Source organism: Nitrosospira sp. Nl5 (genome assembly GCF_900102495.1).
Classification (GTDB): domain Bacteria; phylum Pseudomonadota; class Gammaproteobacteria; order Burkholderiales; family Nitrosomonadaceae; genus Nitrosospira.
The window spans coordinates 1-57,671 of the sequence record NZ_FMVQ01000006.1; the positions used below are offsets into that span (position 1 = coordinate 1).

At 51.5% G+C, this 57,671-nt stretch carries 45 protein-coding genes, 1 other RNA gene and 1 pseudogene; 24 read left to right on the forward strand and 23 right to left on the reverse strand.

All coding sequences use genetic code 11. The features are described from left to right. The first annotated feature begins 741 nt into the window (after nt 1-741). The 3 genes from BLP45_RS07375 (at nt 742) to BLP45_RS07385 (ending at nt 3,391) form a co-directional block, all read left to right on the forward strand. On the forward strand, nt 742-1,494 hold the full coding sequence (locus tag BLP45_RS07375) for a YopT-type cysteine protease domain-containing protein (protein WP_143002418.1): 753 nt from the start codon (nt 742-744) through the stop codon (nt 1,492-1,494). Between the two features lie 329 nt (nt 1,495-1,823). Next, a complete protein-coding gene (locus BLP45_RS07380) occupies nt 1,824-2,672 on the forward strand; it encodes a 2OG-Fe(II) oxygenase (RefSeq protein ID WP_176754694.1) in 849 nt (282 codons plus the stop codon). After that, nucleotides 2,669-3,391, forward strand: a complete 723-nt coding sequence (locus BLP45_RS07385) for an SDR family NAD(P)-dependent oxidoreductase (protein WP_176754695.1) — start codon at nt 2,669-2,671, stop codon at nt 3,389-3,391. Before BLP45_RS07380 ends, BLP45_RS07385 begins: the two co-directional genes overlap by 4 nt. A gap of 37 nt (nt 3,392-3,428) precedes the next feature. Here the strand turns inward: BLP45_RS07385 and BLP45_RS07390 are convergent, their stop codons facing one another. The 14 genes and pseudogenes from BLP45_RS07390 to BLP45_RS07450 form a co-directional block, all read right to left on the reverse strand. Further along, on the reverse strand, nt 3,429-4,970 hold the full coding sequence (locus BLP45_RS07390; protein ID WP_090371318.1) for an FAD-dependent oxidoreductase: 1,542 nt from the start codon (nt 4,968-4,970) through the stop codon (nt 3,429-3,431). Between the two features lie 138 nt (nt 4,971-5,108). Next, on the reverse strand, nt 5,109-6,728 hold the full coding sequence (locus tag BLP45_RS07395; RefSeq protein WP_090371319.1) for a serine hydrolase domain-containing protein: 1,620 nt from the start codon (nt 6,726-6,728) through the stop codon (nt 5,109-5,111). A 257-nt stretch (nt 6,729-6,985) separates the two neighbouring features. Next, nucleotides 6,986-7,657, reverse strand: a complete 672-nt coding sequence (locus BLP45_RS07400) for a hypothetical protein (RefSeq protein WP_090371321.1) — start codon at nt 7,655-7,657, stop codon at nt 6,986-6,988. 90 nt (nt 7,658-7,747) lie between these two features. Next, nucleotides 7,748-9,313: an ATP-grasp domain-containing protein gene (locus tag BLP45_RS07405; RefSeq protein ID WP_090371323.1), complete on the reverse strand. Its 1,566-nt coding sequence runs from the start codon at nt 9,311-9,313 to the stop codon at nt 7,748-7,750. Continuing rightward, the gene (locus tag BLP45_RS07410) at nt 9,310-10,578 is read right to left on the reverse strand and encodes a cytochrome P450 (RefSeq protein WP_090371326.1); all 1,269 of its coding nucleotides are present in this window, start codon (nt 10,576-10,578) and stop codon (nt 9,310-9,312) included. Before BLP45_RS07410 ends, BLP45_RS07405 begins: the two co-directional genes overlap by 4 nt. A gap of 66 nt (nt 10,579-10,644) precedes the next feature. Continuing rightward, on the reverse strand, nt 10,645-11,187 hold the full coding sequence (locus BLP45_RS07415; protein WP_090371328.1) for a hypothetical protein: 543 nt from the start codon (nt 11,185-11,187) through the stop codon (nt 10,645-10,647). Nucleotides 11,188-11,358: 171 nt separating this feature from the next. Beyond that, nucleotides 11,359-11,691 (reverse strand): helix-turn-helix domain-containing protein, encoded by a 333-nt coding sequence (locus BLP45_RS07420; protein ID WP_090371330.1) that lies wholly within the window; start codon nt 11,689-11,691, stop codon nt 11,359-11,361. Nucleotides 11,692-12,694: 1,003 nt separating this feature from the next. Further along, on the reverse strand, nt 12,695-14,311 hold the full coding sequence (locus BLP45_RS07425; RefSeq protein ID WP_090371332.1) for a dihydroxyacetone kinase subunit DhaK: 1,617 nt from the start codon (nt 14,309-14,311) through the stop codon (nt 12,695-12,697). A 132-nt stretch (nt 14,312-14,443) separates the two neighbouring features. Next, nucleotides 14,444-14,536 (reverse strand): annotated as a pseudogene (locus BLP45_RS14365) (IS5/IS1182 family transposase); the annotation flags it as partial. A gap of 276 nt (nt 14,537-14,812) precedes the next feature. Beyond that, nucleotides 14,813-15,175, reverse strand: a transfer-messenger RNA (tmRNA) gene (gene ssrA, locus BLP45_RS07430). 245 nt (nt 15,176-15,420) lie between these two features. After that, a complete protein-coding gene (locus tag BLP45_RS07435; protein ID WP_090371334.1) occupies nt 15,421-16,089 on the reverse strand; it encodes an HAD-IA family hydrolase in 669 nt (222 codons plus the stop codon). Between the two features lie 80 nt (nt 16,090-16,169). After that, nucleotides 16,170-16,886 (reverse strand): bifunctional 2-polyprenyl-6-hydroxyphenol methylase/3-demethylubiquinol 3-O-methyltransferase UbiG, encoded by a 717-nt coding sequence (ubiG, locus tag BLP45_RS07440; protein ID WP_090371336.1) that lies wholly within the window; start codon nt 16,884-16,886, stop codon nt 16,170-16,172. After that, the gene (locus BLP45_RS07445) at nt 16,879-18,219 is read right to left on the reverse strand and encodes a TRZ/ATZ family hydrolase (RefSeq protein WP_090371337.1); all 1,341 of its coding nucleotides are present in this window, start codon (nt 18,217-18,219) and stop codon (nt 16,879-16,881) included. The genes ubiG and BLP45_RS07445 overlap by 8 nt, the downstream gene beginning before the upstream one ends. A gap of 71 nt (nt 18,220-18,290) precedes the next feature. Beyond that, nucleotides 18,291-18,962, reverse strand: a complete 672-nt coding sequence (locus tag BLP45_RS07450; RefSeq protein WP_090371339.1) for an OmpA family protein — start codon at nt 18,960-18,962, stop codon at nt 18,291-18,293. A gap of 290 nt (nt 18,963-19,252) precedes the next feature. Here BLP45_RS07450 and gyrA point away from each other — a divergent pair, with 290 nt between their 5' ends. From gyrA to BLP45_RS07485, 7 genes are all read left to right on the forward strand, one after another. After that, the gene (gene gyrA / locus BLP45_RS07455; protein ID WP_090371341.1) at nt 19,253-21,829 is read left to right on the forward strand and encodes a DNA gyrase subunit A; all 2,577 of its coding nucleotides are present in this window, start codon (nt 19,253-19,255) and stop codon (nt 21,827-21,829) included. A 180-nt stretch (nt 21,830-22,009) separates the two neighbouring features. Further along, nucleotides 22,010-23,104: a 3-phosphoserine/phosphohydroxythreonine transaminase gene (gene serC, locus BLP45_RS07460; protein WP_090371343.1), complete on the forward strand. Its 1,095-nt coding sequence runs from the start codon at nt 22,010-22,012 to the stop codon at nt 23,102-23,104. Beyond that, the gene (locus tag BLP45_RS07465; protein WP_090371345.1) at nt 23,097-24,296 is read left to right on the forward strand and encodes a phosphoglycerate dehydrogenase; all 1,200 of its coding nucleotides are present in this window, start codon (nt 23,097-23,099) and stop codon (nt 24,294-24,296) included. The genes serC and BLP45_RS07465 overlap by 8 nt, the downstream gene beginning before the upstream one ends. Nucleotides 24,297-24,318: 22 nt before the next feature. Beyond that, nucleotides 24,319-25,386, forward strand: coding sequence for a prephenate dehydratase (pheA, locus tag BLP45_RS07470; protein ID WP_090371347.1), 1,068 nt, complete (start codon nt 24,319-24,321; stop codon nt 25,384-25,386). A gap of 84 nt (nt 25,387-25,470) precedes the next feature. Next, on the forward strand, nt 25,471-26,583 hold the full coding sequence (gene hisC, locus BLP45_RS07475) for a histidinol-phosphate transaminase (protein ID WP_090371350.1): 1,113 nt from the start codon (nt 25,471-25,473) through the stop codon (nt 26,581-26,583). Then, nucleotides 26,580-27,596, forward strand: a complete 1,017-nt coding sequence (gene aroF, locus BLP45_RS07480; RefSeq protein ID WP_090371351.1) for a 3-deoxy-7-phosphoheptulonate synthase — start codon at nt 26,580-26,582, stop codon at nt 27,594-27,596. Before hisC ends, aroF begins: the two co-directional genes overlap by 4 nt. Before the next feature lie 215 nt (nt 27,597-27,811). Continuing rightward, nucleotides 27,812-28,702 carry a prephenate dehydrogenase gene (locus BLP45_RS07485; protein WP_090371353.1) on the forward strand — a complete coding sequence of 297 codons (891 nt, stop codon included), beginning with the start codon at nt 27,812-27,814 and terminating at the stop codon, nt 28,700-28,702. A 37-nt stretch (nt 28,703-28,739) separates the two neighbouring features. On the opposite strand, the gene BLP45_RS07490 is transcribed toward BLP45_RS07485, so the two are convergent. Beyond that, nucleotides 28,740-29,027, reverse strand: coding sequence for a hypothetical protein (locus BLP45_RS07490; protein ID WP_090371355.1), 288 nt, complete (start codon nt 29,025-29,027; stop codon nt 28,740-28,742). A 329-nt stretch (nt 29,028-29,356) separates the two neighbouring features. Here BLP45_RS07490 and BLP45_RS07495 point away from each other — a divergent pair, with 329 nt between their 5' ends. Next, nucleotides 29,357-29,707: a nuclear transport factor 2-like protein gene (locus tag BLP45_RS07495; RefSeq protein WP_090371357.1), complete on the forward strand. Its 351-nt coding sequence runs from the start codon at nt 29,357-29,359 to the stop codon at nt 29,705-29,707. A gap of 67 nt (nt 29,708-29,774) precedes the next feature. Here the strand turns inward: BLP45_RS07495 and BLP45_RS07500 are convergent, their stop codons facing one another. The 3 genes from BLP45_RS07500 to BLP45_RS07510 form a co-directional block, all read right to left on the reverse strand. Beyond that, entirely contained in the window at nt 29,775-30,062 is a 288-nt protein-coding gene (locus BLP45_RS07500; protein WP_090371359.1) for an encapsulin-associated ferritin-like protein, read from the reverse strand. A 136-nt stretch (nt 30,063-30,198) separates the two neighbouring features. Beyond that, nucleotides 30,199-30,585, reverse strand: a complete 387-nt coding sequence (locus BLP45_RS07505; protein ID WP_090371361.1) for a type II toxin-antitoxin system VapC family toxin — start codon at nt 30,583-30,585, stop codon at nt 30,199-30,201. Further along, on the reverse strand, nt 30,586-30,822 hold the full coding sequence (locus BLP45_RS07510) for a type II toxin-antitoxin system Phd/YefM family antitoxin (RefSeq protein WP_090371363.1): 237 nt from the start codon (nt 30,820-30,822) through the stop codon (nt 30,586-30,588). It abuts the gene before it with no gap. A gap of 711 nt (nt 30,823-31,533) precedes the next feature. Between BLP45_RS07510 and BLP45_RS07520 the strand changes: the two genes are divergently transcribed. From BLP45_RS07520 to BLP45_RS14790, 10 genes are all read left to right on the forward strand, one after another. Next, entirely contained in the window at nt 31,534-32,769 is a 1,236-nt protein-coding gene (locus BLP45_RS07520; protein ID WP_090371365.1) for a tyrosine-type recombinase/integrase, read from the forward strand. 160 nt (nt 32,770-32,929) lie between these two features. After that, nucleotides 32,930-33,745 (forward strand): hypothetical protein, encoded by an 816-nt coding sequence (locus BLP45_RS07525; protein WP_090371367.1) that lies wholly within the window; start codon nt 32,930-32,932, stop codon nt 33,743-33,745. A gap of 379 nt (nt 33,746-34,124) precedes the next feature. Then, nucleotides 34,125-36,719, forward strand: coding sequence for a DUF3987 domain-containing protein (locus BLP45_RS07535; protein ID WP_090371371.1), 2,595 nt, complete (start codon nt 34,125-34,127; stop codon nt 36,717-36,719). Next, a complete protein-coding gene (locus BLP45_RS07540) occupies nt 36,716-37,252 on the forward strand; it encodes a hypothetical protein (protein ID WP_090371372.1) in 537 nt (178 codons plus the stop codon). The genes BLP45_RS07535 and BLP45_RS07540 overlap by 4 nt, the downstream gene beginning before the upstream one ends. Before the next feature lie 175 nt (nt 37,253-37,427). Continuing rightward, nucleotides 37,428-37,700: a hypothetical protein gene (locus BLP45_RS07545; RefSeq protein ID WP_256327741.1), complete on the forward strand. Its 273-nt coding sequence runs from the start codon at nt 37,428-37,430 to the stop codon at nt 37,698-37,700. Then, complete coding sequence (locus BLP45_RS07550) at nt 37,697-37,894, forward strand: hypothetical protein (protein ID WP_090371373.1); 198 nt, start codon at nt 37,697-37,699, stop codon at nt 37,892-37,894. Before BLP45_RS07545 ends, BLP45_RS07550 begins: the two co-directional genes overlap by 4 nt. A gap of 365 nt (nt 37,895-38,259) precedes the next feature. Then, nucleotides 38,260-38,688 carry a hypothetical protein gene (locus BLP45_RS07560; protein ID WP_176754696.1) on the forward strand — a complete coding sequence of 143 codons (429 nt, stop codon included), beginning with the start codon at nt 38,260-38,262 and terminating at the stop codon, nt 38,686-38,688. Between the two features lie 446 nt (nt 38,689-39,134). Further along, the gene (locus tag BLP45_RS07565) at nt 39,135-40,088 is read left to right on the forward strand and encodes a hypothetical protein (RefSeq protein WP_090371377.1); all 954 of its coding nucleotides are present in this window, start codon (nt 39,135-39,137) and stop codon (nt 40,086-40,088) included. 110 nt (nt 40,089-40,198) lie between these two features. Next, nucleotides 40,199-41,319, forward strand: a protein-coding gene (locus BLP45_RS07570) for an IS3 family transposase (protein ID WP_371128739.1) whose coding sequence is annotated in 2 segments (ribosomal slippage) — nt 40,199-40,448 and nt 40,448-41,319 — 1,122 coding nt in all. Because the reading frame shifts where the segments join, the coding sequence is not laid out codon by codon here. A 713-nt stretch (nt 41,320-42,032) separates the two neighbouring features. Beyond that, nucleotides 42,033-42,380: a hypothetical protein gene (locus tag BLP45_RS14790; RefSeq protein WP_218117966.1), complete on the forward strand. Its 348-nt coding sequence runs from the start codon at nt 42,033-42,035 to the stop codon at nt 42,378-42,380. A 299-nt stretch (nt 42,381-42,679) separates the two neighbouring features. On the opposite strand, the gene BLP45_RS15085 is transcribed toward BLP45_RS14790, so the two are convergent. Both BLP45_RS15085 and BLP45_RS07595 read right to left on the reverse strand, forming a co-directional pair. Next, nucleotides 42,680-42,982, reverse strand: coding sequence for an ASCH domain-containing protein (locus BLP45_RS15085; protein ID WP_090371383.1), 303 nt, complete (start codon nt 42,980-42,982; stop codon nt 42,680-42,682). A gap of 146 nt (nt 42,983-43,128) precedes the next feature. Beyond that, complete coding sequence (locus BLP45_RS07595; protein ID WP_090371385.1) at nt 43,129-43,614, reverse strand: hypothetical protein; 486 nt, start codon at nt 43,612-43,614, stop codon at nt 43,129-43,131. 141 nt (nt 43,615-43,755) lie between these two features. Between BLP45_RS07595 and BLP45_RS07600 the strand changes: the two genes are divergently transcribed. The 3 genes from BLP45_RS07600 to BLP45_RS07610 all read left to right on the forward strand — a co-directional run bounded on the left by BLP45_RS07600 (nt 43,756) and on the right by BLP45_RS07610 (nt 46,101). Further along, nucleotides 43,756-44,085, forward strand: coding sequence for a hypothetical protein (locus BLP45_RS07600; RefSeq protein ID WP_143002420.1), 330 nt, complete (start codon nt 43,756-43,758; stop codon nt 44,083-44,085). 911 nt (nt 44,086-44,996) lie between these two features. Continuing rightward, nucleotides 44,997-45,692 carry a helix-turn-helix domain-containing protein gene (locus BLP45_RS07605; RefSeq protein WP_090371388.1) on the forward strand — a complete coding sequence of 232 codons (696 nt, stop codon included), beginning with the start codon at nt 44,997-44,999 and terminating at the stop codon, nt 45,690-45,692. Nucleotides 45,693-45,795: 103 nt separating this feature from the next. Next, a complete protein-coding gene (locus tag BLP45_RS07610; RefSeq protein WP_090371389.1) occupies nt 45,796-46,101 on the forward strand; it encodes a hypothetical protein in 306 nt (101 codons plus the stop codon). A 1,038-nt stretch (nt 46,102-47,139) separates the two neighbouring features. Here the strand turns inward: BLP45_RS07610 and BLP45_RS07615 are convergent. The 3 genes from BLP45_RS07615 to BLP45_RS07625 all read right to left on the reverse strand — a co-directional run bounded on the left by BLP45_RS07615 (nt 47,140) and on the right by BLP45_RS07625 (nt 56,097). Then, the gene (locus BLP45_RS07615) at nt 47,140-47,634 is read right to left on the reverse strand and encodes a hypothetical protein (protein ID WP_090371391.1); all 495 of its coding nucleotides are present in this window, start codon (nt 47,632-47,634) and stop codon (nt 47,140-47,142) included. 500 nt (nt 47,635-48,134) lie between these two features. Continuing rightward, nucleotides 48,135-48,233: a recombinase family protein gene (locus BLP45_RS15090; RefSeq protein WP_371128740.1), complete on the reverse strand. Its 99-nt coding sequence runs from the start codon at nt 48,231-48,233 to the stop codon at nt 48,135-48,137. A 22-nt stretch (nt 48,234-48,255) separates the two neighbouring features. Further along, nucleotides 48,256-56,097 (reverse strand): RHS repeat-associated core domain-containing protein, encoded by a 7,842-nt coding sequence (locus BLP45_RS07625; protein ID WP_090371395.1) that lies wholly within the window; start codon nt 56,095-56,097, stop codon nt 48,256-48,258. Nucleotides 56,098-57,671 lie beyond the last annotated feature (1,574 nt).

Consider the following 57,671-nt stretch of genomic DNA (forward strand, 5'->3'; position numbering starts at 1 on the left):
GGCAAGCGCGCCACGACGATCTCTTATCTCTTATTTTGGAAAACGGCACTATATCCCGCTTCTGTCTTACAATCAATCGAGTCTGACCCCATTGATGAGTGTTGATGAGTGCCTTATCGTAGCTCTACTACGCTTCGCTGCCGAACTATCGCCTCACAGTGGCGCCTCGCCGTTTGCAGATCTCCGCAAACCTCTTGCGGTTCCGCCTCTGGGAAGGGCCGCCATAATCTTCTACCGTTAACTTCCGGTGAAAGCGTTCCACGAAAAAATGAGGCCCGGTCCCTTTTAATGCATAGCAAGTGATTACCTTTCAGGTCGTCCAGGAGCCACTCGAACTTCATAGCCAATCCCTTTCCAAGAAGTTAATGAGGAGCATGAGCAAAACTATTTTAGTTGACCATATCTGTTTTGTGGTCTTTTTTGTTAATCTTTTTGGCAATTTCCCCCATTGTTAATGAGAAGTGATCCCGGAAATTTGAACAAGCCTATAAGTGGAAAATCTGCTACCTTTTAATGCCCTTACGGGGCTTTGATATGGAACAGAAAATGGCAAGGAAGTGCAAATCAATGGGGTCAGATTCGATTGATCCTGAGTTCTGGCCGCCTGCTCCGCCCCTTGTCGCTGGCGCTACCCGTCTTTTTAATCTCTTTTGAATACCCAGGCTTTATTAAAGAAAATTGAAGTGTCGGTTCTATTAGACCAGTGCATAATGTGCTCGACAGCAAAGGAAGACTCGATTCGTGCATTTTAGCCTCTTCTCCAAGTTAGCCACCGATTCGTCTCTGTCTCGGGCACAGGCATTTTCGCAACAGACCTGGCGAAAACATCACTATGCACCAGACCAAGGTACGCTTTGTTCAGGACTCACCTATTTTTGGTTAAACGAAAAGTTGTGCTCTCGCTCCCCACTATCTCAGTTCGAAGAACCCAGTGCCGAACTCCTCCATCATCTTACTAGTATGCAGGCGCTTAGCTATTACCCCGCTTTTCCGGAAAACTTTAACCCTGGCGAAAGAGAATTATTGTTACTGACTAAGAAGTACGGGACACGAAACTGGAAAGAAATTCAGCAACGCGTAGCCGATGAGCACCAAGGAGACTATATTTTGTACGATCTTTCGAGGATGTTTTGTTATGACTCTGCCAGCATTGTGCGCTTTACTGTCCTGCCTGAAGCTCTCTCTTGTCTGACATCGCTACCCGTAGGCTCGGCCGTTATAGGCGTACTTCGCTATCTTGAAAACGGGCAACCGGATGGTCATCGCATCGCATACTACCTTGATCGAAAAAATCAGCACCACTTCTTTGACCCGAACGCTGGCGAGGTCATCGAGTCTCGTGACACAGGCTTTCATCAGTGGCTAAACACTTTCCTGATCCATGCCAGTTACCGAAAGCTCAAGCCTTCGATAGAAGACTCTTTTCTGACACTCTATGAACTTAGAAACGTTTCATCTCAGGCACAAAATGTCCTTCCAAAACGTTCAGATTGACAGTATGTACGAGCACTCATACACTGAATGATATGAAAAATGGGTGAAGTTACTCTGCTGCTGCAAATATCGAGATTTTTTGGGACGCCTGATTGACCCAATGTTGGACATCCACAACACCCGAGCCACTCAGCTCCATCTTTCGTCCCTTTCTATTCCAGAACCTCTTCCATTTCCGGGCGTAACCCTGCTGGACGCTACCCGGGACGAAGCCCAACTCAAGAATGAGATTCCCGCCAGTGACAGATTTGAAAATCAATTCTGAGCACCAATCGACATCAGGGCAGTTGCCTGATTCGATATTTGGGCTCGAGCATGCAAACCAAATTTTGGAGGCGACAAGACCTCAGTTTGGTCCGGGCATAGCGCCGCAGTTGCCGAATCAAGGTGCAAGCACGCGCTTGCGCAAGTCTTTGCCTGGAGGGGGACAGTGGTGGGAGTGTTTGTTGCCCTTTCGCCATTTTACCGCTAACGATGTATTCGATTCGGAAACTTATAAAGAGTTGAGTCATCAGTTTTCCCTGATACTTGAGACGACCGCCGGCAAGCGCGAAGGTGCGTATAGAATGAGACGCGCCCTGGGAAACAACGATGGTTTGGTATTGGGGCTAACCGATAAGCTGGGTATCGCATTCTCCCCTTTGTTTACGGAAGCGTGGCTTCGTTCGCTGGCAGAACTGCTGGATCTTAAATTTCTGCCCCGTGTCGAGGGGGCGTTACACTCAAATCCACGGGGCAGCCGAACGGGATGGATTCATACAGACTGTTGTTCAGCATGGTTCGATGAGAGCAGCGGTACCATGGAAGAGTTGATGTTTCCGCCGCGGGGCCGATGTAATTACTTTACCGGGCAAGCCAAGGTGCCCGACGCGAAACCAAAAGAATATATACGTGCGGCAACGATGATCTTCTACCTTTGCAATAATGGATGGGAACAGGGAGATGGCGGTGAAACCGGCATCTATAGCGCGGATCGCGAGACGGAAGACACGGCGGTGAAGCTCATACCGCCGCTCAATAACTCCCTGTTTCTCTTTGAATGCAGCCCACACTCCTACCACAGGTTCGTAACGAACCCTGGGCGAACACGCAACAGCATTATCCTGTGGCTGCACGCCAGCGTGCATGACGCGCAAGCGCGATGGGGAACAGCGATCAATCGGCGGGACAATCGATGAAACCTGTATGTGTGATTACTGGCGCAGGCGGAGGCCTGGGTCAGGATCTCTGCCATGCCCTTCAGGAAGATTATGACGTGGTGGCAACTTATCGCTCAACTATCCCCGACATTCCCTCCCAGTTTCAGCGGCCCTTGGAGGGGACAGCAGGGGGGGCAGATGCGCCAGGAAACGTATCCGCCTTGAGCGGGCCAGCCTACCTGGTTCAAGCTGATCTTACCTGCCGCGAAGATGTGAAGCGACTAGTTGAGGTGGCCTTGGCTCGCTATGGCCGCATTGATGCCCTGATCAACACCGCCGCCGACATCAAATTTCATGGCAATCTTCGCGATCTCTGGCAGGCTGACGACTATCCACAATCGCAGATGCTCCTGAATTCCATTGTGCCAATGCAACTGGCTTCGGCAATCTACCAATATTGCTGGAAGGATCAGCCCGATGAAAATGCACGGTGGAACCGGTCTGTTGTCAATGTATCAAGCATTTCAGGCCTCTACGTCTTTGAAGAAAGGGGGCAGGCATTTTACGGCGTTTCCAAGGCCGCGCTGAATATGCTGACACTCTATCTCTCACTTGAATTGGCACCCTATAGCGTCCGGGTAAATGCGATCTGCCCGAGCAGATTTGCTGGGACGGCCGCCACCCGTCGCGTCACTGAGGCCATACGGAATCTATTAACCGGCGACTCGACAGGAACCATCGTTACGAAGATACCCTGATCCCAACCTCTGACTAGCTCGACAGTCTGGTGTGCTACTAGATAAGCTCGTGGAGGCTATCGATCCTATCCAGACGTGGCACATGGAATTGGTGGGGTGTTTCGTTCAACGGTGTTTCGGTAGCCGCCATCTTTCCCGCAATCTGGCCGAATGCCCAGGCCTCGGGATAATTGCTACCCACTTGATAAAGAAAGCCAAAAAAAGAACCCAACTCTCCCGCTGCGTATAGCCTCGGGATAACTCTCTGGTTATGGTCCAGCACCTGGCAATTTACGTTGCGTTTTGGACCACCTTGAGTATTCACCAGCGAAAGCCCCAGTTCGACCGCAAAATAGGGCGGCGTCTCGAAAGGGGCTAATGTTTTTTTGTTTCGACCAAATAGGGAATCGCACTGCTCGGTACAGGCGCGGTTGAATTGCCGGATTGTCGCCTCGAGGACACCGGTTTCAGCCCCGATCTTATCGGCCAAGTCGGCGACGGTTTCGGCCTGAAGCACCCACCCCTCATCGATCTCAGCCTGATTGTCGGCGCTCCAATCGTAGATCTTGTTCACTAAACAGTAGCCGACAATTCCGCCCCTTTTTTTCTGCAACATTTGGGCGGTAGGGGCAATCGGCCCCCTAGACAGGTATGTCCGGTCAAAAATCATAAAGGCAGGCAGATTTCGATACTCCGCGTTACCGTGGTCGTACCGCAGGATATCAAGCTGCTCTTTACAATGGCTGAGCAGTGCGTCCTCAGCCATAAATCTTTCCCCGAATTTATTTACGAACATATAGCTGCCGGCGCGCTTTGTTCGCCCCAAACCGTAGCCGATCGCAGTGCCGAACCTTTTGCTGGGTTCCCTTGCGCAGAATCTACCCCATTCTATCGCCGCCATGTGCCAAAGCGCGGCTCCAGCCTCGGAAGCCAGGTTGATACCATCCCCAGTGTTACCGGGAGACCCCCAGGAAAAAATGTAATCGGTTACTCCGGGAAAATTGAAGTTCGCCAACATCGCCGGATTGTATGCGTACCCGCCACACGTCAAAATGACTCCCTTGCGAGCCAGAAGTTGAATGTCCTGCCCTTTGCGTTGCGCCTTCGCCCCCAGGATTTCCCGTGTTTCTGGATTCTGGATCAGGGTTTTCACTTGCGTGTCCGTAAGGACCTCGATTTTGCGATCCTTGACCTGACCATCGAGAAACCGGAATCCATTTTCACCGGTAGGGTTGATATGAATCTGTTTGAGCTTACCGCTCATCATTGAAGGAAAACTGGGGGATATCGGGGGCCCGGCCGTGAATTCCAGGCCCAGCCGGGACAGCAAATCGGGAATGCCCACCATCGCCTCGGCAAAGGCACGGATCATTTCTTCACCCACAGTGCCGGAAGAGAGCGCCCTGTAATACGCGATTGCTGCCTCGATGCTCTCCGGAATTACCATGGCTCCCGCGCATACAGCGCTGTTGCCGCCGCCAGCACCCAGTTTCTCCGCGATCAGAACGCGAGCCCCGGCATCGTGGGCAGCAATGGCAGCATTCGCCCCAGCCGCGCCATACCCCACAATCAATACATCGACGTCATAATCTTTCTTCATGAGGCGCTCTTTTAATTCCCTATTCGTCCTCGGTCCCCACCCTGATGAGAGTCGGGAAAATCTTGAATTCTGTCGAGCATTTGCGGGTTAACCTGATAGTTGAAAATTTGCAGCTTTTGCAACCGGGTCGACGTTTCGCTAGCCGGTATTGCCATGCAGACAAACGGCACTCTCTTCCTGATGATCTATGCACGGCTGAAATTGGCGTAGAAATACCATTTCGTTCAACACAAATGAGACAACCTCACCCGTGTGAGGGTCTTTTTTAAACTCCATGGTTTCAAAACAAAAGGCTCCCGGTTTTTGTTTGAAACGCAGCCCGCCGATCGGCTGCAACAGCGTCTCGTATGCCACGCCATAACTCAGGTAGATCTGATTCACCCTATAAATAACTTCTACTTTTCCAAAAACAGCATGACGATACAAGCCGGCCAATTCCTCCCATGACTCAGGCGCTACCGGCTGTTTTCGCAGGCGGCTTAGCTTCTCATAAAAAACCTGATCGCCTAGGGTGATTATGGCGTCTCCCTTGCCCAGGCGGTTAACCCTGAGCATCTGGCGGCGACAATCGCCACTAAGCATAAAATACGCATTTCTTGAATGCGGATAGAGATTAATCTGGCAATCGTCTCGAATAAATTCCGGGACGTTTCCATCTTCCCCCTTGAAACGCACGATGCTCCTTCTGTTTCCGGCAAGCACATTGAATCTCCCGGTACGCAGTCCAAAATGTGGTAAAAAACCGCCACCCACTCTTTCCCGGCAAACCTGATATAGAATCTCTCTCAACTCATTGTTGCATGTGCCGTGATTACCTAAGGCAACACCCACCAAGCCTAGATCGGGAATCATAAACATGAAACCGGAAAAACCCGAACTGCTTCCCGCTAAATAGTAGAAAGACAAATCGTCTACAGCCTCCACAAACAACCCGAGGCAAGCGCTGTAGTGGGGACCCACTCTATGTCTGTTTATCAACATCTGCTCAACGACCCCGGCCTCTATGGAATTAATACGATGGCCTTCGCTAACGAAGTTAACCAGCCAACGGAGGTAGTCGTCGGCAGTGGAAATCATACCTGCGGCAGAATTTGGCAAAGGGATGTGTGGACAAGGCACGGAGGGTTCTGCAAGGTCGGGGGAGCCAAAATACCAGCCCTTCCAATACCCGGTCGCGAGATCGCCGTCCAATTGTTTGCCATTATCGGCAAAACCACTGCGGTGCATTCCAAGGGGAGAGAAAACCGCTTTCGATATAAAGGCGTCAGCGGCATCACCACTGATACTTTCGATCACCTTACCTAGCAAATAGTATCCCCAATTCGAGTACTTGAAATGTTCTCCGGGCGCGAACAGCAATTGCGAAGAACTGATTCGCAACAGCGTATCTTTGTCGGAATAGGTACGAGAATGATAAGGTCCCCGAGCCAGCCCTGCGGTATGGCTCAGGAGATGGAAAATGGTTATGGGGTGGAATTCCGGACGCGTTTCCAGCTCTGGAATATAACAGGCTACAGAGTCGTCCAAACCCAACCGGCCCTGACTGGCCAGGTGCAAAACGGCATGGGCAACGATTGGTTTTGTCAGGCAACCTACCCTGAATAAGTGCCTGGGTTCCAACCGTTCGCCAGAAGACAGGTCGCTGACACCGAGTTCACAATTGAAAAGTTTATTGCCATTTTCGGCGATGCGAATGCTCAGCCCAGGTATCTGCCGTAGACGCATCCTGTATTGCAGATCGGCAAGCAAATCGTTCACTTACATACTTCCGCCAATTTCAGGGGCATCATGGGTAAACCCCCAACTCACCAGGTATCCAATATCCCCCAGGAACATCGCTTCGGTCCGGTGACTGTTTCTCTGATCTTGCAGAGGTTGTCCAGCCTTTTTGACCGTATTGCAAGGCATCAGCCCGGACCCGGAACGCCAAACCGCTGAAGCAATAAACTTAAACCGGTTTGGCGCCCCCGTGCGGCGCCCGAAAAGACAGCATCCTTTCCGGGCTGCTCGCAAGGTCAAGAGAAATTGATTTGAGCAGCTTGAATAAGAGGAGTGGAGCCGCAAATAAATGGTGGTTTACCCCCGTTTGATATGACGCCTGTCACGGTGTAAGTTTGCATGTACTGAGCCATCTCCAATACTGTATCCATTGCTATGAGTGTGTGTTTTAGCTGTTTCTGGCTGTCGGCGGACCACTGCTTCAAGAATGCATCAGACGCCGTTACACTGGTAGGCTTATTTTGTTGCAGCCAGGTTTGCAACTCAATTACCAGATTCGTCTGTATTATGCCTTTGCCGTTCGCATCAGCAGTCTTGTAATCGAAACCTTGCATTTGCTCTATGACATGCTTCCACCAATCGACCGGCGCATCCGGGTCTTTTTTCTTGTCCGCCGCAACCGCTTTAAGAATTGCCTGTACACCCACGCCGACAGCAGCAAACAAGCCAGCGATTGCCAACTGCTTGAGAGCTTCTTTGAAGAACGCTTTTATTGCGGCTGACGCACCTCCACCCTCACTAGGTTCCGGCTCGGGTTCCGGCTCGGGTTCTGGTTCAGGCTCTGGTTCAGGCTCTGGTTCTCCACCTTCGATTTTCCAGAGGTGGGCGTCTTCCGGGCTGGTGGAATACATCATGTGCTCTTTGCCTACGGGTTCGAAATCCTTGTCTTGGTCGTTCTGGGCTTTCATATTTTTCTCCTTGGGTTTTGCTGGACGCTTATATACAAACTCGATTAATGAATCAATGGGAACCCCCGGCTCTGCCGCCGGTCGTTTAACTTAATGAATCGACAACCGTTCTTGCAGGAGCGCCAGTAAGGACTTGCCAAGCTTACGATCTATCGCAGCCCGTCTTTTAACTTTGCTTTCAGCGGTCGACTCCAACAAATCGTAATCTTTATCGCCATTCATTTTGAAAAGCCTATTGGCTTCCCAAAACACATACTCGCCGTTTTGGGTTCTTGAATAGTCCAGAGCAGTAACGTCACTTCCACTTGCTCGCCCTGCCCGCACTAAAAGTTCCAGATCGGACTCGCCTCCTCGAATAAAGTCTCTATTGGCATTGGCCGAGTCTCCGAAGGATTCGGATGAAACAAAATTCACCAGCCAGTGGGTGCTGACAGTCTTGTGCCGCAAGACCACGTTGTTACCCACAACATAGGCCCGACACTTGTGATATCTACCTTGCTCATCCGCGATGTCGATAAACTCAATGGCGAGATTGGGTGGAGGCAAGACACCTGCGCCCCCCGAAGTCAGGAATTTGGTACGCTTCGAACTCACCAGCGCTCGAGCCTCGTCAACATCATGAACCAAGTGCATTTGTTGGCCACGGTGAATACCATCGACGCGCAGAATCAGAGGATAAGGAAGCTCAATATCGTCGACACTGGCAAATTTCTGGAATTCCGGGCAGCGAATACCCGCTTGTCGCAAGTTGCCTAATATAGTGGAATGTCGAACGTCCCATCCCCTAAGTACACTATTAATAACGGGTATCTGGCATGCATTGCAAGCCTTTTCAAATGCCATTGCGTGATATACGAAGTCATTGCTCCGGTGCCGGTAACTCCAAAAAATCACGCCTCTGACAATATGCGGATCGAGTTCGATACTGCCGTCCCAGGGTTGGCAGAGGGACCATGAAAGACCACAGTTCTCCAGCGCCCAAACCAGTTGCCGGGACGCCCCAAATTCGGAAAATTTCTCCAGGGTTGCGTCAGGCGAGACAACAATAACTTCGCTCTTCTGCGCTTTTTTCCCCACTTGCAAACCCTTTCTTTCATCGAAGCACCCTGGATTCTGCTGGTATCGTAAACCCGCACCGGGCTCCATCGGCGGCGCCTTCATTTCCAATTCCGATACGCCCAGCAAGATTTCGGCAACGCCACAAAAAGGAGACATGATCGGCCGATTTGCAGACCATATCTCACAATAGCGACACTTTTGCGCCCACGTCAGAGGCCCTGCCTGCGCCAACCCTTTTTTCAATTCCAGATGGTGCTGCTTCCAGCGTTGCCAGTATTTGAGCAACTCAGCCTGCCAGGGGCTGCTGCGACGGACTTCGACCCAAGCCTGAAGGATTTCCCGGCATTGGATGTTCGACCACTCGGGATGAGCGTCGATTTCTTGACTGAGGAGCCCCCACAAGTCACTGTCAGATAAGCGGGTCCAGGCACTCGCAACGTTTTTAGTAGTAGGCATGCCCGCTTCTTGCGGGATGCCAGCATCGAATGCGAGATCGTTTCGACCGGGAGCGAAAACTCGAGCCATATCCAGAGTCGATGGGGGTAAAACCCTCTCATGGTCAAGCGGCCAGCGCGCTTGCTCCATGGCGTTACTCATACGGCCATCGCCTTTTCGATCAGCTCGCGCCGCGCGTAGATTCTGTCGTCTACCGGAAAAGAGACTAAACGGCCATTTGTGCCCAATGGCAAACCAACATAGTCTTTTACGTAGTCCGCAGGAAGGGTTAGATGCAAGTTGCACTCCTCTGAGCATACATATTTGAGAACCTCAACCAACATTCCGATTGAGTACACCCGACCCGTGCATGACCGCTTACCCAGACCAAATGGCATAAACTTGCAACCCTTTGTCGAATTGGCTGCAGCAAAGCGCTGGGGACGAAAGTCATCAGGATCCTCCCAAACGTTCTCATTGCGATGCAGACCAAAGACGGACACCATGAAATCCGTAACCTCTTCTTTTGATCGTCCGCTTTTCTCCCATATCCCTTTTTCCTCGTAGCCGAATTGACGGAATGGCGGGAAGAGGCGGAGAACTTCGTTGACGAAGTGCTTTGCCATCGTCTCATCGTCACGGATCTTATCGACATATTCCGGACGCGCCGCGAGGCACAACAGCATGGAGCTCATGGCCGCAGACAAAACGTATGAAGACACCAGAATACTGGTCAACTCCCCCCTGAATTGCGCTCTGGAGATTTTGCCGCTTTGCTTCAATTCGATCAGATGGGCATACCAACTCCCTTCTTTCGGAGTCGCAAATTCGAACATCATCTTTTCGAGTTTTACTGTGATTTTTCTGGTGTAATGATCGCTCTTGAAGAATATCAAATCGATGATTTTCCGCATGGGCCCAAAACTGGGGAATTGCATGCCTAACGCATACATCACACCGTCCAGATGCATTGGCCGTGTACCCGGTTGAAAATCGATTTCCCGAATATGCTCCCGCAAGGACTTCTGTACATTTGCACCCAGCAAGTTCGAGGATAGGCTAAGGTATACCGCTGGAATAAGGCTGCTCGACAGGTGCAACTCCCTGCTATTACCCGTCATAAAGACTTCGTCGACGAGTTCCTTCGCGATGTCAGGATAGCGTTCCTGAGCCGGCACACACTCAAGAAATATGCTTCTTAAAAATTGTGCGTGCTCGTCATCGCTGACCACAATAGAATCGTGGCTGAGGTGAAAGCGGCTCAGCATGTCTCTCGTCAACTGCGATCGCGTGAAGTTGCCTCCCTTGAGATATTCTTTCACCCGATCGGGGTCGGCGCTGTACTCCAGAAGATTTCTCAACCATGGCAAACTGTATAGATGATCAGTGCCCTTCCATTGGAATCTGTCCAGTAGTGATTGAAACATGAGCTCCCCTCTCCCCAGGCCAATAATTACCACTACACGAGCGCTACCCCTCTTCTCAAGGCTCGATCAGATATCAAGAACGCGTGCGAATTTCCTCTTGATAAACCCAAGCCGGGCAGACTGATAAGACAACCCGACAAAAAGCGCGGCTTTGAGTATTCCGAACCGAATCCAATAGGGCAACCACTTCTGGCCGATCCCGTTGAGGCCATACTCATAAACCCTATCGACTAACTGCACGTCTGAGAAATGCGTAATCTTTTTGTTAACCAGGCTTGCCGTTGCGAATGTATACAAATCCTTGGCAAGATCGTACTCACCCAACTTCACCAGTGCCGTAATCTTGCGGAGATGATCGCGCCACAACACAGCCCACTCATCGTTATTGCATCGAGAAACAATCTCTGGAGCAATTTCGTAGTAGAGGTCTACAGCAGAAAGCTCTTTCTTGCTTTTCATCTTGTTGTCACGGAGGTACCGCGCAAGTTCCAACGGTTCGCAGTCGTCAGGCAAGCCCTGCGCCTCGACAGTGGCGGTCGTTAAAAAACACGCCCTGGCTGGATCAGGCTTTAATTCGTTTGGCTTTTTTTCACTCACTTTCTTATTCATATTTCACTCCTTCCAGGTGAATTAGATGTTTGGATTCGATACAAGGCCGGTAACTCGCTTCTTGATTGAATAATTCATGACACGAACGCCAGGAGCTATGTGCTGCTATTTCTACTACTAAATGGATAGAGGTCGAACCAGGCGAAACGATTACTGATGCTTCGAGAGCACTCACAGTTGAGTCCTACGCCTGTCATGATGGCTGTCGCGCCTGCCCATCTTCCGCCTGTCGTATTGCAGGGCATTACGCCGGTTTAGCAGCCGCCGTTCGGGAATATCGGCCGTAGCTTCAATCCGCTCCATCCGTCCTTCTCCGGCGATTAGCCAATCAAAGGAGAAAGCAAACATGGAATGAATAATCAGCAGTTTCTTTATCTCAGGCGTGGCAACGCCATTTTCCCACGCTGAAACGGCGGCTTTGGAAACGCCGCACAATTCACCTAACTGACTCTGCGTAAGTTTGTATTTCTTTCGAAGCTGGACAAGTCTTGAACCGATACTCATTCTAGGATTGATACTCCAACGTAATTGAAGGTAAATTTAAAATGTACATACGGCAGAGCTTAATGCCGTTATTAGCTAATTGTCAAATATGTTTTTACTCTAATAATGGACCCGCTCCACCTTTCATTACGTCCGTTCAGTAAAGGGGATATCCGATACGATTACTTGTGATTACGAAAGATTACAAATCCTCTTGTTAAAAAAAAATATGGAACCCGCAGAACCGATTTCCATCCGCGCGCCAGCAAGGAAGTTATCAGTCAAATCGAGGCGCTTGCAGCGGGCATGGACTACTCTCGTAACGACGTGGTCAATCAAGCCATCCAGCAACACCTTTCCTAGCATGACGTCCTAAACCATAAAATAGCAGGGGCTAAAGGACGCCAAAGAAGGCACCCTCACCGAGGTTGACCAGGTCATGAAGGAAATTCGCTCTCATCGTGCCTGCGGGCGCAAATGAAGGGGTTTATCACCGATACGGCAAAATTGGACTTGATATTGTTGTGATGTTGTTTGCGACGGCATCTACGCATGCTGGAGGGATTGAGGGTACAAACGTCAACTTCGGTGTATGATTTTTCACTGCGATTGGATATTTAAGTCTTTATATACATGAAGAGCCACTGGTAGGATGGGCCGGAGCCTAAAGTATTTGGGATCATCCCGTAGATCCCAGCATTGGTATTTCTGTTACCGTCAATTATCGTCGGATTGCAATAACCATGCTGGATATAATTGGACAACAAAAAACCCGCAAGCGTTTATTCATGCGGGTTTTTTGAATTTCTTTGGACTACTTAGAACACTTAATCGGTGGGGCGGCGACAACCGAATACATATTCTTATTTATTGATAGTCTACAATAATGTTATATTTATTTGTTTTAGTTACCCCAGCGCCGCACCCGCTACCCAGTTCATTCCCTCTGCTTCCGATCGTTGAATTTCGCTCACCGATCTCCCTGCTCACATGACTGCCTGTAGACCCGACATACAATCTAAAATTAGGCCAAGTGTTCAAACAGTCGCGCGACCGCCTCAGCACCTGGATCAGCGTGACCGACCAAATGCTTGGCATTGACATAGCAAGCGCGCCCCGCATTCGCCTTGCTCATGTAGGCAGTGCGATCGGCACCCGCACGCGCGGCTTTCGCCGCCTCGGGCAGGCTCTCTTCCAGGGCATCAAGGGCCGGCGCAAGGGCATCGACCATGGTGCGGTCACCCGGACGTGCCCCGCCGATCTCCTGCATTCTCCGTAACCCGGCCTGCAACGCTTCGCGCATTGGCAAGCCGCTTGAAGCGGCATCGCCCGCTGCGGCGAAGAAGATCGCGAGGAGCACACCGCACGAGCCTCCCATGGTTTGGGAAAGCTCCAAGCCAATGGCTCGATAGAGCTGGGTATGGTCGGCAAGCGGCAATCGGTCCACGGCGCTAATCAGGGCGCGTGCCGCGCCGGCTAGCGTGCTGCCGGTGTCGCCATCGCCTGACTTCGCGTCGAGCGCGTTGAGGTCGTTCTCGGCGGCGATCAGAACCTCGCAGCAACTGGTCAGGAACTCCCTGGTCGGGTTGTGCATCGAGGGCATCGGAACAACAGCCGCTAGGCCGTCCGGAAGCGCCTGAATCGCGACTTGGCCTAGCCGGGAGATCCGTGGCCATGCCGCCAGCGGCGTGCGCTGCTTGAGCAGGGCGATCTCGGCATCGTCGGCAGGATAGGCCGAAATCGAGAAGCCATGCATGTCGAGCGATGTCATCATGGCCGCCGGCCCGATGACGTGGGTTATCCGCTCGCCAATCGCTGACCGCCGGATTTCGTTGAGGATGATCGACATCTCGATGACCGACGTGCCGCCGAGATTGTTGACCATAGCGACATGCGGCCTTTCTTCCATTGCAACTGACAGGCGCTCGACCATGGCAGCGACAGCTTCGCTCGCGTCCTTGAACTCGACCTGCTCAACCCCGGCTTCACCGTGGATGCCAAGCCCAAGCTCGGCCATGCCGGGCGGGATGCGATCCTCCTTTGGCGAACCTGGGATAGTGCAGGTGTTTAGCGACATGCCGATGCTTTTTGTTTTTGATACGACCTTGCGCGCGGCCGCGGCGACATGTGCCAAGTCGGCACCATTCTCGGCCAATGCGCCGGCTATCTTGTGTACGAAAAGCGTGCCGGCGACGCCGCGGGCCTGGGGCAAGTCGGGCAACGCCACATCATCGTCGACGATGACTATCTCGACATTCAAGCCAAACTGGCGAGCGCGTTCTGCCGCCAGCCCGAAATTCAATCGGTCACCGGTATAATTCTTGACGATGAGCAGGCAGCCGGACGATCCCGTCACGGCAAGGATGCCTGCCAGTACCGCGTCGACTGTCGGCGAGGCGAAGATGTCGCCGCACACCGCAGCCGTCAGCATCCCTTCCCCGACGAAACCCGCATGTGCCGGTTCGTGGCCCGATCCACCTCCCGAGATCAACGCGACCTTGGACTTGTCCCAGTCATTGCGTACGACCACCCGTATATGCGGATACCCGTCGAGCCGCGCCAGCTTACCCCCAGACGCCGCGACCAGACCATCGACGGCTTCGGTGACGATGCTTTCTTTGGTGTTGATGAACTGGGCCATATTTTCGGCTCTGTTGCAAAAAATGATTTTTGATAAAAAGTGAATTTAAAAGTTATTAAAAAATATTTAGTTAAATATTAAAATATAGCTGTTTCTTATTTTTTGCAACAGAGCCCCTAGGCCCAGGACTCATTAATTGAGATAGATGACGGTAGCGGCGATACAGATGGCTGAGAAGAAGGCATGGGCGCAGCGGTCATAACGCATGGCGATCCTGCGCCAGTCCTAGCGGTGAATAACGGGGACAGACCACGGTTTCGCTCGCGAGCAAGTACGAAGGCGCAAAAAACATGGCTACTCACTTCTTGTTCTGAGATTTTTTAGTGGGCGCGGAGCGGGAATATGCCATCTCGCCTTGGGCGATCCGGCCATCCCCCGCTTTGCTTTGGGGTCGCACTTGCTTTTGGTCGCGCATCCAAGTGAGTGGTGCCACTTAATCGAGTCCGTGGCGCATTCTCATCACTTCCAATTAAAAAACCACCGCAAGGGTGGTTTTTTAATTGGTGGAGGCGGCGGGAATCGAACCCGCGTCCGCAAGTCCTCTACAGTCAGTTCTACATACTTAGCCATGTTATTTAGTTTAGCCTGGCATCCGCCAACCGGCGGGCTGACGACAAGCGAGTTACCTATTGTTTAACGCTCTGTAAAGTAACCCTACTGAGCGCGATCCTCGTTAATGGCTCCGCTGCCTGTTGCCAGACCCGGCGTTGAGGCCCACCGGTGCGGAGTCCAGCCGGATTTAAGCGGCTAGAGCGTAACGTTCGTCGTTTGCGACTATTGGTTTTCCAGATGTATTTACGAGGTGACTGGTCCTCGGTATGCCCTGCCCTGCTTTGCAACCCACGTCGAAGCCAGGTCGCCCCCGGCATTCTGTATTACAACCGTTAGATGATAATGAACCGGAAGAGTTCAATGCATACTATACAGGAACCGGTGTAATGAGTCAGAGATATCGCTACTTAAAAATGACTGGATTGCCGCCATACTGCGTTGCTCGTCGTTGCATAGGAATAACTATGCGCCTCCTCGCGCCTTGTCTGACGCCAATCCAGTCATTTTTAATATTCCATCACGGTTTATTCATTTGAACCGGTTATGTAGCGATATCACTATAGGAAGCCGAGCAGCTCCTGCGGCCGGTCTATGAGATATCGCGCACCCCAGGATTCCGGAGGGCCCACATTGCCGAGATACCCATACCTGGCGATCACCGGCTCCATACCTGCGGCGAGGCTGGCCTGCACATCACGCAGATCGTCACCCAGATAGATGCATTTACCGGGTGCGACAGCCATTGTACTGCTCGCAGTCAGCAGGGGCTCCGGGTGCGGCTTGGAGTGCACGGTATCGTCACCGCTGACGATGCAGGCCGCCCGCCGGCTCAAGTCCAGTTCCCGCATTAGCGGTATTGTGAAACGTGCAGGCTTGTTGGTGACGACGCCCCAAGGAAGCCCCAGAACATCGAGCTGATCGAGCAACTCGGCTATGCCTGGAAACAAAGTTGTCTCGTGGCACAGTCGCTCAGCGTAATAATCGAGAAATTCGCTGCGCATGGCTTCATATCCGGGCTCACCCGGTTTGATATTGAACCCAAGGCCAAGCAGCCCCCGCGCTCCAGCCGAGGCTTCAGTACGGATACATTCTATCGACAACGCTGAGAGGCCTCGCGCGATACGCTGACGGTTAAGGGCATGACCCAGGTCGGGAGCCGTATTGGCGAGGGTACCGTCGAGATCGAAGAGAACGGCCTCGATCGCCGAATGCGTCACGGTGGGCATGAAAGATTATGATTTATCATGGAGCGCGAAAGGAGAAAGGGAGCAGGACCGCATTTCAATCCTCACGCTATTTTCCGACGTCAAGCACGATACGCCATGATGTAGTTCACGCTTGTATCCGGCTCCAATGTATAGACCCTTGTGATAGGGTTGTAAGTCATGCCGATGAGCTCTTCCACGTGGAGGCCGGCGTCACGCGCCATACGCGCGAGTTCGGAGGGTTTGATAAATTTTGCATAGTCATGCGTGCCTCGCGGCAGCAGATTCAGCACGTATTCCGCCCCGATTATGGCGTACAGGTACGATTTCGGGTTGCGGTTGATGGTTGAGAAGAAAACCCAGCCACCTGGCTTGGCAAGCTCAGCGCAAGCCTGGACGACGCTTGCCGGGCTGGGCACGTGCTCCAGCATTTCCAGGCAGGTAACAACGTCGTAATGGTGAGGCTGTTTTTTAGCAAGGTCTTCTACCGCAACCTTTCGATAATTCACATGCTTGCCGGTTTCCAGCAGATGCAATTTTGCTACTTTGAGGGCCTTATCGCCAAGATCGATACCCGTCACATGTGCGCCGCGTCCCGCCATGCTTTCCGATAAGATGCCCCCGCCACAGCCAACGTCCAGCACGGTTTTACCTGCGAGACCGGCTAGCCGGTCAATGTAATCCAGCCGCAACGGGTTGATCTCGTGCAGCGGCTTGAATTCACTGTTGGGGTCCCACCAGCGATGCGCCAGCTGGCTGAATTTGTCCAGTTCCAGGGGATCAACATTTATGCTCTTGTTTTCCGTTGCCTTAGTCATCAAATCTCGTCCCATTTGCCATACGTTCCCGCCAGAATTCCGTTCTAACCAATAATTCCTGCTCGTTCAACGTGGTTAATTCTCCATCACTCAGCAGGATTTTACCATTTACCCAAACATGACTCACATGTTCGCGCCCGGCGGCATAAACAAGATGCGAAATAGGGTCATAACAGGGTGCGAGTTCCAGGCTGGAAAAATCCACGGCGGTGATGTCGGCTGCTTTGCCCGCGACCAGCGAACCGATGAGCGCCTCCATGCCTAGCGCCCTGGCGCCGTTGAGCGTCGCCATTTGCAGCGCTTGAGATGCTGGCAACACATCAGCTCTGCCGCTCTGGCCTTTTGCAAGCAGCGCGGCGAAACGCATCTCCTCGAACATATCGAGGCGATTATTGCTCGCGGCGCCGTCCGTTCCCAGTCCGACGTTAACCCCTTTGCTTAACAGCGCGGCGATAGGCGCATGGCCGCTAGCAAGCTTCAGATTGGAAGAAGGACAATGTGCCACGGTGCAGCCTTGTTGCGCCACCAGTCCAATTTCGTCGCCAGTGAGATGGACCATGTGCACGGCGATCAGATTGGGTCCGAGCAAGCCGAGTTTGTGCAGACGCTCTATCGGGCGCATGCCATTAGCTTTCAGACTATTTCTGATCTCATCATCGGTTTCATGTAAGTGAATATGAATGGGTAGATCAAGCTGCTCGGCAAAGGTGAGCACACTGGAAAAAATCTTGTCGCTAACCGTGTAAGGTGCGTGCGGTGCGAAGCAGAACGATAATAGCGGGTGATGGTTATAATCGTCGCGAAGGGCGAGGCCTTTTGCTAAATAGTCATCGGCGTCGCTGGCATAAGCGGTAGGAAAGTCGATGATTATCATGCCAACCGCGGCGCGCATGCCGGAGTTCAGCACCGCTTGAATCGATGCTTCCGGAAAAAAATACATGTCGTTGAAACAGGTGATACCGCCTCTCAACATCTCGGCGCAGGCCAACCGGGTTCCATCGAAGACAAAACCAGCATCGACATGCCTGGTTTCAGCGGGCCATATGTATTTGTTGAGCCACTCCATTAATGGCAGATCATCCGCCATTCCACGCATCAGCGACATGGCGGCGTGGATATGGAGATTGACCAGGCCCGGGATCAGCGCATGATTACCAAGGGCGATACGTTCGTCTGGCGCAAATTGCAATTGCGCATCGGCAGTTGGCAAAATCGCCTTGATGAGGCCTTGATCAATCACAATCGCATGGTCGTGCAACACTGCCCTGGCAGGCTCCACAGGAATGATCCAGCGGGCCTCCAGCAATGTATCGACTTTTACAGGATAAGCCATTTATCAATGCAGCTTAGCAAAAAAAAACCCTGCACGGCGGCAGGGTTCTTAATTTTATGTTCAAGCTTGAATTATTGCACGACTTCCCGTGTACCGGCTACTTCAACTTCAACACGACGGTCGGGTTGCAGGCATTCAATCAATGATTTGGTTTTCTTGGTGCCTTTGCAGGTGTCGCCGGTTACCGGATTGGCTTCGCCTTTACCATCGGTAAAGATGCGATCAGCGGGTATGCCTTTTTCCTTAACCAGGTAATCCTTGACGGCTTCAGCACGACGCAGGGAGAGTTTCTTGTTGTATTCTTCGGCGCCGATACGGTCAGCATAGCCAATGGCAACGATGGTGTCATACTTGACATCCCCGAGTTTGGCTACAAGGTCGTCCAGCTTTTCTTTGCCGCCGGGTCTTAGAACGGCCTTATCAAAATCGAATAGTTCATCAGCGGACAGTGATACTTTTTCAGGCGCCGTGACTGGGGGGGGAGGTGGAGGAGCGACTACAGGGGCAGGCGCTTCGACTGTTTTCACAGGTTTCGGGACCAGTTCGGGATCGCATTCGTATATTGCCATGGCAGGTGTCCAATAGCCTGTGCGCCAACAGTCGCCGGAGGAATCCGTGGCCACCTCACCGCGGCGATCGCTTGCGTAGGCTTCGGGTTGTTCCTGCGCCATCGCAGTTCCCGAAAACAGCACTGGCAGAACCACTGCTCCAAGCAAGAGTTTTTTCGCTACTATATTTTTCATGCTATGCCCCTTTTTTCAGAAAAACTTCATTTCAAGACAAATCATCCCTTAATTCATGCAAACACAACAACCAAGCCATTCTATATCAATGACGCATTATTACACATTCACGTTTCGATTATCTATTTATATCTCTGTTCTTGTCAAATCATGTTGTTGTAAACGGCATGAATCCTCGAATATCCGGGTGACTTCCATACGCATGGCATGATAATATTAGAAGTTTTACGTATTCCCATCCAGGGCAACATGTTTGTCATAACCTGCTGTCTTGATAGAGAAATATAACAATGGACCAATTCGCGAAAGAAACCCTCCCAATCAGCCTCGAAGAGGAAATGCGCCGCTCCTACCTCGACTACGCCATGAGCGTAATCGTAGGGCGGGCATTGCCGGACGTGCGCGATGGCTTGAAGCCGGTACATCGGCGGGCTTTGTTCGCCATGCATGAGCTCTCGAACGACTGGAATCGCCCCTACAAAAAGTCCGCGCGCATCGTTGGCGACGTGATCGGCAAATATCATCCTCACGGCGATACCGCAGTGTATGACACCATCGTGCGGATGGCGCAGAATTTCTCGTTGCGCTATATGCTGGTGGACGGCCAGGGCAACTTCGGGTCGGTGGATGGCGACAACGCTGCGGCCATGCGTTATACCGAAATCCGCATGTCGCGCATCGCGCATGAGCTGCTGGCCGATCTTGATAAGGAAACGGTGGATTTTGGCCCGAATTACGACGGCTCGGAAAAAGAGCCCCTGATTCTGCCCGCGAAAATCCCCAACCTGCTCATTAACGGCTCTTCCGGCATCGCAGTTGGCATGGCGACCAATATTCCGCCCCATAATCTTAATGAGGTGGTAGGAGCCTGTCTTGCCCTGTTGAAGGACCCCGAAACCAGCATGGAGGAATTGATCGAAATCATCCCGGCGCCCGATTTTCCAACCGCCGGCATTATTTACGGTGTCGCCGGAGTACAAGAGGGCTACCGCACCGGGCGTGGGCGTGTCGTGATGCGTGCGCGCACTCACTTCGAGGATATGGAGAAAGGCAGCCGCCAGAGCATCATCATTGACGAACTGCCGTACCAGGTGAACAAGGCGAATTTGCTGATCCGTATCGGCGAACTGGTGCGCGACAAGAAAATCGAGGGGATTTCCGACTTACGTGACGAATCCGATAAATCCGGCATGCGCGTGGTAATCGAACTCCGGCGCGGAGAAGTACCTGAAGTGGTGCTGAATAATCTGTACAAAGAAACACAGATGCAGGATACCTTCGGTATGAATATGGTGGCCCTGCTGGACGGACAGCCACGCCTGCTGAACCTGAAGCAAATGCTGGACGCGTTCCTGCGCCACCGTCGCGAAGTGGTGACGCGGCGCACTGTATTCGAGTTGAAGAAGGCGCGTGAGCGCGGCCATCTACTGGAAGGCCTGGCAGTGGCGCTTTCCAACGTCGATGAGGTGATCGCCCTGATCAAGGCCGCACCCACTCCGGCGGTAGCAAAGGATGCGCTGATGTCGAAGGTCTGGCGTTCCAGCCTGGTGGAGGAAATGCTTGCCCGGGCAGGGGTCGATACGCAGGCCTTTCGTCCTGATGGATTGGCGCCTGAATTCGGGTTATCAAGCGACGGATATCACCTGTCCGATGCGCAAGCGCAAGCAATCCTGGAATTGCGTCTGCAACGCCTGACCGGACTGGAACAGGACAAGATCGTTGGCGAGTATAAGGAGGTGATGGACAAGATTGCCAATTTCCTCGATATCCTCGGCAAGCCGGAACGTATTACGGCCATTATTACCGAGGAACTTGTTGCGATCAGGCAGCAGTTTGGTGATAAGCGCCGCAGTGAAATCGTCGTCAGTACTCAGGATTTGAGCATGGAAGACCTGATCGCATCAGCCGATGTGGTCGTCACTCTTTCGCATAGCGGCTACATCAAGTCGCAACCGCTCGATGACTACCGGGCGCAAAAACGCGGGGGACGTGGAAAACAGGCAACCGGCACTAAAGAAGATGATTTCATCGACAATTTATTCATCGCCAATACCCATGATTATATTCTTTGCTTTTCCAGTCGGGGACGGGTGTACTGGATCAAGGTTTACGCGGTGCCGCAGGGTGGGCGGGCGTCGCGCGGCAAGCCCATCGTCAACCTGGTGCAACTGGAGGAAGGTGAAAAAATCAACGCCATTCTTCCGGTAAAGGAGTTCGACGAGAACCGTTATATATTCATGGCCACCTCCTTCGGCACGGTGAAAAAAACTCCATTGTCGGAATTTTCCCGTCCTCGCACCAGCGGCATTATCGCGGTAGGCCTGGATGAGGCTGATTATCTGATCGGCGTCGCGCTAACGGAAGGCAAGCATGATGTCATGCTGTTTTCCGACAGCGGCAAAGCAGTCCGTTTCGAGGAAAATGACGTGCGGCCGATGGGACGCGGCGCACGTGGAGTACGCGGAATGAAGCTGGGTAAGGGGCAGAAAGTTATTTCCCTCCTGGTGGCCGAGAGCGAGGAATTGGCGGTCTTGACCGCAACCGAAAATGGCTACGGCAAACGCACCTCGATAAGCGAATACACTCGCCATGGTCGTGGCAGCCAGGGCATGATCGCGATCAAGACCAGTCAGCGCAACGGCAAAGTCGTAGCCGCGAAACTGGTCCGGCAGGATGATGAAATCATGCTTATCACCACGGGCGGCGTACTGATCCGCACCCGCGTCAAGGAAGTTCGCGAAATGAGCCGCGCTACCCAGGGTGTGACGCTGATTAACCTGGATGAGGGTGAGAAGCTCGCTGGACTGGAGAGAGTCGTTGAAACCGACGAGGATAATGGGCTACCTATCGCCCCAATTTTATCGTGACATAGCGTTATCCAGGAAATTTTACCGCCTGCATGTAAAATATGGATGATGCGGGATTTTCTTGGCACTCTCAGATGGCAAACAAGCTGCAAACATGCTGGCTCCAAACGTCTGATTTTATCGAGGTATTGCTATTAATCGAGAAGTGTTTGGAAGATGGCAATAAAGAAAGAGGTTTTGATGGGACATATATTTAACTTTAGCGCAGGCCCTGCAGTACTACCCACCGAAGTTCTGCAGCAGGCGCGCGACGAAATGCTCGACTGGCATGGCAGCGGCATGTCGGTGATGGAGATGAGTCATCGCGGTAAAGAGTTCATGTCCATTGCCGCAAAGGTTGAAGCTGATTTGCGCGAACTGGTAGGTATCCCCGCCAATTATAAGGTTCTTTTTCTTTCCGGTGGAGCTTCCAGTCAATTTGCCATGGTGCCGATGAACCTGCTGCGCGGCAAGAAAAGCGCTAATTATGTCAACACCGGAGAATGGTCTAAAAAAGCGATCAAGGAAGCGAAGAAATACTGCACCGTAAATATCGCAGCCTCATCGGAGGACGCGAATTTCACTTACGTCCCGCCTCAGGATGCGTGGCATGTCGATCCAGGCGCCGCTTATTTGCATTACACCCCCAATGAGACCATAGGTGGAGTGGAATTCAACTGGATTCCGGACCTGTCCCGGGTGAATGGCGACATGCCGCTGGTCGCGGACATTTCATCCAGCTTCATGTCGCGCCCGCTAGACATTACCCGCTTCGGATTGATTTATGCCGGGGCACAGAAAAACATGGGGCCGGCGGGATTGACTGTTGTCATTGCGCGCGAGGACTTGCTGGGCGCAACGGTGCCCGGTACTCCGACCATGTTTGACTATAAAATCCACGCCGATAATGATTCCATGTATAACACACCGCCCACCTACCCAATGTATATCGCCGGACTGGTGTTCGAGTGGTTGAAAAAGAAGGGTGGATTGTCGGCGATGGAGAGCATCAATATCGCCAAGGCCAAGCTGCTGTATGATTTATTCGATACGACCGATTTTTATCGCTGCCCCGTAGCCAGAGCCGATCGCTCTCGCATGAATGTGCCCTTCACGTTGAAAAATACGGCGCTCGATGACGAGTTTCTGAAACAGGCCCAGGCGCGCGGCCTGATTCAATTGAAAGGACACCGCTCGGTAGGGGGAATGCGTGCTTCCATATACAATGCCATGCCTCTTGAGGGAGTGAGGGTTCTGGTGGAATTCATGAAAGAATTTGCGAGCAACCATGCCTGAACGCGCACATAAGGTTTTTCGGATACTCACGCTCAACCCGATTTCACCCTTGGGTTTGAAACATTTTGCCGCCGGCCGCTACACGGTGGGTAGCGATATCGCCGAGCCGGATGCGATTCTTGTGCGTTCGTACAATATGCTGCAGATGGATATTCCGGCCAGTGTAACAGCCATAGGCCGGGCAGGCGCGGGCACCAATAACGTTCCGGTCAAGGACATGAATCTGCGGGGCGTGCCGGTGTTCAACGCCCCAGGCGCTAATGCCAATGCGGTGAAGGAACTGGTACTGGCCGGCTTGCTGATGGCATCGCGCAACCTGATTCCGGCGATTCGCTTCACCGAGAATTTGCAAGGCGACAATGCCACCCTGCACAGGCTGGCCGAAGACAGCAAAAAGCAATTCGCCGGCATCGAATTGCCGAGGCGCACCCTGGGCATCATCGGGCTGGGCGCGGTGGGACGACTGGTGGCGGACGCGGCCATCCGGCTTGGCATGAAAGTAATCGGTTATGACCCGGAAATCACCGTGGATGCGGCCTGGAATTTATCCGCGGAAGTCAAAAGAGCTGAAAGCATCGAAGACCTGCTACGCCACAGTGATTTTATAACTTTGCATGTGCCATTGCTGGATGCAACCCGCCATTTGATTAATCAAGAGCTTGTGCAAAGCATGAAGCGGGGAGCGATTCTACTCAATTTCTCGCGCGACGGCATCGTCGACGAGGAAGCGGTACTGGCGGGAATCGAGTCCGGCAAAATAAAATACTACGTTTGCGACTTTCCCAGCCAGCTATTTCAGCATCACCCAGCGGTCATCACGCTGCCGCATCTCGGCGCTTCCACTCTGGAAGCGGAAGAGAATTGCGCAGTCATGGTGGTGAATCAGATGATAGATTATCTGGAAAACGGCAATATCACCAATGCGGTCAATTTCCCCAACATAACAATGGAACGCGGATCTCCTTACCGCCTGGCGGTAGCCAATTCCAACGTGCCTAACATGCTGGGACAGATCTCCACCTGCATGGCGAAAGCAGGCTTGAATATTCACAATATGGGCAATAAATCTCGTGGTGAGATGGCCTATACCCTGGTCGATGTGGACAGCCCGGTCCCGCATAAAACAATAGATGAGGTCGCGGCAATCCAGGGCGTATTGATGGTCCGCTACCTGCCGGTACTGGCTGAATAGCCGGAGCCAATAGAATTTCTCGATGACCGCTCAACTCAAACAGCTGCGCGACCAGATCGATGCGATTGACAGCGAGCTGCTGAAATTGATGAGCGCGCGCGCTGGTCTTGCGCGGGAGATCGGACAGATCAAGAACGGCGTGGCATATCGTCCCGAGCGCGAGGCCCAGGTGCTGGCGCGGCTGTGCGAATTGAATCCAGGACCGCTGCCCAACGAACATATTGTGCGGTTGTTCACTGAAATCATGTCGCTATGCCGGTCAATGGAAGAACCTTTGACTGTTGCATACCTTGGTCCGCAAGGAACCTTTTCGGAAGAAGCGGTATTGAAGCGCTTCGGCAGCGTGGTGACGGCCCTCGCATGCAGTTCGATAGATGAGGTATTCCGGAAGGTGGAAGCAGGTCAGGCTGGTTATGGAGTTGTACCGGTTGAAAATTCCACTGAAGGCGCGGTCGGAAGATCACTAGACCTGTTGCTGCAAACCACTTTGAAGGTATGCGGTGAAATAGCGTTGCCGATACATCAGCTTCTCCTCGCGCAGCAAGCCGACCTCACACGCATCAAGCGGATTTATTCTCACCCCCAATCATTTGCTCAGTGCCATGAGTGGCTTAACGCGAATTTGCCCCTATTGTCGGGGGTGGCGCGGATCAATACAGCGAGCAACGCCGATGCGGCAAGGCTGGCTGCGGAGGATGAAAACGCTGCAGCCGTCGCCGGTAAAAAAGCCGGAGAAATATTCGGGCTCACCGTTTGTGCTGAGAATATCGAGGATGACACGAACAATACCACGCGCTTTCTGGTGATCGGTGACCAGGAAGTCGCTGCCTCCGGCAAGGACAAGACGTCGCTGGTTATGTCAGCCAGGAACCGGCCCGGCGCGATACATGAATTACTGGGTCCATTAGCGGAGCATGGCGTAAGCATGAGCCGCCTCGAATCCCGGCCTTCACGCGCCGGCCTATGGGAATACGTATTTTTTGTGGATATCGAAGGGCATCAAATGGATACGAAAATCGCGAAAGCACTGGATACACTGCGGGGCAAAGCCGCGTTCCTGAAAGTGCTCGGCTCGTATCCAGCCGTGTAATGCATGGTTCAGCCCATTGATTCCTAATTCAGGATTGAAATTCTCCCCACTTCCGTACCTCTGCAATTCCACGAATTTGACCTTATGAATCTCTGCGATCTTGCTCCCGAATATATCCGAGCCATCAGTCCCTATCAACCCGGCAAACCCATTTCTGAATTGGCGCGGGAGGCGGGTATGGATGAACGCTACATTATCAAGCTTGCATCCAACGAGAATCCACTGGGAACGAGCCCGCTGGCGCTGGAGGCGATGACCAGGGCGCTGGATGAGGTGGCGCTTTATCCGGATGGCAGCGGTTTCGAGTTGAAAGCGGCGTTGTCAAAACGTTACGGTGTAGCCAGCGGTCAGATTGTGCTGGGTAACGGCTCCAACGACGTCCTGGAGCTGGCGGCCCGGGTATTCCTGAAGCCGGGCGCGTCCGCGGTTTATTCGCAACATGCCTTTGCCGTCTATCCGCTGGTGACGCAGGCGGTCGGCGCAAGCGGCATCGCGGTCCCAGCCAGAAACTACGGTCATGACCTTGAAGCTATGCTGGACGCAGTGACGCCGGAGACACGCGTGGTGTTTATCGCCAATCCCAATAACCCCACCGGTACGTTCCTGGCCGCTCCCGCACTATTGCGTTTTCTGGAACGGGTCTCTCCGGATGTCCTGGTAGTGCTGGATGAAGCTTATAATGAATATTTGCCGGTCACCATCAAGGCTGACAGTATCGCGTGGCTGAAGCGCTTCCCCAATCTGCTCATTACCCGCACTTTTTCGAAAGCTTATGGCATGGCGGGCATACGCGTGGGCTTCGGGCTGGCACACACGGATGCAAGTGCCTTGATGAACCGGGTACGTCAGCCGTTCAACGTAAACAGCATTGGCCTTGCTGGCGCAGTTGCCGCCCTGGAGGACGTGGAATTCGTGAAGCGCTCCTATGCGCTCAACCAGGCGGGAATGCTGCAAATCACCACCGGATTGCGGCAACTGGGCATCGAGTACATTCCATCCTACGGTAATTTTCTGAGCTTTCGCGTGAATGGCGGGAATGTCCGCGCGATCAATGAAAGCCTCCTCAGACAAGGCGTTATTGTGCGCCCCATCGGTATTTACGAAATGCCGGAACATCTTCGAGTGACTGTTGGGCTCGAATCGGAAAACCAGAAATTCTTGAAATCACTCAAGATAGCAATCGGAGAATCAGCTTGATCATTGTAATGAACCACGACGCCACCGACGCACAAATCGGTTCGGTGGTAAATAAAATTCGAGACTTCGGGCTAGACGCGAACATTTCTCGCGGCACAGAACGTACCGTAATCGGCGCCATCGGCGATGAGCGCAAGCTCGATCCGGAAATGTTCGATTCCCTGAGTGGGGTCGAATATTCCATGCACATCGTCAAGCAGTACAAAATTGTTTCGCGCGAATCGCACAAGCATGACTCGATAATAGACGCGGGCGGCGTTCCGATTGGCGGTAATCGCATACAGATTATCGGTGGCCCTTGTTCAGTTGAAACTCCCGAACAAATGGACCTGTCGGCGCAATACGTGTCTGCGGCCGGCGGCCGGTTGATGCGCGGGGGCGCCTTCAAACCCCGCACCAGTCCTTACACTTTTCAGGGTAATGGCGAGGAAGGGCTGAAAATGTTCCGCGAGGCCGCGGATAAATATAAGCTGCGCATCGTCACTGAGCTGATGGATGCGCGTATGCTCGACACTTTCCTTAAATATGACGTGGACGTTATCCAGATCGGTACCCGCAGCATGCAGAACTTCGAACTGCTGAAGGAAGTGGGACGCATCAACAAGCCGGTAATACTCAAGCGCGGCATGTCGGCAACTATTTCCGAATGGCTGATGGCGGCGGAATACATTGCCGCCGGCGGCAATCACAATATTATTTTCTGCGAGCGCGGCATCCGCACATTTGAAACAGCCTACCGCAACGTACTGGATGTGACGTGCATCCCCGTTCTAAAAAAAGAAACCCATTTGCCGGTTATCGTCGATCCTTCCCATGCTGGAGGCAAAGCATGGATGGTTCCTGCACTGGCGCGTGCCGCCATCGCCGCCGGTGCTGACGGCCTGTTGGTGGAAATGCACCCGAACCCATGCGAAGCCTGGTGTGACGCCGACCAGGCACTGAACCCTCAGGAATTCGAAAGCCTCATGGGATCATTGAAAGGAATAGCGGAGGTTATCGGACGAAGCCTATAAGGCAGATTCCATCCGGTTTTTTGGTAGGATCGGTGGAGCGAAGCGCAACCCATCATTGGCTATTTCCAAAACTCGCCATGACATGTCATGGAGGTTACCGCTTTGCTCCATAACTTTACATAGGCGTCAAACCGGGAATGGATCATAGGCATACTCAGCAATACCTGTAATCTAGATCAATTGCGGAAAATAACGGCTTCAACTATGGCAAGCGTGTGATCAACAAGCTGGTGATTATCGGCGTCGGCCTGATCGGCGGCTCATTCGCGCTGGCGCTACGCAAGGCGGGCAAGGTCAGGCATATTGTCGGCGTGGGGCGCAGCCGCGAAAATTTACAGCACGCCCTCAGGCTCGGCGCGATAGATGAAATCGCCAGCGATCTTCAGTCAGCATTGAAAGATGCGGAGGTAGTATTCCTGGCCGTACCGGTTGGCCAAGCCCGGGGGGTCATGATACAGATGTCGTCTTTCCTCGAACCGAACACGATCGTAACCGACGCCGGCAGCACCAAGCAGGATGTCATTGAGGCAGCACGTTCATGTTTGGCCCGACATTTGAAAAATTTTGTTCCCGGCCATCCCATCGCCGGAGCCGAGCTGAGCGGGGCAAGCGCGGCTGACGCCGAATTGTTCCGCGACAAGAATCTCGTGTTGACCCCGCTGGATGAAACCAGGACCGAAGCGGTAAAGCAGGTAACGGAGTTATGGCAGGCGTGCGGCGCGCGGGTCACGCTAATGAACGCAGTCCGTCACGATAATATCCTTGCCGCTGTCAGCCACCTTCCTCATGTGCTGGCATTCCTGCTGATGAATCGCGTCTGTTCCGGCGCCGGAGACAATCCGGAGGATCCGCTATGCCCAGACGATCTACTGCATTTCGCTGGCAGCGGGTTCCGCGATTTTACCCGTATCGCCGGCAGCTCTCCCGAGATGTGGCGCGATATATGCCTAGCCAACCGCGAAGCGTTATGCGAGCAAATCGATGCTTACCAGAACGAGTTGACAGCCCTGCGCGAAATGCTGGCGCGCGGAGAGGGAGAAGCAGTGGAAAGCGTTTTTGCCAATGCACGCGAAACCCGGCGCCTATGGTTAAAAAGCAAATCTTGAAGAGGGCAGAGCGTTCAGCGACATTATGCCTAAAAATTTAATGCGCAATTTTTTCCTCCAGCTCGACGCCTGATACTCGCTTTTTGCCTATTGGTACGACCTTGGATTTGAGGGTCTTGGGTTTGAGAGCCCTGGCTTTGATGGCCTTGTTATGCTCGCTGGCCAGTCTCTTTACGGCAAGATTATAGTTAGCCCAGAGAGTATCAAGCTCCTGTGCGTGACGCTCAAGCATCACCGCGTAATTATCCTGATGCTGGTCGCGTAGGGCATTCTTGGCGCGAAGATAAATTGTGTGACGTCGTTGTGCTTCGGTATTTTTTATCATGGCTCACACTAATCGTCTATTACGCAAATCGCGTAAATTGAAGTTCTGGATTTATACATATAGGCCTTAGAAAGTAAAAGATTCTCTAGTTACTTTGCATTTGGCATGTTGGTATCGTATCAACTTCAGTAGCGAAAACAATTGGACTTTAGTACATCGGACTTTGGTACATCCATTGGTCGCAAATGACGCGTTACCCATAACGCATAGGGATACAAAATTCCCCGAATACGCTACCATTACACTATTTCTTTGGACTACCATGTTACTCGTGGGATTGGTCCACAGCTCATCAGGAACAGATCACAACCGACTTGAAGGAGGAAACGATGACCTTGAAAGAAAAGCTGGAGGACCTGAACAACATGATCCTGAAGGGTGAAATTCTGGAATCCATGGACAAGTATTACCACCAGGATTGCGTGGTAATAGAAAAAAATGACGTGGTGGCGACAAGCCTTCAAAAAGCCAAAGCTCGAGAGTCAGACCTTTTTGAAGGAATTGAAGAGTGGCTCAAGGCGGAGATCGTATCCACCGCCGTGGGGGAGGACGTCACGATGACCGAGTGGCATTATGAGTACAAACATAAGAACCTCGGGCACAAGAAGTTCGATCAGGTAGCCGTTCAGTACTGGAAGGATGGAAAAATCGTCCGGGATCGATTCTATGCGTTGTATTGAATACCGGTGATTGGCTCAATAGTTGTAGCTATCCTATTCGGGTATGGGCTAACCAATCCAACAGCGCCTACTTATGCGCAATGGGTTTCTCGGTGAACAGGTAGTCTTTCAGTTGCATCGAAAACGTTGGGTCCTTACGTCGAATCCATTCCAGCACCATGGAAGCATGCTCCTTTTCCTCATCGCGATTATGCGCAAGGATTGCCTTGAGCTCCTCGTCTCTGCATGCATCCACACGCTGGTTGTACCAATCCACCGCTTCCAGTTCCTCCATCAACGAGACGATTGCCCGGTGCATGTCCCTTGTCTCATTGGACAGCTCCTCAATGGGCTCGTGGTAACCGACGCTTGACATTGCTTGCTCCTTCCTTGTGGATTATAAATAATATGCCCTCATACGGCTTTGGTAGGATGGGTAGAGCGAAGCGTAACCCATCATCCGGCTTTTCCGACCTCACCAAACTCCGCTTTCTTCACCATTGCAGATGAAGTCAGATGAGCCACACCAATTCCGAGTACGGGGTTAACGCAGAATCCGCAGTCAACAGCCGCGCAGGCATCAGGAGCGTCTGCGCGATTAACAATCGATCGAAAGGATCGTGATGATATAAGGGCAGCCCGATAATTTTGGCGGCATGACTGGAAGTAACAGGCAATTCGATAAAACCCGTTTCTTGAGCAGCCTGTGCGATCTGTTCCGGCGAGTATGGAAAATTTGCCCTGCCAAGAGAAGTCTTGATGGCAATTTCCCAAATGCTGACGGCGCTAAAATATACCTCGTTATCCGGCGTTTCAATATTACGCCGGACCTCTTCAGGCAGGCGATCGGGTTTGTCCAGCGCCCATAGCAGAACGTGGGTATCCAGCAATAAAACCAATTAGTGTCCTTCGAATAAAGCGAGAACGTTGTCCGGTAGCGGCGCATCAAAATCTTCAGGGACACCGAGCTGCCCTTTGAATACACCGAGTTTCCTGCGCTGCGCCTTACCCGCCAGCGGCACCAGCCGGGCCATTGGTTTTCCGGCCTTGGCAATAACTATTTCTTCGCCTGCCGCCACTTTTTCCAGCAGCCGGGACAAATTGGTTTTTGCTTCATGTATATTAATCGTGTGCAAGGATAGCTCCAGACTAAACTGGACTAAGTTTAGCGGAAGCTCGCAAATATAGCGAGCATTTATCTGTGGTGAACACCCTCGCCATTTTCAGGGAGGAAAGCGCGTGTGGATGCTCTGATCATGCCGGTGCTGCATCCGCTTGTTCTGCCTTTTGATTGCCAATGTTAACTTATGGAAGGTTCAATTGCCAAGAAACACCAAACTGGTCTTCGACCCGCGCAAACTTAGTACTGAAGCCGTAGTCATCTGGGGGTATGAGAAACTTCCCTTCTGTCGAAAGCACCTTGCAATACCGATCAAATGCGCTCGCCTTGACACATGAGACGTAGGTTGGTGTCGTTGGCTGTGTCTCAGGTTGATTCTCGGAACATGAAACCAAGAAGCCATCGCAAGGGCGCAAGCGACAGTTTTCATGGCAGAACGTGGGTTGGACACACCAAACTGGTGGGTTGGACACACCAAACTGGTGGGTTGGACACTCCAAACTGTCGAGTCTCGATTTGGGCGAAAACGACACTTCGAGTTCGCATTGATTCAAAGTGGCGGAGGCGGTGTCCGCTTACATCTAACTTTCATAACATATCACCTCATATCAAATAGTAGCGGAAAGCCACTGCTAAATTACTTCTCCCGTTAATTAACTCACTCCTTGCCATGTCATCTCGTGTCATGTAATCTCACTTTAATTGGTGGGTTTAATGAGGGGTTGAGTTGGCACGTAAGGCAAAAGAGCTTTCAGCGCTCGAAGTAGGAAGACTTGCTGTTCCCGGTCTTCGTTTTGTGGGCGGGGTGGCAGGTCTCGCACTCCAGGTGGCACCCTCGGGAGCACGCTCCTGGATCCTGCGCGTGATGATCGGTGGCAAGCGCAGAGAAATGGGACTTGGCGGATTTCCTGATGTAACTCTGGCCGGGGCAAAAGAGGCAGCACGCGCTGCCCGCCACAAGATCAAGGAAGGCGTAGATCCCATCGGCGATGCCAAAGCCAAGCGTAGCGCCCTCTCTGCTGCCCGAGCTGCATCAATGACCTTCAGTCAGGCTGCAACAGCCTACATCGCTGTGATGGAATCCGAATGGTCGAACGCCAAGCATGCGTCCCAATGGCGCAATACACTCAATAGCTATGCATTTCCTGTGATCGGCAACATCTATGTGCGTGAGATCGATCAGTCTCACGTAATGCGGGTGCTGGAGCCTATTTGGCTAACTAAAACTGAAACAGCAAAGCGATTGCGTGGACGGATCGAAAACGTGCTGGACTGGTCGAGGGTACGTGGCTACCGCAGTGGCGAAAACCCGGCGCGTTGGCGTGGCCACCTGGATATGTTGCTGCCAACACCGGGAAAAGTACAGAAGGTCAAGCATCATCCGGCACTACCATATGATGAGCTCGGTGAGTTCATGGCGAGACTGCGTCAGCAGGAAGGCGTGGGGTCACGTGCGCTTGAGTTCGCGATTCTAACTGCGGCCCGTTCCGGCGAGGTGCGCGGCGCATTGTGGAGTGAGATCGATTTGCCTGATGCCACGTGGACAATCACCGCGGGTCGGATGAAGGCGAAGCGTGAGCATCGCGTGGCTCTCAACAAAGAAGCGGTAGCTTTGATGAAATCTCTGCCGCGCTTCAGTGAACTTGTCTTCCCAAGCAACAAGGGCACCGAGCTCTCAGATATGACCTTGACTGCCGTACTGCGACGGATGAAGCGCGCTGACATTACCGTGCATGGTTTCCGTTCAACTTTCAGGGATTGGTGCAGCGAGCGTACTAATTATCCACGCGACGTGGCAGAAATGGCCTTAGCGCACACCATCGGCGACAAGGTAGAAGCTGCATACCGTCGGGGTGATCTTTTTGAGAAACGCCGCCTGATGATGCGCGATTGGGGCAAGTTCAGCATACAGGTACAGGCAGTGGCGGGCGTTGTTCCGATCAAGGGAAAGAAAAAGATGTGACATCTCATAAATGCTGCGAGTTCGAATCCCAAATACACGCCACATTCCAGACCAGTTTGCGTACCAGTCGATGTAAGCCGAGCATGTGAATGCAGTATCGAGAATTGTTTTTACTTGAGCTGTGACGACTATATCGGTACGAAGATCTTTAGGAGCGAAAATGAATTATCCCGAATGGGCACCGGAAATTCTTGTTGAGGGATACAAAATGTGGCTGGCGGCTCCACCAGCAGAGAGAGGGCATTGGATGGCTGATACCAATGATTATATTGCCGAGTTAGTGCGGAGAGGTATATCGGTAACACCGGATGATGCGGAGAATATTCGTCAACGGCAGTACCGGGAAAGGTTGCGCGTTCCGGATGAAGAAAGGATGCATCTCGTTAAGTTACTTATTACTGACTTGCGAATGAAGGATGCATGGACAATCCTGTCCAAGCGAACTCGCTCTGATCTGGAATTTTACGAGTTTTTTGAAGCGTGTGAACAGGCAATAGCAGGTTGGCGAGGAGATCCGAAGCTAACAGCCGCAGAAAAACGCGCCCATTACAGGGAAGTTGGGCAAGTGGCTAGGAGGTTGAGATTTCTTCTGGAACGAAGCCCCGAATTCGACCTTTACACGGCAGAGGATTTGATTGAAGGCGACTATTTTGAATGTTTTCTCGAAGATATGAGTTTCGTGAATCAAGAGAATATTGACAAGGACATGCTTCGATTTTTTCTCGCTGGGCCCCCAGCTAATGATGTATTGGAAAATATTGCAGAAAAGTCGGATGAATATGCCAAGGAAGAAAACGTGGTTAAGCAACCAAATTCACCGAATGCGGAAATTCATTACTTTATTCGGTCGATGTCAGCGTATTGCATGCGCAAATATGCCCAACCACTCCACGAGGTGGTCGCCATCACAACTTCGGTTATCTTTGACATACCGAATATTGACAAAGACTATGTGCGAAAGAACATAAAGCGGTAGAACCCGGAACATTTTCCCGTTTTTTTAATAGAAATGTTCCGGGGAACATTTCGCCTTTATCTTCCGAAATATCGTCCTCTATACATCCCAATAAGGTTCGAGACAATGTGCGTGTTCATACAGCCTCAGGAGGGGCAACGCCATGACACGTCGCATCATACCGAGGAGCCTTCCGGATGCTCTCAAAAACTTTGATTTACTCCCTGATTCAGCCTATGTCCAGCAGGCAATAGTCGAAGGGCTTTTCGACTGCTCCGCCTCAACAGTTTGGCGTATGGTGCGACGGGGCGAGCTGCCGGTGCCTCACAAAATAACCGAGCGCAGCGTCCGGTGGCAGGTGGGTGAATTGCGCAGAGCCCGGAAGGGTTAAGAGGCACGTATGCATTCCGAAGAAAATATATTCCGTCCTACCCCCATCCCTGGTAGCCCCATTTCCGTTCATAACACACATAGCTCTCCCCTCTCCGGAGGGGATATCGTTTTACTCATAAGGCAAGCCCTAAGCTTTATTCCTTCTGATGATCGAGAAATATGGATCAGGTGCGGCATGGCAATAAAAGATGAGCTGGGCGAGGCAGGTTTCGAAATATGGGATCAGTGGAGTTCGACCAGTAACAAATATCAAGCCAGAGATGCCGCAGCAACATGGAAATCGTTTAACTCGGGTGGAAAAGTCGGCATCGGTACCCTTTTCCACTATGCCAAACAATATGGCTATCGGTGCAAAGGCACTTATAAATCCACAGGGCCACTCACAGCACAAACAGCGGAACGCCAGTGCATTGTCGCGAAAGAGGAAGCCGAGATAGCCAGCGAACGTGCAGACACGGCGACAAGGGCCATGGCAATCTGGAGAGCAGCAACCGAGGCAAAAGCCGATCATCCCTACCTTGAGCGCAAGCGGGTGTCACCGGTTGCGACCCTGCGAGAGATTGACGCGGGCGCGGCAGCAAAGATATTGGGCTACCCACCGAAATCGCGCGGCCAGCTGCTTACCGGGCGCTTGCTGGTGGTTCCAGTCAAACAAGGCGACAAGCTTTCAACCCTGGAATTGATTGACGGCGACAAACGCAAGACAGCATTGGCCGGGCGTGGCAGCAAGGCGGGTGGGTATTGGGCGCCTGAATCGCTACCCGATGTGGTGGGTACCCTGCTGATCGGGGAAGGCGTGGCGACGGTCTTATCGAGCAAAGAAGCCACAGGATACCCTGCTATTGCGGCGCTCTCCTCCGGAAACTTGTTGGCGGTGGCAAAGGCGATGCGGGAGCGCTACCCGGCAGCGGCACTGGTAATCCTGGCTGATCTGGTGAAGGCAACCGGCGCACCTGATCCTCACGCAATCGAAGCGGCACAATCCGTTGGGGGGAAACTGGCAGTGCCCCACTTTGCCGCGAGCAGTGATCCAGACGCGACCGACTTCAATGATATGGTTCTGACAGGCGGCGCAGCAGCCGTAGAACGCGGCATAGCGAACGCAAGCCAGCCAGGGCAGGATGCTGAAGGAGAATGGACGAACCCGCAACCGCTGACGGCAAAAGTGGAACCGGAGCCCTATCCACTTGATGCCCTGCCCGACACCATCCGGGCAGCCGTGGAAGAGGTGGCGGCTTTTGTAAAAGCCCCCTTGCCGCTGATAGCTTCGTCAGCGCTCACGGCACTGTCGCTGGCAGTGCAAGCGCATTACGACGCGAAGCGGGCGGAAAAGCTGCAAGGCCCAGTTGGATTATTCCTCCTGACCATTGCCGATTCTGGCGAACGGAAAACTACTTGCGATGGATTCTTTACGCAACCGATCCGCGATTATGAGGCAGCGCAAGCGGAGGCAGCCAAGCCAGGCCTAAGAGAATGCCAGGTGAAAATCGAGGCATGGGAAGCCAAGCGCAGCGGCATAAAGGAACAAATTCGCCAGCTTGCCAAGGGAAGTAAGCCAACCGAAGATATGGAATCTGCCTTGCAGGAGCTGGAAAATAACAAGCCGGAAATGCCGAGAATTCCCCGCTTGCTTTATGCCGACGCAACACCCGAGGCATTGGCTTACGGCCTGGCGAAGCTGTGGCCGTCGGCAGGCGTGGTATCCGCCGAGGCCGGGATTGTTTTTGGCTCGCACGGCATGGGCAAGGATTCTGTAATGCGCAACCTCGCCTTACTGAATCAGCTATGGGATGGAGCCAGTCTGACGATTGATCGGCGATCAACGGAATCCTTTGGTGTGCGCGGTGCGCGACTAACCATGGCATTGCAAGTGCAAGAGGCAACGTTGCGGAGTTTCTTCGACAAAACCGGTGTGCTGGCTAGAGGAACGGGCTTCCTTGCGCGGTTCCTGGTGTCATGGCCGGAATCGACCCAAGGCAATCGCCCCTACACCGATCCCCCAGAGGACTGGCCGAAACTTACCGCATTTCATAAAAGAATTGACGAGATACTGAAAATAACCGTACTCGTCAATGACGCTGGCGCGCTATCGCCGGTACCGTTGACGCTGAAACCCGATGCAAAAGCCGCATGGGAGGAATTCCATAATGCAATCGAAATCGAGCTATCAAGCGGGGGCGAGCTTTACGACGTACGGGACGTAGCGAGCAAGTCCGCCGATAACGCCGCGCGGCTGGCGGTGCTGTTCCAAATCTTCGAGCACGGCGTTGGCGGTGCAGTTGAGCTGGACTGCTTTGAGTGCGCAGGCAGGATTGTAGCGTGGCATCTCAATGAAGCCCGGCGATTCTTCGGCGAGCTCGCGCTACCAGCGGAACTGGCGGACGCAGCACGGCTGGACACCTGGCTGATCGGTTATTGCCAGCGGGAGCAGACGCATCTTGTCTCGACACGCGAAGCACAACGCCTTGGGCCGGTGCGCGACAGGGAAAGGCTGACGACTGCATTACGGGAACTGGAGGAGCTTGACCGCGTGAAGGTGAGCCAAGAAGGGAAGCGGAAGATCATCAAAGTCAATCCAGCTCTACTGGAGGTGACATCTTGAGCCTGAAGGATTTGATCCGGGGAAAGAAGGCCCATGATAAGTTCGCGACAGCGACACCTGCGACTTTTGCGACGCCAACACCTGAAGAGAGGCAAGCTGTCGCAACTGTCGCAACTGTCGCTGTCGCAATCCCTGCAGACCCGATACCCAAAACCCTGGTAAGTGTCGGCACTAGCGACACGGCGATAGCGTACCACTGGTGGCGGTTTCATTATTCCAATCGGGAGCCGAAGGAAGCGTCTTACTGGCCGCCAGTTAACGAGGCTGAGGCGCTGGTTGGAGAACCGGATGCAATATCGGCCGAACCATTCGAGCCGGTTCGGCGGCAGCCGGATGAACCGTTGACCGAGAAAGATGAAGCCTTAATCCGAGTATGGCTGGCACGTATCAATGAAACCGATGATGAAACGATCCAAGCCGTCTTGGATCAATGTCGGGGCGACGCGGACGCGAGGGCCTCGTTCATTCGCCTCGGCAACAAGGGCGATAACCAGGAGACAACCAGTGAGCAAAGAACGATCTTACTGAACTGAAGCAGGAAAGATTTGGATTCCATTACGACGTATTTTTTGAACGTTATTTCATTGCCTTGTGGCCGAAATGGCGATCTGCAGAACCAGCCGGAATCGGGAAGTGAAACCGGTTTTGCTCGAAAGAAATCGAGCAGACTTTTGTGACTTTTGTGGTTAATTTTCCATGGTTAAAAAAATGAAACAGCAAATAGAAAGTGCGAAACGTCAGCCGATAACCATTGACGCGACAAGCGGCACATGTACCCCCACCCCCCCTAGAATCAAGCTGAACGCGCTTGAGGACGTGCGGCGGGAGATGGCCAGAGTGTACCGTGAGGCGCGAGGGGGTACGATGGACACGAGCGAAGCGGGACGCCTGGCTTATATTTTGAGCGGTATCGGTAAGCTGATCGAGGCAACGGACATTGAAAAGCGACTTCAACAAATGGAAAGGAAGTTCCTGAAATGAACATTCTTCGACGGGTGGAAATGCTGGAAGCAGCGGTGCTGGAGACCAGGGATGACGTCGGGTACAAGCTTGTAATGTTAGAGGGAGATGAGACTTGCGAGGAAGGTGTGATACGTTCGGGTTTGAAGGATTGGCCTCCTGACAGAATCTTCATTATCAAGTTTGTAAGTGCCAGTGACACGCCGATTCTGTAGTGGGGAGATTTGAACCAATGGGGAGGAAGCATCAGGCACGGTTACGCGAGAACATACCCGACTTCGAGACACTTTCCCTGTCAGACGATGAAATTATCAGGAATTACCTGATAGCGGCTCGGGAATTCGTGAAGCAAGGACGGAACGGCGGCACTGGGCGGCGTAGTTTCTGTGTAGCTGTATGCTCCGCCACTAGCGCGACAGGCAAACAACCAAGCATTTATCCCGCCAAAAAGGCCTACCTGCTGGGCCTTATCATCTCAAGTATGGAAGAGATCGGGAGAAGTTCTAGCCGATCTGGACTAAACAACGGCTGCGTGTGAGAATGCATATGCTATGTGTAATTTTTACCACCGCTGCAGCCTATGACGACCAGCAACAATGTCCCCTTCATCCCCATCCTTACAGTGATGGTGGACTATGGAAATGCGCCCTTTCTGTGGCTCGTCGATGATCCCGATCGGAAGGGGGTCGGCCCCAACCTTTGCGACGGTACTTACTGGGACGAGTCTTTTCCGATGTCGGAAGGGCTTTGGCAGAAATTTGCTGACTGGGCCATCAAATTCGATCGGACGTCGTTTCACTCCGATGACTTCGATACCAAAGGATGGGATTGGCCCGCTTTCCATGCTTATGGTCTACAACTGACGCGCTGGCTCAAGGAGGAGGTCGGCGATGCTTATCGCGTGGTTTATATGAAACCTTGCGAGGATCTTGAATGTCAAGTTGATGAGCGTAGAGAGGTGCACAATGATGGGACGCTGGTGCTGCTAGCTTCATTTCGACACCCTTGACGAACTTGAACAGTTTCAGGGAAGTTATAAGAGCCATGATGACCTATCGGAGCGCTATCCGATGCAGATCATTTTTTGCATTGATTGCCGTGACAACTTATTCAGAAATATGTGGGGCACGCGCGAGGCACGTATAGATAAATGATGACGAAAAAAGACAACAAGCCACAATACGGAAAGAGCAGCAAGTTACCGAGCATTATTATTGTTTGTGGCCTTCGGTAACTTCTTTTTTATAAGAGACGCATAACCATTGTCGTTGGTTCGAGTCCAACTAGACCCACCAGTAAATACGGCCTCAATCGTAAGTTTCCACAGTCATATATATCCACGAATAGAGAGCTCATAACATCCAGGATTTCTGGGGATTCTTCCTGAAGATTTGTTAATTCACGTTCTCTGTCGGCACGAGTTGGCCATTACCCGCCCATTATTTCATTTGAAACGTGATTTCCATTGCCGCACTCAGCGACGTATTGCCAATTTCTGGTCTTGAACCACAAACGGTGGCATATGTTCGTGGCTTGGTCAGAAAAGCAGATGGAACGGAGGGCGAAATTATCGAATTCCTTGAGTCTCCGGCTGGACAAAATGTTCCGTATGTTGATCCTGTCAAGGCCATGACCGTCATCTTTCTGCATAGAGGTTTAAGCGAAGATATCGCGGCGCTGTGCGCGGAAACCGAGTATGCGGAACTCAGGACTCGCCTCGGGCTTCTTGAGCGCGTACGGTTTTATGATAACAGCAATCCAAATCCGCCCGAGTACGTTCCCGCGCCTCTTCTGGTGGAGTTCCTGCGGGAGAGGCGACTGGCTTCCGATGACTTGGTGAATTACCTGGAGAAGGTAGTAGCTGCTGTCACGGTTGCGCCCATATTTCAGGGACCAGAAAACTGGAAGGAGTGCTGGTCACTTGCCCAGCTTCCAGAATACAAATCACCGGAGTCCATAATAGAGTTTTTTCCCGGCCCACCCTGGGGTGAATCCAGTGCAGAGTGGCGAAATGGCAGGTTTCCTCGCTGGCGAAAGGAAATGCGGGTGGTTGCGGCAGACCTTCAAAAAGTCCTGGGTGAATCGGTCTATCACTTCTCCAATCCCGACTCCGACGTTGACGATGATAACGTGCATCGCTTTCTCGTTCTGCATCTGTGCTGCACCCTCCGGCCAGAGTCACTATATGTACAGTTTCTGCTCGAAGCCAGTGGCGCTGAAAGCGTTGAAGAATTCATGGCGGCTATGATCAATCCAGAGAGCTATGCTGAGCCATTCAAGATTGAGGATGCCTTCATTGGCTTGGAGTCGAGCCCCTGCCGGCTTGACTACACCCCGTCATCGCACCTAAACGCTCAGCGAGCATCTCGATCTGGTCAAGGCATTTATCCGTTCCTGGATTCCCACTAAGTCCCTTATCGAGCGGCAGCGGCGAAAGATCGGGAATACTGGTGATGTGCTCCCAATAAAACGTACCAGTTGGAATCTAGTAAAGTTCGTTTTTCGAAAGGAGAGCGGACGTGAAGAAGCGATTTACAGACGAGCAAATTATTGGGTTTCTGAAGCAGGCAGATGGGGGCGTACCGGTCAGGGAATTGTGTCGGCAGCATGGCTTTAGCGATGCGTCGTTTTACACCTGGCGCGCCAAGTTTGGTGGGATGACAATACCGGACGCCAAGCGGCTGCGAGACCTTGAAGCGGAGAATACTCAGCTCAAGAAGCTTCTCGCCGAGTCGCTGCTGGATGCTGAAGCCTTGAAGGTTGCCTTGGGCCGAAAGCATTAACTCCACAAGCCAAGCGTGAGGCGGTGACGGCGATGCTGGAGCAGACGGAAATCTCTGAGCGCCGTGCCTGTTTGCTTGTGGAGTTATCACGCACTGTATTGCACTACGCGCCAAAGGTGCAGCCGGAGAATGAGCAGTTGCAAGGCCGAATGATTGAGTTGGCAACTAAGCGGCGTCGCTTTGGCTATCGGCGCCTTCATGCCCTGCTGCGGCGAGAAGGCATTGACGTCAATCACAAACGCATCTTTCGCCTTTACCAGGCTGCCGGATTGGCAGTAAAGCGTCGACGCAAGCGATGTAATGTAACGGTTGAACGTGAGCAGTTGGCATTACCAAGCAGGCCCAATGAAGTGTGGTCAATGGATTTCATCAGTGATGCGCTCGCCAATGGCAGGCGCATCAAGGTGTTGACCATTGTTGATGATTTCACAAAGGAGTCTGTTGATCTGGTGGCCGAACATGGCATCTCTGGACAATACGTCGTGCGCGTGCTGGAGCGCGCTTCACAATTTCGTGGATTGCCCCTGGCGATTCGTACTGATCAGGGACCAGAGTTCACCAGCAAGGCGCTAGATCAATGGGCTTATCAGAATGGCGTCCAGCTCAAACTGATCGAACCGGGTAAGCCAACACAGAACGCATGCATTGAAAGCTTCAATGGCCGCTTTCGTGATGAATGCTTGAATGATCACTGGTTTACCAGCTTGGCTGAGGCGCGGATTCGGATTTCAAGTTGGCGGCGCGACTACAACGAGAATCGACCACACAGCGCATTAGAATATCGCACTCCGGCAGAATTCGCAGCCAGCTGCCGCATGCATCAGGAAATAAACAGCCATGAAAGAGACAAAAACTGATTTTTTAACTGGACTTTGCTAGAACGCCCTTGGCACTATTACTGGGGGCACATCATTCGCACCATCTGCTTTTTCTGCCACTGAGGCGCCCCATCAGTCCTCTACCCCCTCGCAAGCAGGCCAATGTCAGCAATTAACTGAGCCTGGAGCAACCCAAGAGATGATCGCCGGCCGTGGATGCTGTTCGCATCATAGCGGAGTCTGCGGATGCTCGGGAGGGAGAGCGGCGTGTTGTGACGGGTCCCTGAGCCCAACGTGTGGGTGTCATAAGGATGAACCGATTGGACTACCAAATTGACTAGGACTAGGCCTGGCGCATGGTAACTATGAAAGTGGTACAGATTTGGGTCACAGCAATTTGCGCTATTTGCTTGCTTGCTTCCTGTGGGAAGGATGACCGCGGATCATCCATTACAGCAAATGACGTTAAATTTCAACCGTACTATGAACCCCAGCCCATATCTCCACAACAGCCGACCTATCGTTCTTATTCGAGTTATTCTCCGCGGACATTCATGGGCTATTCCTGCAGTGATGGTTGTTCTGGCCACGAGGCCGGGTATGAATGGGCAGAGGAGAATGACATTGACGATCCGGATGATTGCGAGGGGAATTCGGACTCATTTATTGAGGGCTGCCAAGCATATGCCGAAGAAAAGCAGGCAGAGTCGCATGCCCATGCAGATGAGGATTAAGTAATGGGAGTAACAAACATGAGCATCATAAAAAATCTTTGGGCGATTACCGCTTTGTGCGCTATCACGACATCAGCCTTCTCGCAACAATTTCCTGTAATGCATCCCGATGAGATTATTACCAAATACGGGAAGCCGGATCGCATGGTATCTACCGAATATGACAAACCACGGCCGCCATTTGTAACTCTTCTCCTTGTCTATACAAAAGAGCATGTACGCTTCGCTTTTCTTCCCACCGCCCCCATAGGATCGCCGCCGCCATACAAATCCTGGTACCTTATAGGTATTCAGGATCCTAGAGATAACTCGGTCATATCTGGCGATGAGGCGACACAGAGAATGCGGAGTCGCGGGAAAAAGTAGCGCATTGGCTAGTGCCTGAAGCGAGAAAAGGCGATATGGAAAAGAAGAAGCATCATTACATTCCAAAATGTTATCTGAAACTCTTTTGCGACGAGCATAGGCAAATCCTTTTGTATTGAAAAGATGATCCGGGAAAACCCTATCCGATCATCACCTGACTGCAGTCTTATTATCCCTTGTCCGAGATCGTGTCCCTCGATCGCGAGGGAGAACCCGAGAAGGATGCGGGCGACGTCATCATTCGGCCAGAAAAGCTTCAGCACTCCACGTGCCAGAAACGGCTTATTTTAAGGGGTCCCTCAAAACCCATCCATAGGCTCCTGGCTGCATTGGCCCACTCGAAAGTTCACGCCAGCGATTCTACCGGTCGTTATCGAAGCGCACCACCGCCACCAAAAACACGCGTCCAATAAAAGCCCCCTTGTCAAACCGATCTGTTCAAATTGCCTCTCAGGTTCAGGATTTTCTTTACGGCCAGCGTGAATCCACAATGGACCCCGATAATCTGTCTGCCAGCTCCGGATTTCAATCGATTTGCATCCAGTGATAATGAGTTCGGCCCAAGGCTGCTGGACACTTAGCGCCGGATGATGTCCATGCACACCTTCCCTGCATCGGCCTTATGGCTGGCATGCCATTAAACTAGAGAGATAGCGCGCGTTCAGCGAACCCTTCTATTTTACGACCTTTTAAAAGCTCAGCCTATTGGACTACGGTACCAACTGACAAAGAGAAGGGCATTGCGAAGCTACTTACTCAACAGCACCCTGGCTACCGCAGATCGAAATTGCGTGCCCGAATACTGGGCTATCTCTTTATAGAAAGTTGTTAAAAAATTACTATCCAGGGCATGAACGCCATTTTCCCCGTGGAAATTGCTCCGAAACGCCGCCGGAAATTTGGTTTTCAGCAACTCGGTAACATGGGTAATTGCCTCATCTGAATCAGTATTGTTGTAGAGGATGGACCTGGGATCTGACGGCTGGTAGTACATTACTGACCCAATATTTATTTTTTCCGATGGTTTCAACCCTTGGGGCTCAGTTTTAGCCCACCACAGTCTGGCGATGAGTTGTACCTGACCCTTTCGACCTTCTGGTGTTTTGAATGCCCAGATATAATCTGGCGGGCACTGATTCATTTCCTCAAGTTTTTTACTTGTTGACACAAAACGTCCGACCATATCGTTCTCGATATCATTCTTATAGTCTTTCCAGTAGTAGAAAACATCCATAGTTATCCCTTAAGTTTAAAATATCCTCTATTCTGATCGATTATGGACTCTCGATTACTGCCTCATCAATAGACAGCCGGATAAAGTTCGCGATACTCATGACTTAGGGGAGTTAACTGACCTCTCGCCGAGAATGTAAAGGTGAAGTCATTTTTTACAAAAACATTCGGTCGTGATGATGGTGCAGCTGTCGATGGGTTCTCCCGTATCTGCCGTCCATGTGCCCCATATCCCGTGAAACAAATGTGCGAGAGCATTCACGCCACATTCGCTCAACGCGGTTTTGCAACATTTGATAGCCATTTGACGGATGGCGGAAAGAATGAAATCACATTAAAGGTTCCGTTGTACCAGGAAAAATCCATTGTTCAGTTGGAAATGCAGTTGTACGTCACTGCTTCGCAAGGTGAAGTTGATTTACCCCACACTGCCAGACTCTTTATCGATGTGCCCGGCGGTTTTTTTACGTGAGAATCTGGAATACTCACGCTGGCATCCGAACCTAAAATCTACGCTATGTTGGTAGCAGAACTTGGATTAATGGGAGTCATGGGAAGGCGTAAAACAAATCGTACATCTTAAAGTCATTAGATTGAAAGAACTGCAAACCTGAAATATAAGATTTACAGTTCTCATTATTTAGTTTTCAGGGTTGAGCTTCATTTTAAGATTGTCGGCACCAGCGCAGCCCTGCCAGATGCTGCTCGGCCGCCTTGACGAGTTCGCCTTTCTTGAGCTTCGTCTGCGTCTGCGCTACCTCCGGTGACACCGCCTCCGACACGATCCCGCTGACCCTAAAAAACCCTCGGTCTCAAGCCCCAAAAACGAGCCGGTGCTTATAGTACCGGAGGATCCCCTACATCTGGCGTTGGAGAAGGCGAAAGCCTCGATGACGGGCAAGGAGTGGGCACAGCACGTAATGAGGACCTCTCCCCCGATCCGAGCTCTTCCAATCCGACAGCACCGTCGGTGGAGACCAGATCTCCGACGGACGAGCAGAACGAGGAAGACGAGAGGATAGCCAATCTCAGGGGCCGCAGAAGTTACTAGGTCGGCACGAATCCCTCGTCGGTCTACGCCCGATATCCCCAGGTTCCAACCCATCAACCTCGGACGGTCCAGCCCTGCTACGCCAGACCTAGTCGTAAAAGCCAACGAAGAAAGCCGAACGAGCATTCGAACACGTTCACGGATGGAACGCGTAGCACGGCATCCAAGGCGGGCATGGGAAGGCGCTATATTTACAAAACTTGAGGTTTAACCTGATGTGCGCGATATTTTCTCTATCCACCTGTCGGACGACTGTCGGGCTCCTGTCGTGTTGCCCCTGCCGCTGACTCCCCATACTTCGCTGTATCTGTTTAAAACAATGAGGCTACGAAATGACTGCTCCCGAAAATACTCAGCAAACTCGCATGTTGACCCCTGCTGAACTGGGCATATGCATCAAGCTGTTCCGTGAAATTCGACAATGGTCGCAGGATCAACTGGCCGAGATGTCGGGCCTCAACGTGCGAACGATTCAGCGAGTCGAACAAGGTTTGTCCGCCAGCCTCGACACTCACCGCGCCCTCGCTAGCGCGTTCGAGTTCGAGGATATCGATGCGCTCAATAAGCCGTTCACCATCCCATTCGAAGAAGAACTCAAGGCGGCGAAGGACAAGTTCGATAGGGAGCACGTCACCTTGACGGCGATCCAGTTGACCACGGGCAAGCAGTTTGCCAAGCTGGCGGAGACCTGCATGATGGATGTGTCGGAACCGGCCTTCGAGCTGATCCGCGAAGCGGACGTGGCCTTTGCCGCGCTTGTGGATTATTTCCGAGAGTACCGGGATTTTTACGATCTCTACACCGAAACGCGGAAATTTGAGGTGTACGACGAGATGCAATCCCACATCGACGCGCTCAAGAAGCTCGGAGTCTCTCTATGCTACGCCGAGCGCAAGATGCAGGTGAAACGGGGTTCGGGCCCAGAAAGCAAGCCAATTTCGGTCACCGTGCTGTACGTGGTCGGCTTTCCACTGGGCAAGGAACCCGAACAGTTCGCGACGCCGAAGTCTGGTCGAATCCGCCTGTAGGGCGAAGAACGCAAGGGCGCCGTTCAGTCAAAATATTAAATGTCACGAGAAAGAGTCACTCCACATCAACCGCTCAAGCCATTGCTAAATTTGGAGCCAAGTCATGTTGAACAATCTTTATGGTAAATGGAAAAGCCGCACCAGATATCCATCTTATGCTGATATGCCAACACCATTGGTTTCTTTTTTTGCTGCCTGTGGATTTTTGGTATCCGGATTTGACGCATATGTACTGGCAGGAACAATGCCCCTCTATTTGGAAGAGGCTAACAGTATTCCTCTAGGCTCGTGGGGCTTGAAGGGATGGCTGTTAACTGTATTACTAGCTTTGCTCGGTTTAAGAATGTGGTTTTTTGGTTCACTTGCCCTGCGATGCAACAGCATTCTTCGTGACAGGCTATTCAAATAGTATCGAAGATTCCAGATGAGCGTATTAGTTGGACCAGAAGAAATCACCTTGTCTGGATGTTGCCCTTGATCCGCAAACTTGTGGATTACTGGGAGATTTACGGATAAAAAAGAATTTTCCTGCTTAAGGATAAATTGGAAGAGGCGTCCATTTTCAAAGGAAAGGGTACTTACCTTTTTGCCTTAGTAGCTTCATAGATCGGCCAGCGTTACCCGAGTATAAATAAACAATAGCTTCCTTACCGTAGCTATTGTTTTATTTGTGCCCACGGTCGTTCATCTCTCCTCACAAGCCCGAGCATGCCCTTGACATTACGCGCTCGGCGATCCATGGAATGGACGAAGCGTGTCCCTCACGAACGTGGTTGAGGGCTGCCTAGAGTTGCAGTCTGTTTGTATCCTTGCCTGATGCTTTATCGGTGAATACCTCATTCAGGCGAACACCGTCGAGCTGGCGCTCGGCGTTCTGGTCAAGTGAACCCGCCCGAATGTATCCGATTCTTTGATCGGATCATTGCTCTCTTCCATCCATAAATGTCAGGTTAGATTCTGTGACCTTCGGTACCGGCTGTCGATTAATATCATTCTTAATGCTAAATTGACATTAAAAGAGGGGAAAGTGTCAGGCGTGTTCTGTCCGGTTACGGTGTAGCGCAAAATGACACTAACCTGTCCCTCAGTAGTCGCCTTAGCTTAGAGGAATAAAATACGGAACCACTTGTGGCAAATACCAAGACCTAAGCCATATGCTGTGTTGCAATATTGGGAATGTGACTGGGAATGAGAACTTCATACGTCGACTAAGCAAGCACTGACTGCTAGAGCGGGAGGGAGCGAGTGCGGCCCGAAGCAAAGCGCAGCTTTTGAGCTTTGGGCCGAATTTGTGGGTTTGCCAATTTTAGGGTTTGCTTTCGATTGTCCCCAAGCAAGGGATTAATGTTGTCGATTATTTTTATATTTGCGTGAGCACTTCGCAGCTTTCATACCGCTATCACAGCGCCAGCCAGGAACTTGACTAGAGATTCTCCCCTGTCCACCTTCAAGGCCGAGGATTAGCCAGTCTAGAAAGACGTTTGGCATCTTGCGGGTCTTGTGAGGAGAACTGAAACCAGTCCGTTCTGGATCTCCGCATGTTTGTAAAGTCTCGTTCCCGTACTTCCGGGGTTTTTAGCGCATTGAGTTTGTCATACGCTTCCCGCGAAGCATCTACAATAGGCTTCCATTCTTTTATGGCTCGTGGAACGATGGTAAAACCAGAAACATTTAAAAAGACTTCGTTATTTTTTGGAAACTTGATATTGGGAAGGCTTTCCCATCCGATGGACCAGCAAATGGGCTCATTATTCAATACTTTCCCTCCATTCGATTCCATCTTCGCAACAAACCAGGGAAGTTCGCAGACATCGCTATGCGTATTGGTAAGGTAGAAATAATTGGGTTTAACGTCGCCTTCATTGACAAACAGCGCATACCAAATATTGGTCGCATAGGCCGGGCCGCATAGCAGGGTTGACACGAGTAGAAGATATTTCATGATAATCTCTTAAGTCTTCATACGGCTGGAAAGAATGGCTCAAATCAGCCCTTTGCAACGGCGCGTTTACCGAGATTTATTCTTCCCGGCCACAACCGCAGCATGCAATTTTACGCGGAACAGACGGTCAGAACAATTCGGAATTCAGAACCAATCGACTCTGACCCCTGATCTTATGCCCGCCCCGCATTAGTAGAGTCACGTCACTCGTGGTTCCAGGGCGCATCATGCATAAAAAGCAGAAGACGCTGCCGTCGCAGTGCACCATGCCTTCCGCTTCGATTGCAGCCTCGTACAGCACTATGCGGATAGTTTCCCGAAACCTATTTTCAACAATCGGCGGCTACCAAAGTTCGCGGCTCACAATGCGAATACCGACGGACACCCACTGCTGTTGCTCTTTTTCTATTGTCGAGCCGAAGGGCAGCGAAGATGTGGAAGACCAGTTTTCCGCTGGGAGAACTGGTATCGATAGGATCCTGCACGGACTTAAGGCCTATTCACGGGTCCTGAAATGGTTCGATCGTCTCGATGAGTTGTTTCATGGAACGGGCAAGCCTATCAGGTTTCCAGACTACCCGCGCATCTCCCTTGCGCATGAAGGCGAGGGGAACTGAAGAATCATCTGAATAGGGGGTTCAGTAACTGTTCCATTTCCAGCCTGAACGTCCCCCCAAAATCTTGCGATGTCAAAAAAACCTCCGCTCCGGAATCCATGTGCCCCCGCACAGCCCCTGCGTTGTAACCCGGAGTCCATCCCCATGGCCTGTCTATTGTGTAGGTGCCGAAATTGTTTCGAACATACTGGACGTTTCCCGGGTATCTTCCAAGAACAAGCGTTTTGCCGGCCGAACCAAGATCGTTGCCGAGCGCGTGGCCCTGGGACATGGTAAGGCGAGGTGTTACGGTTGATTCGATTGCTGCTGGCCTCATCCTTGCGCCCCAAGCCATATCAACTCCTATCGTCTCCTCAACTCCTAATGTCGCCGCCCTGACCAGTTCCGCCTCTTCGAGCGCCACAGTACGTGTCAGAACACTCTTACCCTGGCCTCCAGGAGTAAACATAAGAAGAAGAGGTGCGGTTCTGTAGAACATATCCTCACGCTCAGCGGCATGTATCCGGGGAGCCAGCGTGGGGATCTGCTTGGCAAGTAACTCTCTATTTGTACTTCTTTTGGGGAACCGAAATCCTCCAGCGGAAGAGGCAGCCTCACCTGTATTTTCAGTCTCTATCTGTTCAGGTGGCGTGGGAAGCCAGTATTGGGTTGGCTGAGGATGTTCGCGTACAAGTGAGATCATCTGTCTAGTGCCGGGTTGCGATGCCATTGCTCCTCTATCAGGAGGGTCGGATGAAGGAGCATCTATTATTTCGTAACAGGCTTGCTCTCCACCCGTACAGCCAACCTCAACCATTTCCAATCCCATCGGGTCAGTACTACTCGCTACCCGCCCCTTTACGTAGGCATACGGGTTCAAATCACTTCCGAATCCATGGACGGTTCGCGGATCGGCACTCATGAACCTGCCAAGATTAGCTTGATAGTACCTCGCTCCAAAATACGTCACGCCTACCTCAATGTCTTCCTCCTTTCCAGTAAATTTGTAAGGTTCCCGAAACCCTTTCCATATCGATGGCCGATAGTCGTTTTCAACAGCTCCATAAGGCTGGTAGGTTGTCAGTTCCACTAGCTTGCTCGAAGCATGGTTAATAGCGATGGAACTTGAACCGAGATGATCTCCAATGATTAGGTGCATGCCAACACGTGAATCGGGTCCTTGATGAGGAACTGTATCATCATCCCAAAATGCGTGGCCTATCCCTCCCATATACACATGAACGTTCTCCGGCTTTACCTGATAATTTCCATCAATAGAATTAAACGCTGCGCGATCAATACGGAAGGTGTCAAATATTTTCAGGCTGTGTGTAGTCAAACCCGGCGCGTCAGTAGCACTTTTTATGACCCTCGACTCAAGCGAATAGCTGTAGCTTATATCCCAAGTGGGTTTTCCGAATGAAGGCCCAGCTGGTGAATCCGCTACGGGAAGCTTGTTCCCATCAAAATCCCAACGGCGAGCACGTACCAACTGGCCAACCTCATTCCAGTCATAGAGAAACCACTGAGCACACTTATTACCTTCTCCGCCCAAACACTTACCTGGACGCTCTATTTTCAATTCAGACAAATTCCCTGTCGGGTCGTAACGTACATTAAGGCCCTCACCCGTCCGAAGCTGATTAGGTCCATCTTGGGCAGTGCCGTAGCCTAATCCAGTTCCCAATGACCGATCAAAACGGGCCTTAAGATCGTCTTCCCATCCTGTGATATTGCCCATTCCATCATATTGAAATGTCTGCTGGCCTATGCGGCTTGACAATTCGCGCTGAGGAATGGGCCTACGATCATTTGCTTTGGTTTCCGCCTCGAATGGCGATTGCCAGGGACTACTTGCCCCATCCCAGTTTATATTGCTGCTGTCCCTGTAACTATAATCGATGCTTGTGAGACGATAGTGATCATCGTATTTCATGTTACGCCGAAGTACTGGCTTTGCATTTGAGGGTAATCCTTGAAACGAAAAACGGTGACTTTCGTCCAATATTGAAAGGGGATTGCCGGCATCATCATAGGAATAACGATAATCAAAGTGACCAATGGAAGCCCACTTCTCAAAGAAGGAACCCGAAAAAGGGGAAAGCGGGTTGGATAACTTATGCCTGCTGAGGCGACGCCATTCATCATAGGCAAAAGTTTGCGTTGTTCCAGTTTTGTCGCCGTAGATAATACGAGTGGGTGCCGCCTCTACGTCGTACGACATTTCCTTAACGATGGTTCCATAAGAGCTATCGATTCCTAGTAGTCGCCGATTTGGCAGATAAGAATAACGCTCTTCACTAGTCCCATTCATAAGGAAATCTTCTATATCTACGCCAGTTGTCCGCCGAGCTAACTGATCATCGAGCTCATAATCCATCCGGGAGATAAACCAATGGGGAGCGTAAGGTGAATTTGAATTTATTCCTTCCGGGTTAGCAATCTGCCGCGATATACGGCGAACTCTATCACGGGCATCATAGTTAAAGCGTGTATGGCTACCGCGATCGCGAACAGCGACGAGATTGCCCAAAGCGTAATTGGGATTATCATTGAAGCCAACCTCTGGGCTGACTTGGCCGGTCTCATACGTATCATACTGGTAGAAAGCTTCGAGACCAGCGCCGGTACCTAAATTCGGTACCGTATATGCCACGTGGGATGGAAGACAGGGAGAATAGTCTTTTCCCCTAACGCGCCCTAAACCGTCGTAATAGAGGTTGACGCCGCAACCACGGGCATCACTTGTTCCAACGAGCCGCCCAGCGCCGTCCCAAACGTATCGCCAGTTATTCCCGGTATTAGGCTCCATATTAAGCACGAGCCGCCCTAAAGTATCGTATCTCATCGTCCGCTGGTAGGTGCCCCCAGCATGAATGCGGGAAATGGCCTTTGGCTCGCCGGCGGGTGAATACTCTACCTCGGTGATTACGTTCTCTAGGTGAGGGTATTCAACATGTGCGAGATTTCTTTTCGTGCGACCAAAACCATCTATTTCACTACGCGCAAACGCGCTTCCGTGAGGTCCCGCTTTAAGTTGTTCAGCATCCCGAGTCTCAGTCGCAAGAGGAAAATATGCCTTACGTAACAGTTCGTGCGAGGTGGCACCCCCTGCCTTCCAAAGGGATACCGCTCTCCCAAAGTCATCGTAGCGATGCTCAAATGATACGTTTTCTTGTGGGACTTGAGGGGAAATTGCTTGCGTGGCAACGCGAGTAGGATCACCAAAAAACAACCATGAACGGCGAGTATTAATTACCTTGTCGGCAGCGTTCCGCTGCTCCCAGCCACTAAGTGACCATTTGTCGCCTGCTTCAAGATCAAAATTAAGAACTGGTCGATGCAGCCCGTTCAAAACCATGACGGATCGAGTTTCAATACTTGGGCCCACCATCCTGCGAATATCAACATAATTCAACGAACCGAAATTCAAAGGACTAGAGTCCTTGTAAGTAATAGTAGCGCTAAGCAGTGGCTCTGTGTCTAATGCCGCATCAGGGTTTGGCAAGAAGATTTGAAGAGGCCGGCCGAATGGATCCAGAGTAATCTCCTGGAAGTGGTGGTTCGGCGCAATTGACTTAACAACCTGCTGGAAGCCCCGATCAAAAATATTCTGTGTTACGAGGCTCTGCCCACCGCATCCGTTATTAAAGCGACTGGTTTTGCGGGGCAGGTGCCTGTAAAAATCATCATATTCATAGGTTGTACAACTGAGCGGTCGATTGTCTGTCGATACGCCCCCCACGATGAAGATAATGTTACCCGAGATGTCATAATCCAGCTGGGTAAGCATATGCCAACCTTGTTTTAGTGATTGACCTGGTGCATCTTTGGCAAAAAGCGCTCCCGGTTTCGCATGACTGCGTTGAAGGAAATTTGCCTCTTCGAGCCAGCCCTCAACAGACACAATGTCGCCAGACCCGTTGTAGTTATAACGCATTTTTCGCAGGGGGAAGGACGGTGCCTTAGGATCCCAAACCGTTATGAACTCTGGTCGACACTGCCAATTAGCGTTACATGGCATGACGCCCGTATAATCGGGGCGAGAGGGACCATCCGGGGTTGACGAATCTTGCCCAGAAAACAACGTAATGGAAACTGGGTCTGCTTCAGCACCGGCCCTGCTATCCTCATCAATGATCGAGCCGTCATTCGTAATCTTTCTGACGTTCCCAAGGTCGTCATATTCAACGGAACTACGCAAGTGTTTTCGTATATTGGGCTGGCGCCATGGGTTTTCCTTTTTATCTCCACCTGCCAACTGCCGCGATTGCTCGCCATCGTGAAAGGCTGGCTGAGCATCGTCATAGAGATAAGTATGGGTTTGAGCAGGATATGAGAATGTTACCCGTCGGTCCCGATCCGACTTCTGGAAAAGAAAGTGAGTGTTGTAGTCGAACATCTTCGTCCAAAGGAGCTTTGTTTCTTTTACATGCGGTATACCGGTTGCCTTACTCCAGTCATCTAGCACAAACCCTTCGAACCATAGGTCTAAACTGCCTCGATCGATTCGAATGGGGCGGCCGGAAAGAGACTTATGGTCATCATCATCGCTGCCCTTAGGGCATAACGGAGCTTCCGCATCTCCTTCCCCCCTTCCGTGGTTGTTCTGACATGGGCCAAACCAATAGGTCGTAGTCGTTACTGCTTTTTCATCCCCTTGTTGCACTCCAACTCGCCGAAAACCCACGAAACTTTGGGACCAGCGATCATATGCAGGATCCCTATAGAAATATTGGGTGACATATCTGAACAAGAACGGTCTTTCCATCCTTTTCACGTTTTCTACGCCGGCACTATACGTGTCCCTGGTAACAACTTTTGTAACTACATTCGCGACAACTGGGGAGTGGTACTCCCATGCCGCCTTGGTGCCCCTTGCAACCAAGTCGAGTTGTTGGATAGTATGGTATTGGATGTCTGTTGTTGCCCCATAGCCATTATGAACGCGTATCAGCAGGCCAGGACGGGGAGCATCTCCTCTATCATGGTTTGAGGTCCAAGGGTCGCTGGTATTGGCAGTCACGAATGAACCTACATATGCGCCGCTCGGCGTTAGAACAACCAGATCATCTATACCATCGGCGGTCATGTCGGCGAACGTTAACCTATATCCGTTCGGGCCATACTTACCCATCTCAAAGGTTCCGGTCAGCTCGTCTATAACTACCCCAGCCAAACAATTTTTTGTTACACAAGCAAACGTCCGCCCGTCTTGATTAACCCATAGAAATACGTTTCCTGTGTCCTTATCAAATTCCACAATGTCTGCAAGGCCATCGCCAGTTACATCACGGAAATAAAGTTCCCGATCTATTTTTGTATCTGTTGGTGAACCGTGAAACTCGATCGCATAAGCGGTAGTAAAGTTTCTATCATCTACTATCAGGCACGGCCAAGGCTGCATCGTATCTTCGCACCCAAAATTGCCTTTACCATTACCTGGGCGAACGTGAGGGACGCTGTTGGCTGGGTTATAAGTAACCAGATCTATCAATCCATCGCCGTTAATGTCAACATAAAAAAAATGTGTAGGAAATTCACATCTAATATAGCCTTCCGGAACCCCCAAATCTGGAATGTCCTCCTCACGAGGAACAAGTAAGTTATCTACGCAAAAGAATGGTTTTCGCCAAGGGATAGCAGTTGGAGCCAAGCTGGAGACGGAATTATACAAATCGACAGCGAAAGGAATTTGAGCAGGACCTGATCCACCCCCCGGCAAAGGGACATTTTTTGCGTACCGTTGGGTAAATGAAACAGAGGCTCTTTCCAAGTCAGCCCCTCGCTCGCCGGTTCTGCTAAGTCGGTCAGTCAATCCATCTCCATCAATGTCCACGTACCAGCGAGGGGGGCTTGCGCCGTATTGAACCGCATCAGACGTGAAATCTGGATCGCTAAGCGAAAGCTTTGCCCAATCTAAGTCGTGAACTTTCTCCCACTTCCAGCGAGGATAGAATTGCGATTCCACGAAATGTTCTGGGTCGCAGCCCAGCCCCCCCTCCCATTGAAGAACTTGAGGTTCATCCAAGAAATCGATACCGGCAATCGTTATCCAAACCATTGAAAGGTCAAGTTCTTTCGCCTTGTAAGGAGCAAATTGGGCGTTGCTCCATGCCACAACTCCTTCTCCCCACTGTCCCACTAATGTGGCGCCTCGATTATTACTAAAGAACCCGGGAGGGCGTCCAAGATTGAAGTATGTTAAGCCTGTTGGATCATCCGCTCGCCCGGCATCCATACATTGATATTGAAGCTTGACTCTACGCTCTCCCGGCGAAATTCCTTCATTCAGATATCCAGTAATAGGTCTTGTGCTTTGCGATGCCAATTGGATAGTTGCGCCTAGGCTACTTTCGATATAGTTGCAATAAAATTGGTCTCGATAACCTATAGTTATTGGGGCTCGGGCTTTTAAATCTTCGAAATTCGTACAAATCTGTGTATTCCAGCTTTGTATAAAGTCAGGCAACCCGTCCATATTGAAGTCAACAATGCCGATACTCTGATTATATGGAAAGACGATCTTGTCATTAAATGGCTTTGGAGGCCGTCCCTGAACTGAAGTAAGTGAAGCGGCTCCAAACGAGATGCCCACTTCCTTGTATTCAAATGTCGTGGGTGGCAAAACCTTATCGGCGTTTAAACCGCGTTTAGCGTCCTCTAAAGATTGACACCGTTTTAATGGAATATCCCCATTTTCATCTTCGAATTGACCGCAGCGACCTTCCTGGCGAATCTCTTTTAGAAATGAGTGCTGCCAAAGCTGAAACCCTCCACTAATCGAATTGAACTTTGTGGAACCCTGGGATGGCGCATAATGTAGCCAATAGCTACGGATGACCTCGCGTGGCCCAATGCCAGACCAAGGCATGCTTGCAACAGAGACACGAGTTAGACGTAAATCTGGAGTTGCCTTAAAAGGATCTGCATAGAAGGTTTGAGGGAAATCGGGAAAGCCCCAAGTAAGTTGCGTGTGATGGGCAAAGCTCAAATCGTTGCCAAGCTCACCTGCGCGCTGCGTGTCAAAAATGTCCGTGAGGTACAACAAGCCACGCTTACCCAGTTTCTTCCACCGGTATTCGATATAGTGGGGTATTCGAGAGAAGTTCGGTAACTGATAGGCTGAGTGTAGCTCATCAAGATGACGAACAAGACGCCAGCGAAGAATTGCATTTTTATTATTTGAGACATGCTCCACCCCGTATCCACTTGAATCACCGAATTCAAGTACCTCTCCTCCTTTTAGTTGAACCCTCCAGTACTTTCTATCCTTTGAAAGGTAAAACCGCGCGAACTGCCCCTCGACTTGAAGACGAAAATAAAGCCAACCATTCCCAGCTGCTCCCCAGTCTGGAACATGCTTCCAATGTGGCTTCTCGTCATCTCCGCAATGCGGATCCGTAGGTGTCTGCGCACCTGGTAAACGACAGATAAGAACAAGGGGTTGTCCATTAAAGGTGTAGCGATGATCTTCATTGGATAGATGACTTGAGGCATCTCCGCGATATTCACCACAAACAATGGGAGTACCATCGTCTTTGAAACAGGGATTCCCCGAAAGGGGTTTTCTCTCGATCACAGGCAGGTTCAGTCCCCAGCCATACCCCGCCTCTCGATCGCGTGTGGAAGAGTTATAGCTCAAAGCAAGGGTAGGTTGAGGACGTCCGCGCGCGCTTGGCAGGTTGAATGAGTAGTTATAGGTCATGGCCCCCGTCATACTATTGGGCCCCCCTCTGCCAGATCCTTCGCCAAATATCCCTTCGGCAGTTTCACCCGGAGCACTTGTGGGATCGGCATGAGCTAGCGAAGCGAAGAATAGAGCTAGTATCGCTACGGATATCGGTCGGATGCTAAGAATAGACATGGTTTTCCAAAAAATGTGCTGTTTCGGCGAAACATGCTCAATCAGAGCAATACGTTTCTAAGCTCCACTCCTGCCGAGGGATAGGCCACAGACGGCTGCTCGGAATCGATTGCCGAGCCCACGAAGCCGGCGGGACGTACTCGCATTTCCAATTCCCGTGCTAACATCAACCGGTGCAGTTAATTCACCCACGTTCTCAGTATAGTTAAGATTCACCAATGTTCTTGTCTAAATTCATCAAGCGTCGACATACCGGTCCTTGATGTATGCTTCAAAGTCACTACATAAAGGATAATCTTGCCGATTCCAGACAACATCAAAAACTACGTCGCTTGGACGTTCACGGGGGTTCTACCAGGAACGTTCAAGCGAAACCAAAAAAGTTTTCGCTCAACTTAATTATCCGATTCTCACCCCTTTGCCGAATTTAAAGAGCAAGACTCGGCCAATAGAGGAATGCGAGTCTGAGGGGCCATTTATATACTTCGTGTTAGACGGGGGTGAGCGTCTTTGCTATCTCGGGAAGTCAAAGGAATCCAGCGTTATTAAGCGATGGGTGAGACCCGGCATTGGCGGGCCGGCATCGCACTATTGGACGCATTCCATCCCATCAGGCGGCTCAGTATTCAACATTGCCAGCGGCCTGCTGTGTGGCGAGGGACCCTTTACTCTACGCTACGCAACGTATTCGGCACTTTTGCTGGTGTATGGGAAGCAATTTGGTATTTCGCACGAGACGCTAAAAGGATTGAAGCTCATGGAAGACGGGCTTAGAAGCGTCCTTCTGCCTATATGGAATAAATGAATTTATTGGTTTTCCGATATTCTCAGCCATTGGCCTTGCTACATACATTTCGCCGAGTGATGACGGGATACTTCGCTTTTCATCATTCATGGTTCCGGCCGAGGTGCCGTCGTTACGGAGGAGTTCGACATTAATACCATCACTGATGCGACTGATGCGTACAGCGTTCCAGATGGGACGGACATCTTGACTGTCAATATACTTTATAAATGTTGGCTGAAAACCCGCCGTAAATTCCCGATACAAATATGGTATTACCTGCGGATCCTCACGTCCGGCTTCCAGTGTTTCCCCCTAAGAAAAATGAGTCGCTAGCTTCCTTTTTCCGGAGGTTTTCCCATCTCACGAATGTAAATAAATAATTTCAATAATATGCTATGCGCTTTCGATAACTTCACCGGGCAACCATGTTACAAATAAGAGCCTGTTTCTGGCCTTGTCCCGCCCATAGAACTAGCACCTGAAGCCTCAACGGCTCATGTAGGCGGCTCACGAGCGAATTGGGACGAATATTCTCGCTTTGATACCGTTCAAACGCACGTCGTAGAAAGACATGATTAGGGGCAAAGAAACCTGAGGCGAACGATGGAATTGAAGGCAGGTTGGAACGTGCGATGTCGCAGCAATAAAGCATCAGTCGGGAAAGTTAGGACGTCACAAGGGCTCAAGGAAAGCCGATATGGATGCGCTGGCCGACGTGGAGGCGCGTATCTGATCGAGTTGCTGAGAGCGTCAGGGCTCGTTTTGAGTACCATGAAAAAATAGTCAT

What these genes read in the sequence shown, in the direction of transcription:
- BLP45_RS07385 (WP_176754695.1), top strand. Translation starts at nt 2,669, where the DNA reads ATGAAACCTGTATGTGTGATTACTGGCGCAGGCGGAGGCCTGGGTCAG.
- BLP45_RS07390 (WP_090371318.1), bottom strand. Translation starts at nt 4,970, where the DNA reads ATGAAGAAAGATTATGACGTCGATGTATTGATTGTGGGGTATGGCGCG.
- BLP45_RS07400 (WP_090371321.1), bottom strand. Translation starts at nt 7,657, where the DNA reads ATGAAAGCCCAGAACGACCAAGACAAGGATTTCGAACCCGTAGGCAAA.
- BLP45_RS07405 (WP_090371323.1), bottom strand. Translation starts at nt 9,313, where the DNA reads ATGAGTAACGCCATGGAGCAAGCGCGCTGGCCGCTTGACCATGAGAGG.
- BLP45_RS07410 (WP_090371326.1), bottom strand. Translation starts at nt 10,578, where the DNA reads ATGTTTCAATCACTACTGGACAGATTCCAATGGAAGGGCACTGATCAT.
- BLP45_RS07415 (WP_090371328.1), bottom strand. Translation starts at nt 11,187, where the DNA reads ATGAATAAGAAAGTGAGTGAAAAAAAGCCAAACGAATTAAAGCCTGAT.
- BLP45_RS07420 (WP_090371330.1), bottom strand. Translation starts at nt 11,691, where the DNA reads ATGAGTATCGGTTCAAGACTTGTCCAGCTTCGAAAGAAATACAAACTT.
- BLP45_RS07425 (WP_090371332.1), bottom strand. Translation starts at nt 14,311, where the DNA reads ATGGCCCAGTTCATCAACACCAAAGAAAGCATCGTCACCGAAGCCGTC.
- BLP45_RS07435 (WP_090371334.1), bottom strand. Translation starts at nt 16,089, where the DNA reads ATGCCCACCGTGACGCATTCGGCGATCGAGGCCGTTCTCTTCGATCTC.
- ubiG (WP_090371336.1), bottom strand. Translation starts at nt 16,886, where the DNA reads ATGACTAAGGCAACGGAAAACAAGAGCATAAATGTTGATCCCCTGGAA.
- BLP45_RS07445 (WP_090371337.1), bottom strand. Translation starts at nt 18,219, where the DNA reads ATGGCTTATCCTGTAAAAGTCGATACATTGCTGGAGGCCCGCTGGATC.
- BLP45_RS07450 (WP_090371339.1), bottom strand. Translation starts at nt 18,962, where the DNA reads ATGAAAAATATAGTAGCGAAAAAACTCTTGCTTGGAGCAGTGGTTCTG.
- gyrA (WP_090371341.1), top strand. Translation starts at nt 19,253, where the DNA reads ATGGACCAATTCGCGAAAGAAACCCTCCCAATCAGCCTCGAAGAGGAA.
- serC (WP_090371343.1), top strand. Translation starts at nt 22,010, where the DNA reads ATGGGACATATATTTAACTTTAGCGCAGGCCCTGCAGTACTACCCACC.
- BLP45_RS07465 (WP_090371345.1), top strand. Translation starts at nt 23,097, where the DNA reads ATGCCTGAACGCGCACATAAGGTTTTTCGGATACTCACGCTCAACCCG.
- pheA (WP_090371347.1), top strand. Translation starts at nt 24,319, where the DNA reads ATGACCGCTCAACTCAAACAGCTGCGCGACCAGATCGATGCGATTGAC.
- hisC (WP_090371350.1), top strand. Translation starts at nt 25,471, where the DNA reads ATGAATCTCTGCGATCTTGCTCCCGAATATATCCGAGCCATCAGTCCC.
- BLP45_RS07490 (WP_090371355.1), bottom strand. Translation starts at nt 29,027, where the DNA reads ATGATAAAAAATACCGAAGCACAACGACGTCACACAATTTATCTTCGC.
- BLP45_RS07495 (WP_090371357.1), top strand. Translation starts at nt 29,357, where the DNA reads ATGACCTTGAAAGAAAAGCTGGAGGACCTGAACAACATGATCCTGAAG.
- BLP45_RS07500 (WP_090371359.1), bottom strand. Translation starts at nt 30,062, where the DNA reads ATGTCAAGCGTCGGTTACCACGAGCCCATTGAGGAGCTGTCCAATGAG.
- BLP45_RS07525 (WP_090371367.1), top strand. Translation starts at nt 32,930, where the DNA reads ATGAATTATCCCGAATGGGCACCGGAAATTCTTGTTGAGGGATACAAA.
- BLP45_RS07535 (WP_090371371.1), top strand. Translation starts at nt 34,125, where the DNA reads ATGCATTCCGAAGAAAATATATTCCGTCCTACCCCCATCCCTGGTAGC.
- BLP45_RS07545 (WP_256327741.1), top strand. Translation starts at nt 37,428, where the DNA reads ATGAAACAGCAAATAGAAAGTGCGAAACGTCAGCCGATAACCATTGAC.
- BLP45_RS07550 (WP_090371373.1), top strand. Translation starts at nt 37,697, where the DNA reads ATGAACATTCTTCGACGGGTGGAAATGCTGGAAGCAGCGGTGCTGGAG.
- BLP45_RS07560 (WP_176754696.1), top strand. Translation starts at nt 38,260, where the DNA reads ATGACGACCAGCAACAATGTCCCCTTCATCCCCATCCTTACAGTGATG.
- BLP45_RS14790 (WP_218117966.1), top strand. Translation starts at nt 42,033, where the DNA reads ATGAGCATCATAAAAAATCTTTGGGCGATTACCGCTTTGTGCGCTATC.
- BLP45_RS07595 (WP_090371385.1), bottom strand. Translation starts at nt 43,614, where the DNA reads ATGGATGTTTTCTACTACTGGAAAGACTATAAGAATGATATCGAGAAC.
- BLP45_RS07605 (WP_090371388.1), top strand. Translation starts at nt 44,997, where the DNA reads ATGACTGCTCCCGAAAATACTCAGCAAACTCGCATGTTGACCCCTGCT.
- BLP45_RS07610 (WP_090371389.1), top strand. Translation starts at nt 45,796, where the DNA reads ATGTTGAACAATCTTTATGGTAAATGGAAAAGCCGCACCAGATATCCA.
- BLP45_RS07615 (WP_090371391.1), bottom strand. Translation starts at nt 47,634, where the DNA reads ATGAAATATCTTCTACTCGTGTCAACCCTGCTATGCGGCCCGGCCTAT.
- BLP45_RS15090 (WP_371128740.1), bottom strand. Translation starts at nt 48,233, where the DNA reads ATGCGCAAGGGAGATGCGCGGGTAGTCTGGAAACCTGATAGGCTTGCC.
- BLP45_RS07625 (WP_090371395.1), bottom strand. Translation starts at nt 56,097, where the DNA reads ATGTCTATTCTTAGCATCCGACCGATATCCGTAGCGATACTAGCTCTA.